This is a genomic window from Arthrobacter alkaliphilus, from assembly GCF_021483235.1.
In the GTDB taxonomy this organism is placed as follows: domain Bacteria; phylum Actinomycetota; class Actinomycetes; order Actinomycetales; family Micrococcaceae; genus Arthrobacter; species Arthrobacter alkaliphilus.
In genome coordinates this window covers 1-56,231 of the sequence record NZ_JAKEEC010000007.1, presented here as the reverse complement: position 1 = coordinate 56,231, position 56,231 = coordinate 1, and the positions used below count along the sequence as shown (strand labels likewise).

General features: G+C 65.0%; 56 protein-coding genes, 1 pseudogene and 3 riboswitches (1 of these 60 running past the window's edge). Of the genes and pseudogenes, 18 read left to right on the top strand and 39 right to left on the bottom strand.

Translation table 11 applies throughout. The annotated features are described in order from the left end of the window. A riboswitch (cyclic di-AMP (ydaO/yuaA leader) is annotated at nt 1–124 on the bottom strand (it extends 84 nt beyond the left edge of the window). Nucleotides 125–250: 126 nt separating this feature from the next. Next, nucleotides 251–946 (bottom strand): iron-dependent transcriptional repressor DtxR, encoded by a 696-nt coding sequence (locus L0B83_RS07275; protein ID WP_234757741.1) that lies wholly within the window; start codon nt 944–946, stop codon nt 251–253. 270 nt (nt 947–1,216) lie between these two features. On the opposite strand from L0B83_RS07275, the gene serC reads away from it, so the two are divergent. Continuing rightward, nucleotides 1,217–2,347, top strand: coding sequence for a phosphoserine transaminase (gene serC / locus L0B83_RS07270; protein ID WP_234757740.1), 1,131 nt, complete (start codon nt 1,217–1,219; stop codon nt 2,345–2,347). Nucleotides 2,348–2,367: 20 nt separating this feature from the next. Here the strand turns inward: serC and L0B83_RS07265 are convergent, their stop codons facing one another. After that, nucleotides 2,368–2,853: a DUF3027 domain-containing protein gene (locus tag L0B83_RS07265; protein ID WP_234757739.1), complete on the bottom strand. Its 486-nt coding sequence runs from the start codon at nt 2,851–2,853 to the stop codon at nt 2,368–2,370. 7 nt (nt 2,854–2,860) lie between these two features. After that, nucleotides 2,861–3,244: a cold-shock protein gene (locus L0B83_RS07260; protein ID WP_234757738.1), complete on the bottom strand. Its 384-nt coding sequence runs from the start codon at nt 3,242–3,244 to the stop codon at nt 2,861–2,863. Between the two features lie 241 nt (nt 3,245–3,485). Between L0B83_RS07260 and L0B83_RS07255 the strand changes: the two genes are divergently transcribed. From L0B83_RS07255 to L0B83_RS07245, 3 genes are read left to right on the top strand one after another with little or no spacing between them, the layout of a single operon-like run. Beyond that, the gene (locus L0B83_RS07255; RefSeq protein ID WP_234757737.1) at nt 3,486–3,701 is read left to right on the top strand and encodes a hypothetical protein; all 216 of its coding nucleotides are present in this window, start codon (nt 3,486–3,488) and stop codon (nt 3,699–3,701) included. A gap of 49 nt (nt 3,702–3,750) precedes the next feature. Beyond that, nucleotides 3,751–6,213 (top strand): helicase-associated domain-containing protein, encoded by a 2,463-nt coding sequence (locus tag L0B83_RS07250; protein ID WP_234757736.1) that lies wholly within the window; start codon nt 3,751–3,753, stop codon nt 6,211–6,213. Between the two features lie 10 nt (nt 6,214–6,223). After that, the gene (locus L0B83_RS07245; protein ID WP_234757735.1) at nt 6,224–7,867 is read left to right on the top strand and encodes a DNA repair helicase XPB; all 1,644 of its coding nucleotides are present in this window, start codon (nt 6,224–6,226) and stop codon (nt 7,865–7,867) included. A gap of 17 nt (nt 7,868–7,884) precedes the next feature. Here the strand turns inward: L0B83_RS07245 and L0B83_RS07240 are convergent, their stop codons facing one another. Both L0B83_RS07240 and L0B83_RS07235 read right to left on the bottom strand, forming a co-directional pair. After that, a complete protein-coding gene (locus tag L0B83_RS07240) occupies nt 7,885–8,142 on the bottom strand; it encodes a hypothetical protein (protein ID WP_234757734.1) in 258 nt (85 codons plus the stop codon). Between the two features lie 90 nt (nt 8,143–8,232). After that, nucleotides 8,233–9,141 carry a LysR family transcriptional regulator ArgP gene (locus tag L0B83_RS07235; RefSeq protein WP_234757733.1) on the bottom strand — a complete coding sequence of 303 codons (909 nt, stop codon included), beginning with the start codon at nt 9,139–9,141 and terminating at the stop codon, nt 8,233–8,235. 68 nt (nt 9,142–9,209) lie between these two features. On the opposite strand from L0B83_RS07235, the gene L0B83_RS07230 reads away from it, so the two are divergent. From L0B83_RS07230 to L0B83_RS07215, 4 genes are all read left to right on the top strand, one after another. After that, on the top strand, nt 9,210–9,845 hold the full coding sequence (locus tag L0B83_RS07230; protein ID WP_234757732.1) for a LysE/ArgO family amino acid transporter: 636 nt from the start codon (nt 9,210–9,212) through the stop codon (nt 9,843–9,845). An 83-nt stretch (nt 9,846–9,928) separates the two neighbouring features. Then, on the top strand, nt 9,929–10,639 hold the full coding sequence (locus L0B83_RS07225) for a response regulator transcription factor (RefSeq protein WP_059388206.1): 711 nt from the start codon (nt 9,929–9,931) through the stop codon (nt 10,637–10,639). 2 nt (nt 10,640–10,641) lie between these two features. Continuing rightward, a complete protein-coding gene (locus L0B83_RS07220) occupies nt 10,642–12,123 on the top strand; it encodes a sensor histidine kinase (RefSeq protein ID WP_234757731.1) in 1,482 nt (493 codons plus the stop codon). Between the two features lie 137 nt (nt 12,124–12,260). Beyond that, nucleotides 12,261–12,551: a WXG100 family type VII secretion target gene (locus tag L0B83_RS07215; RefSeq protein WP_234757730.1), complete on the top strand. Its 291-nt coding sequence runs from the start codon at nt 12,261–12,263 to the stop codon at nt 12,549–12,551. A gap of 53 nt (nt 12,552–12,604) precedes the next feature. Here the strand turns inward: L0B83_RS07215 and L0B83_RS07210 are convergent, their stop codons facing one another. The 6 genes from L0B83_RS07210 to L0B83_RS07185 form a co-directional block, all read right to left on the bottom strand. Continuing rightward, nucleotides 12,605–13,681 carry a ribonuclease HI family protein gene (locus L0B83_RS07210; protein ID WP_234757729.1) on the bottom strand — a complete coding sequence of 359 codons (1,077 nt, stop codon included), beginning with the start codon at nt 13,679–13,681 and terminating at the stop codon, nt 12,605–12,607. Nucleotides 13,682–13,924: 243 nt separating this feature from the next. Continuing rightward, nucleotides 13,925–15,553: a chaperonin GroEL gene (gene groL / locus L0B83_RS07205; RefSeq protein WP_234757728.1), complete on the bottom strand. Its 1,629-nt coding sequence runs from the start codon at nt 15,551–15,553 to the stop codon at nt 13,925–13,927. A 249-nt stretch (nt 15,554–15,802) separates the two neighbouring features. After that, a complete protein-coding gene (locus L0B83_RS07200; protein WP_234757727.1) occupies nt 15,803–17,155 on the bottom strand; it encodes an ABC transporter substrate-binding protein in 1,353 nt (450 codons plus the stop codon). Next, on the bottom strand, nt 17,155–17,358 hold the full coding sequence (locus L0B83_RS07195) for a cold-shock protein (RefSeq protein WP_059388209.1): 204 nt from the start codon (nt 17,356–17,358) through the stop codon (nt 17,155–17,157). Before L0B83_RS07195 ends, L0B83_RS07200 begins: the two co-directional genes overlap by 1 nt. Nucleotides 17,359–17,497: 139 nt before the next feature. Further along, nucleotides 17,498–18,130, bottom strand: a complete 633-nt coding sequence (locus L0B83_RS07190) for a LytR C-terminal domain-containing protein (protein ID WP_234757726.1) — start codon at nt 18,128–18,130, stop codon at nt 17,498–17,500. 54 nt (nt 18,131–18,184) lie between these two features. Further along, nucleotides 18,185–18,520 carry a DUF3263 domain-containing protein gene (locus tag L0B83_RS07185; RefSeq protein WP_059388211.1) on the bottom strand — a complete coding sequence of 112 codons (336 nt, stop codon included), beginning with the start codon at nt 18,518–18,520 and terminating at the stop codon, nt 18,185–18,187. Nucleotides 18,521–18,656: 136 nt separating this feature from the next. Between L0B83_RS07185 and L0B83_RS07180 the strand changes: the two genes are divergently transcribed. Together L0B83_RS07180 and L0B83_RS07175 are read left to right on the top strand one after the other, a co-directional pair. Then, the gene (locus L0B83_RS07180) at nt 18,657–19,424 is read left to right on the top strand and encodes a uracil-DNA glycosylase (RefSeq protein WP_234757725.1); all 768 of its coding nucleotides are present in this window, start codon (nt 18,657–18,659) and stop codon (nt 19,422–19,424) included. 15 nt (nt 19,425–19,439) lie between these two features. Further along, on the top strand, nt 19,440–20,279 hold the full coding sequence (locus L0B83_RS07175) for a siderophore-interacting protein (protein ID WP_234757724.1): 840 nt from the start codon (nt 19,440–19,442) through the stop codon (nt 20,277–20,279). On the opposite strand, the gene L0B83_RS07170 is transcribed toward L0B83_RS07175, so the two are convergent. The 8 genes from L0B83_RS07170 to L0B83_RS07135 all read right to left on the bottom strand — a co-directional run bounded on the left by L0B83_RS07170 (nt 20,276) and on the right by L0B83_RS07135 (nt 31,640). After that, nucleotides 20,276–21,655, bottom strand: coding sequence for a threonine/serine exporter family protein (locus tag L0B83_RS07170; RefSeq protein WP_372461171.1), 1,380 nt, complete (start codon nt 21,653–21,655; stop codon nt 20,276–20,278). The two genes, L0B83_RS07175 and L0B83_RS07170, sit on opposite strands and share 4 nt — an antisense overlap. Nucleotides 21,656–21,769: 114 nt before the next feature. After that, entirely contained in the window at nt 21,770–22,843 is a 1,074-nt protein-coding gene (locus L0B83_RS07165; protein ID WP_234757722.1) for a lipid II:glycine glycyltransferase FemX, read from the bottom strand. Between the two features lie 130 nt (nt 22,844–22,973). After that, a complete protein-coding gene (locus tag L0B83_RS07160; protein ID WP_234757721.1) occupies nt 22,974–24,404 on the bottom strand; it encodes an L-serine ammonia-lyase in 1,431 nt (476 codons plus the stop codon). A gap of 199 nt (nt 24,405–24,603) precedes the next feature. Then, nucleotides 24,604–25,929: a serine hydroxymethyltransferase gene (gene glyA, locus L0B83_RS07155; RefSeq protein WP_308193965.1), complete on the bottom strand. Its 1,326-nt coding sequence runs from the start codon at nt 25,927–25,929 to the stop codon at nt 24,604–24,606. Then, a complete protein-coding gene (gene gcvH, locus L0B83_RS07150; protein WP_234757720.1) occupies nt 25,926–26,309 on the bottom strand; it encodes a glycine cleavage system protein GcvH in 384 nt (127 codons plus the stop codon). Before gcvH ends, glyA begins: the two co-directional genes overlap by 4 nt. Before the next feature lie 388 nt (nt 26,310–26,697). After that, entirely contained in the window at nt 26,698–27,831 is a 1,134-nt protein-coding gene (gcvT, locus tag L0B83_RS07145; RefSeq protein ID WP_234757719.1) for a glycine cleavage system aminomethyltransferase GcvT, read from the bottom strand. Nucleotides 27,832–27,844: 13 nt separating this feature from the next. After that, complete coding sequence (gene gcvP / locus L0B83_RS07140) at nt 27,845–30,712, bottom strand: aminomethyl-transferring glycine dehydrogenase (protein ID WP_234757718.1); 2,868 nt, start codon at nt 30,710–30,712, stop codon at nt 27,845–27,847. A gap of 52 nt (nt 30,713–30,764) precedes the next feature. Continuing rightward, nucleotides 30,765–30,872: riboswitch (glycine riboswitch) on the bottom strand. 1 nt (nt 30,873) lies between these two features. Next, nucleotides 30,874–30,971, bottom strand: a riboswitch (glycine riboswitch). Nucleotides 30,972–31,091: 120 nt separating this feature from the next. After that, nucleotides 31,092–31,640: a TetR/AcrR family transcriptional regulator gene (locus L0B83_RS07135; RefSeq protein ID WP_234757717.1), complete on the bottom strand. Its 549-nt coding sequence runs from the start codon at nt 31,638–31,640 to the stop codon at nt 31,092–31,094. Between the two features lie 81 nt (nt 31,641–31,721). Here L0B83_RS07135 and L0B83_RS07130 point away from each other — a divergent pair, with 81 nt between their 5' ends. After that, nucleotides 31,722–33,263 (top strand): MFS transporter, encoded by a 1,542-nt coding sequence (locus L0B83_RS07130; RefSeq protein WP_234757716.1) that lies wholly within the window; start codon nt 31,722–31,724, stop codon nt 33,261–33,263. 6 nt (nt 33,264–33,269) lie between these two features. Here L0B83_RS07130 and L0B83_RS07125 read toward each other — a convergent pair whose 3' ends face one another. Next, nucleotides 33,270–34,088: a sigma-70 family RNA polymerase sigma factor gene (locus L0B83_RS07125; protein ID WP_234757715.1), complete on the bottom strand. Its 819-nt coding sequence runs from the start codon at nt 34,086–34,088 to the stop codon at nt 33,270–33,272. A gap of 195 nt (nt 34,089–34,283) precedes the next feature. Here L0B83_RS07125 and L0B83_RS07120 point away from each other — a divergent pair, with 195 nt between their 5' ends. Beyond that, the gene (locus tag L0B83_RS07120) at nt 34,284–34,808 is read left to right on the top strand and encodes a hypothetical protein (protein ID WP_234757714.1); all 525 of its coding nucleotides are present in this window, start codon (nt 34,284–34,286) and stop codon (nt 34,806–34,808) included. A gap of 291 nt (nt 34,809–35,099) precedes the next feature. On the opposite strand, the gene L0B83_RS07115 is transcribed toward L0B83_RS07120, so the two are convergent. The 18 genes from L0B83_RS07115 to L0B83_RS07030 all read right to left on the bottom strand — a co-directional run bounded on the left by L0B83_RS07115 (nt 35,100) and on the right by L0B83_RS07030 (nt 48,550). After that, a complete protein-coding gene (locus L0B83_RS07115) occupies nt 35,100–35,348 on the bottom strand; it encodes a carbon storage regulator (protein ID WP_234757713.1) in 249 nt (82 codons plus the stop codon). A gap of 4 nt (nt 35,349–35,352) precedes the next feature. Then, entirely contained in the window at nt 35,353–36,264 is a 912-nt protein-coding gene (locus tag L0B83_RS07110; protein ID WP_234757712.1) for a hypothetical protein, read from the bottom strand. Beyond that, entirely contained in the window at nt 36,242–38,287 is a 2,046-nt protein-coding gene (locus L0B83_RS07105; RefSeq protein WP_234757711.1) for a flagellar biosynthesis protein FlhA, read from the bottom strand. The genes L0B83_RS07110 and L0B83_RS07105 overlap by 23 nt, the downstream gene beginning before the upstream one ends. Continuing rightward, nucleotides 38,284–39,372, bottom strand: a complete 1,089-nt coding sequence (locus tag L0B83_RS07100) for an EscU/YscU/HrcU family type III secretion system export apparatus switch protein (RefSeq protein ID WP_234757710.1) — start codon at nt 39,370–39,372, stop codon at nt 38,284–38,286. The genes L0B83_RS07105 and L0B83_RS07100 overlap by 4 nt, the downstream gene beginning before the upstream one ends. After that, nucleotides 39,372–40,130, bottom strand: a complete 759-nt coding sequence (locus L0B83_RS07095) for a flagellar biosynthetic protein FliR (protein ID WP_234757709.1) — start codon at nt 40,128–40,130, stop codon at nt 39,372–39,374. Before L0B83_RS07095 ends, L0B83_RS07100 begins: the two co-directional genes overlap by 1 nt. A gap of 1 nt (nt 40,131) precedes the next feature. Beyond that, nucleotides 40,132–40,407 carry a flagellar biosynthesis protein FliQ gene (gene fliQ, locus L0B83_RS07090; protein ID WP_234757708.1) on the bottom strand — a complete coding sequence of 92 codons (276 nt, stop codon included), beginning with the start codon at nt 40,405–40,407 and terminating at the stop codon, nt 40,132–40,134. Next, entirely contained in the window at nt 40,407–41,276 is an 870-nt protein-coding gene (gene fliP / locus L0B83_RS07085) for a flagellar type III secretion system pore protein FliP (protein ID WP_372461170.1), read from the bottom strand. Before fliP ends, fliQ begins: the two co-directional genes overlap by 1 nt. A gap of 2 nt (nt 41,277–41,278) precedes the next feature. Then, a complete protein-coding gene (gene fliO, locus L0B83_RS07080; protein ID WP_234757707.1) occupies nt 41,279–41,794 on the bottom strand; it encodes a flagellar biosynthetic protein FliO in 516 nt (171 codons plus the stop codon). Continuing rightward, nucleotides 41,795–42,523: a flagellar motor switch protein FliN gene (gene fliN / locus L0B83_RS07075; protein WP_234757706.1), complete on the bottom strand. Its 729-nt coding sequence runs from the start codon at nt 42,521–42,523 to the stop codon at nt 41,795–41,797. Further along, nucleotides 42,520–43,416 (bottom strand): flagellar motor switch protein FliM, encoded by an 897-nt coding sequence (locus L0B83_RS07070; RefSeq protein WP_234757705.1) that lies wholly within the window; start codon nt 43,414–43,416, stop codon nt 42,520–42,522. The genes fliN and L0B83_RS07070 overlap by 4 nt, the downstream gene beginning before the upstream one ends. 52 nt (nt 43,417–43,468) lie before the next feature. Beyond that, on the bottom strand, nt 43,469–43,879 hold the full coding sequence (locus tag L0B83_RS07065; protein WP_234757704.1) for a VOC family protein: 411 nt from the start codon (nt 43,877–43,879) through the stop codon (nt 43,469–43,471). Between the two features lie 66 nt (nt 43,880–43,945). Beyond that, nucleotides 43,946–44,758: a molybdate ABC transporter substrate-binding protein gene (gene modA / locus L0B83_RS07060; protein ID WP_234757703.1), complete on the bottom strand. Its 813-nt coding sequence runs from the start codon at nt 44,756–44,758 to the stop codon at nt 43,946–43,948. Next, nucleotides 44,755–45,165, bottom strand: a complete 411-nt coding sequence (locus L0B83_RS07055) for a TOBE domain-containing protein (RefSeq protein WP_234757702.1) — start codon at nt 45,163–45,165, stop codon at nt 44,755–44,757. Before L0B83_RS07055 ends, modA begins: the two co-directional genes overlap by 4 nt. Nucleotides 45,166–45,293: 128 nt before the next feature. Continuing rightward, entirely contained in the window at nt 45,294–45,734 is a 441-nt protein-coding gene (locus L0B83_RS07050; RefSeq protein ID WP_234757701.1) for a helix-turn-helix transcriptional regulator, read from the bottom strand. 96 nt (nt 45,735–45,830) lie between these two features. Continuing rightward, nucleotides 45,831–46,628 (bottom strand): OmpA/MotB family protein, encoded by a 798-nt coding sequence (locus L0B83_RS07045; protein WP_268820693.1) that lies wholly within the window; start codon nt 46,626–46,628, stop codon nt 45,831–45,833. Beyond that, a complete protein-coding gene (locus tag L0B83_RS07040) occupies nt 46,625–47,452 on the bottom strand; it encodes a motility protein A (protein ID WP_234757699.1) in 828 nt (275 codons plus the stop codon). The genes L0B83_RS07045 and L0B83_RS07040 overlap by 4 nt, the downstream gene beginning before the upstream one ends. A 3-nt stretch (nt 47,453–47,455) precedes the next feature. Continuing rightward, on the bottom strand, nt 47,456–47,710 hold the full coding sequence (locus tag L0B83_RS07035; protein ID WP_234757698.1) for a flagellar FlbD family protein: 255 nt from the start codon (nt 47,708–47,710) through the stop codon (nt 47,456–47,458). Between the two features lie 90 nt (nt 47,711–47,800). After that, nucleotides 47,801–48,550, bottom strand: a complete 750-nt coding sequence (locus L0B83_RS07030) for an ABC transporter permease (protein ID WP_234757697.1) — start codon at nt 48,548–48,550, stop codon at nt 47,801–47,803. 217 nt (nt 48,551–48,767) lie between these two features. Between L0B83_RS07030 and L0B83_RS07025 the strand changes: the two genes are divergently transcribed. The 5 genes from L0B83_RS07025 (at nt 48,768) to L0B83_RS07005 (ending at nt 54,305) form a co-directional block, all read left to right on the top strand. Beyond that, the gene (locus L0B83_RS07025) at nt 48,768–49,832 is read left to right on the top strand and encodes an iron ABC transporter substrate-binding protein (protein WP_234757696.1); all 1,065 of its coding nucleotides are present in this window, start codon (nt 48,768–48,770) and stop codon (nt 49,830–49,832) included. A 4-nt stretch (nt 49,833–49,836) separates the two neighbouring features. Beyond that, entirely contained in the window at nt 49,837–51,447 is a 1,611-nt protein-coding gene (locus L0B83_RS07020; RefSeq protein ID WP_234757695.1) for an ABC transporter permease, read from the top strand. A 47-nt stretch (nt 51,448–51,494) separates the two neighbouring features. Then, nucleotides 51,495–52,598 (top strand): ABC transporter ATP-binding protein, encoded by a 1,104-nt coding sequence (locus L0B83_RS07015; protein WP_234757694.1) that lies wholly within the window; start codon nt 51,495–51,497, stop codon nt 52,596–52,598. A gap of 157 nt (nt 52,599–52,755) precedes the next feature. Then, the gene (locus L0B83_RS07010; protein ID WP_234757693.1) at nt 52,756–53,676 is read left to right on the top strand and encodes a patatin-like phospholipase family protein; all 921 of its coding nucleotides are present in this window, start codon (nt 52,756–52,758) and stop codon (nt 53,674–53,676) included. Nucleotides 53,677–53,717: 41 nt separating this feature from the next. Next, nucleotides 53,718–54,305, top strand: a complete 588-nt coding sequence (locus L0B83_RS07005) for an MOSC domain-containing protein (protein WP_234757692.1) — start codon at nt 53,718–53,720, stop codon at nt 54,303–54,305. A gap of 9 nt (nt 54,306–54,314) precedes the next feature. On the opposite strand, the gene L0B83_RS07000 is transcribed toward L0B83_RS07005, so the two are convergent. Further along, nucleotides 54,315–55,589 carry an MFS transporter gene (locus L0B83_RS07000; RefSeq protein ID WP_234757810.1) on the bottom strand — a complete coding sequence of 425 codons (1,275 nt, stop codon included), beginning with the start codon at nt 55,587–55,589 and terminating at the stop codon, nt 54,315–54,317. A gap of 286 nt (nt 55,590–55,875) precedes the next feature. Between L0B83_RS07000 and L0B83_RS06995 the strand changes: the two are divergent. Further along, a pseudogene (locus L0B83_RS06995) lies at nt 55,876–56,231 on the top strand (HNH endonuclease); the annotation flags it as partial.

Below are 56,231 nucleotides of genomic sequence, written 5' to 3'. Positions count from 1 at the left end.
AAGCAAGGCACCCGGAGGGGCCTGGCTTTGTTTGCTCTCCCGCTGCGGACTTCACCCCAAGGCCGTCTTTCGACAGCCGATGGTGGTTCCTCCGCTTCTGCCAGTGAATGGACTAATCACCCTGATCCGCTGGCAGAACTCGGCTTCAGATCAGGTAACGCTTTGGTATCGGCGCCGGTATTTAACTATAGGGGATTAAGCCCCTGCGGTAATAATTCCGTTATCTTTTTCGGCTGCCACGGCGTGGCGGCTAGGCGACGGTGACAAAGACGTGCGATGCAACCTCGGGCGGCAGCTCCAGCGCCCCGTCGATATTGGGCACTCGGACCGAGATGTACTCCCCGACACGTTCCAAGGACACCCTGGCGCCGGGGCGGATTCCGCCCTCGTCCAGCTGGAGGAGAAGTTCCGGTTCCACTTGGATCGGTTCGGCCAGCCGACTGACCGTGACCCGGTGTTCAGGTGCGTATTCATTCATGGCGTCGAGAAGGTTGACCACGCCGTCCGTGAAGGCGTGGGACGCGGCCCCGCCGAGTGCTTCAAGTCCTGGAATGGGGTTTCCGTAGGGCGACTCCGTGGGGTGGTCCAACAGCTCATAGAGCCGGCGTTCCACGCGCTCGCTCATGACGTGCTCCCACCGGCACGCTTCGTCATGGACATAGGCCCAGTCGAGCCCGATGACATCTGCCAGGAGCCGCTCGGCGAGCCGGTGCTTGCGCATGACCTCGGTGGCGCGCTTCCGGCCCATTTCAGTCAGCTCGAGGTGCCGGTCGTCGGACACAACAACCAGTCCGTCGCGCTCCATCCGTCCGATCGTCTGGGAGACGGTGGGGCCGGAGTGCCGCAAGCGCTCAGCGATGCGTGCGCGAAGAGCCACGATGTTCTCTTCTTCAAGCTCCAAAATGGTCCGAAGATACATCTCAGTGGTATCGATCAGATCCGTCATCCAGCTCAGCTCCTCGAGCGCAGTAACTTGCGTATTCCGCCAGCACCCAGCTTAGCTTATTTGGAATTACTCCGGATAATCCCGGCGCCTTTCCAGCAGCCGGCCCGCCCTCCCGACAAGGGACGGCCGAACAATGCTTTCCACGTGGCGGACTATGACACTTTCGGTTCTGCCCCGGCCTGCGACGTCAGGCAGAATTGGGGAGTCGAAGGGGCAGCTTGCCGCCTGCCACGACGCATCTAGGCCGCTACTTCACCATTGGAGCAACCCGTGAGCGACAACAGCATCACCATCCCCGCCAATTTGCTGCCCAAGGACGGCCGCTTCGGCGCCGGACCTTCCAAGGTCCGCCCGGAACAGATCGAGGCGCTCTCCGCCGCCTCGACCACGATCCTCGGTACCTCCCACCGCCAGGCACCCGTCAAGAACCTGGTGGGCTCCGTCCGTGAAGGACTGAGCCAGTTCTTCCGGGCACCCGAGGGCTATGAGGTGATTCTCGGCGTCGGAGGCTCCACCGCGTTCTGGGACGTCGCCAGCTTCGGCCTGGTCGAGAAGAAGGCCCAGCACCTCTCCTTCGGCGAGTTCGGCTCCAAGTTCGCTTCGGCGACCAACAAGGCACCATTCCTTGACGCTTCGTCCATCATCAAAGCCGAGCCGGGAACCCGGCCGGTTTCCCAGGCCGAAGCAGGCGTGGACGCCTACGCCTGGCCGCAGAACGAGACGTCGACTGGCGTGGCCGCTCCGGTTGAGCGCGTCCATGGCTGCGACGACGGCGCCCTGGTCCTCGTGGACGCGACGTCGGCAGCCGGCGGCCTGGATGTCGACGTCGCCGAAGCTGACGTCTACTACTTCGCTCCGCAGAAGAATTTTGCCTCCGACGGCGGCCTGTGGCTGGGCCTCTTCTCCCCCGCCGCCTTGGAACGAGCCGCCCGCATCAAGGCAAGCGGCCGCTGGATCCCCGATTTCCTCGACCTGCAGACGGCCATAGACAACTCGAAGCTCAACCAGACGTACAACACGCCGTCCCTGTCCACCTTGGTGACATTGGACGCCCAGGTCCAGTGGCTGAACAACAACGGCGGCCTGGACTTCGCGAGCAAGCGCACCGCGGACTCCGCGAGCCGCGTCTACTCGTGGGCCGAGGCTTCCGAATACGCCACGCCGTTTGTGGCGAAGGCCGAGGACCGCTCCAACGTCATTGCCACCATCGATTTCGATGATTCGATCGACGCCGCTGCCATCGCCAAGGTGCTCCGCGCCAACGGGATCGTGGACACCGAGCCGTACCGCAAGCTCGGCCGCAACCAGCTCCGCATCGCGACGTTCGTTGCCATCGAGCCGGACGACGTCTCCGCGCTGCTCACCAGCATCGACTACGTGGTGGGCGAACTGAAGAAGTAAGGGTCCGCCGCGTCCAGCGGTCAGGACTGGCCGGCGTCGCCGTTCTCTTGTTTGTCAGCTGAGGCGGCGGCGCCATCCCGGGAGGGCTCGCCGTCGCCGTCGTCGTCCTCGTCATCGGGTGCGCCGGCTTCCTCAGCCAATTCTTCGGCCGCGGCAGCCTCGTCCTCCGGACGGACACGCTTTGCCCACGGCACCCATTCCGGAGCGAGGATGGAGTCCTCGGACGGCAGCAGGCCGAGTTCACTGACGGTGACCACCTTGGAGCGCGAGTTGCGGGTCACGACGGCGTACCACTGCCAACCGCCGTAGCCGGCCAGCCTCGATTCGAACAGGTGGGTCACCACCCGTTCGCCTTCGGAGCGCGCGGCAATATGCGGTCCGATTTCGGCGGGCTTGGCAATGGTCTCCACCGCATTCCGGGCGACGTCGACGGCGGCCGCAAGGAACGCGTCCGGCTTGCCGACGCGCCAAACGGGAATACCGGCGCGGGGTTTGGCCGATGTCATGGCAGGTTCAGGCTTCCAGCTCGTTGGCAACCTTGCGCAGGGCTGCGGCGATGGCCTTGCCCTTGGCGCCTTCAGGGTACTTGCCGGCGGACAACGTGCCGGAGAGGTTGTCCAGGACGGACACGAGATCCTGGACCAGCGGAGCGAGCTCACGGGCGTTCATCCGCTTGGCCTTGGCGATGGAAGGCAACTTGTCCAGTACACGGAGGCCCAGGGCCTGGGCACCACGGCGACCGTCGGCGACGCCGAACTCAACCCGGGTGCCCGCCTTGAGCTCCGCTACGCCTTCGGGCAGGGCGGACTTGGGCAGGAATACTTCCTGGCCGTCCTCTGCCGCGAGGAATCCGAAACCTTTTTCCTTGTCATACCACTTGACCTTGCCGGTGGGCACGTAATCAACCTTCTTCGTTCTGACTTGCGAGACATAGCCGGCGCGCCACCGCATCCGCAGGAGACTGCGGGAACAAGGGTGACTGCCTGGACCATGTTGGTCTGTTGCTTCAAGGTTATCCTGCCTGGCCCGGGATTCCTGCTTTGGGTCGCACATACAGGTCCCAACGCCTTTTGCCCGCCGCCAGGCGGCGCCCTGCGCTGGAACAGGGGCGGCCCGCGGGACTGTTAGCGTTGCTTCCATGATTCCCCACGGCTTCCGCCGCCCGCTCACCATCGTTGCGGCCGTCGTCGCAGTCCTGTCCCTGGCGGCCGTCGCCGCCGTCATCGCGATCGCTTTCGCCAACGGAGTGGCACCCGTGTGGGTCACGTCCACCGCTCTCTACGGGCTGCCGCTCGCCTTCGTTTTGATGGCCGCCCTGGTGGTTGACGCTGTGTGGGTGCGGCGTCGCCAATGAGCCGTCGGAAAGGCCGACGGCGGACCCGGCTGGCGGTAACGTTGAACTGATGTCCCTCATTCGCGCGCTGAGCAAGGAACTGGAAGCGCGCAGCGACGAGTCGCTGCGGGCCTTGTTTGCCGCGCGGCCGGACCTCATCTCCCCTGCGGTCCCGGATTTTGCTGCACTCGCGGCGCGGGCAAGTGCCCGGGTCAGCGTGCAGCGAGCCCTGGAACGGCTCAACAAACCGCAGATGCAGGTGCTGGAGACACTCCACCTGTGTACTAACACCGACACCGGTCACAGCGTCTCGGCGGCGGGACTCAAGAAATGCATCAACGGCGCCACCATTGCCGCCCTCGAGCCGATCCTGAACACGCTCCAGGAACTTGCCCTCATCCACCGGGCCGATCCGCCGGCCACCGTGCACAATCCGGGGCGGCAGCATTTCTACCTGCCGGTGGGCAGCCTCAAGGACGTCATCGGCATCTATCCTGCCGGTTTGGGCCGCAGCTACACCGAGCTTGTGCGGCTCCAACCGGCCTTTGCCCAGCGCGTGGTGCAGCTCGTCGCCGAACTCCACCAGAGCGGCGCCAATATCATGGCCGCCACCACGCCCATGGACGCGGCGTTGGCGTTGCAACGCTGGACATCCACGCCCGAGAACCTTCAGCACATCCTGTCCGAGGCACCGGCACGCACGCGCCCCCTGTTGAACAAATTCGGAAGCTGGGCGATGGGCGCGGTTCCCCAGGCCCAGCGCAAGGCTTCCGTGCTCCATGAAGGCCGCGACGTCGGCCCCGTGGACTGGCTCTTGGCCCGCGGTTTGCTTGTCCCTTTGGACGCCGGCCACGTAGAGCTCCCGCGCAGCGTCGGCCTGTCCTTGCGCGGCGGCGCGATCGTGGACCACTTCACCTTGAAGCCTCCCGTTCCCGAACTGGGCCAGACGAGCGCAGCCCTGCGCCGGAATGCCGCCATGGGTGCCATCGCCGAAGCGCTCCGGCTGGTGGGTGAACTCCTGTACGCGGTCCGTGAACAGCCCATCGTCACCCTGCGCAGCGGTGGGGTGGGCGTGCGCGAACTCAAACGCCTCGCCGACAGCCTCCGGGTGGGTTTGTCCGAGACCGCCCTCATCCTCGAGCTCAGTGCCTTGTCCGGTTTGCTGCGCCTCGATGTGGACAGTTCCACGTGGGTCCAGCCGCCATCGCTTGAATGGCTCACGCTCCCCCGCCAGGAACAGTGGCTCTGGCTGGTCAATGCCTGGCTCGCGAGCGAGCGCGCCCCTTCCCTTGTGGGGCAAACCCTTCCAGGGCCCGCCACCGCGGCGGCGCGATCCGGGTCTTCGGCGAACCCCATCAATGCCTTGTCGGCCGAGGCCCAACGCCCCGATGCTCCGCTGGTCCGCAAACGGATCCTGGAGATCCTCGAAGAGCTCACCCTCGAGGCGGAATCACCGGACGGCAAAGCTCCTGTGCTCAATGCCGAAGCCGTCATGGAACGCGCGGAATGGTCCCAACCCAGGATGTCGCGGCGGTTCAGCTCCCTTGTCCGCGGCATCCTGCATGAAGCCGAACTTCTGGGGCTCATGGGCTCCGGAGCCCTGACCCAGCTTGGTTCGGCGATCGCCACCGAACAGCCCGAGTTGGCCTTGAGCATCCTCGGCGAACATCTGCCCGCCGCGGTCAACCACGTCCTGCTCCAAGCGGACTTGACCGCCGTAGCCCCGGGCTACCTGGCACCTGAACTGAGCGAAAAACTCCTCTTGATCGCCGACCCCGAAGGCCAGGGCCCGGCCACGATCTTCCGTTTCTCCGGGGATTCGATCCGCCGCGCGTTGGACGCCGGCCAGGACGCGGAAAGCATCCTCACCTTCCTGCGCACCCATTCGGCCACCGATGTTCCCCAGCCGCTCCGTTACCTGATCAAGGACATCGCCTCGAGGCACGGCCGGCTGCGCGTCGCGAGCAGCCCCAGCTTCATCCAAAGCGACGACGAAGCCGCCATCGCCGAGCTCGTCCGGGAGCCGGGGGCCGCAAGCCTGGGGCTGGTCCGGATCGCCCCCACGGTACTGACCTCCAGCGCGAGCCCGCGGGAGACCGCGAGGGTGCTGCGCGAGCTGGGACTCTCGCCTGCCGTGCAGGAGGCGGAGTCCGCCGTCGTGCGCTACAAGAGGACGGCGCCGGTGTCCGGTGGCCTCCGCCCGGTGTACATGGCCCCGCGCACTGCGCCGCCGGACGACGACGTCGAGGCCCAGCTCGCGGTGTTGAGGCAGCACCGCGCGGTCCACGGCGAGGCCAGCGGTGAGGCGGCCACGCAACTCGGGCTCGAAACCCTGCAGAGGGCCATCCGGCTGAAGCAAGCGGTCACCATGAACGTGGTTGACGGCATGGGGAATTCCAACACCGAAACCGTTGTTCCGGTATCTGTGTCCGGCGGGCGCGTCCGGGTGTTTGACGCCGCCAAGGACACCGAAAGAGTCTTGTCCATCCATCGCATCATCGATGTGGAACCTGCGGTCGAGCCGCACAAGTGAGGAAGCAACAGTGAGCGACGGTCCGCTGATCGTACAGAGCGACAAAACCATCCTGTTGGAAGTCGACCACGAGCTCGCCACCGAGGCCCGGCACGCGATCGCCGCGTTCGCCGAGCTTGAGCGCGCCCCCGAACATGTCCACAGCTACCGGCTCACCCCCTTGGGACTGTGGAATGCGCGCGCCGCGGGATTGGACGCCGAGAAGGTCCTCGACACGCTCCTGCGCTATTCCCGGTTTCCGGTGCCGCATTCATTGCTGATCGACATCGAAGAGACGATGTCCCGGTACGGCCGCTTGCGCCTGGAAAAAGACCCGCAACACGGATTGGTCATGCGCACCACCGACTACCCCGTGCTCGAGGAGGTCAGCCGGGCCAAGAAAATCGCCCCGCTGCTTGGGCCGAGGATCGACGGCGAAACTGTCGTGGTGCATTCCTCCCAGCGCGGCCAGCTCAAGCAATTGCTGCTGAAGCTCGGATGGCCGGCCGAGGACCTCGCGGGCTATGTGGACGGCACTCCGCACCTGATCGCTTTGAACGAGGACGGCTGGCACCTGCGTCCCTACCAGAAGCTCGCCACGGAGAACTTCTGGGCCGGCGGCAGCGGCGTCGTCGTCCTTCCTTGCGGCGCGGGCAAGACATTGGTGGGGGCCGCGGCCATGGCTACCAGCTCCACCACTACGCTGATCCTGGTGACCAACACGGTTGCGGCCCGGCAATGGAAAGACGAACTCCTCAAGCGGACATCTTTAACGGAAGGGGAGATCGGCGAGTATTCGGGCTCGGTCAAGGAAGTCCGGCCCGTCACGATCGCCACCTACCAGGTCCTGACCACCAAACGCGGCGGCCTCTACCCCCATCTGGAACTCGTGGACGGGCACGACTGGGGACTCATCATTTACGACGAGGTCCACCTCCTGCCGGCGCCGATCTTCCGAATGACCGCGGACCTGCAGGCCCGGCGGCGTCTTGGACTCACGGCCACGCTCGTGCGCGAGGATGGCCGCGAAGGCGAGGTCTTCAGCCTGATCGGTCCCAAACGCTATGACGCGCCATGGAAGGACATCGAAGCCCAGGGCTACATTGCGCCTGCGGACTGTGTGGAGGTCCGGGTTGACTTGCCCCGGGACGAGCGCATGGCCTACGCGATGGCGGATGATGCGGACAAGTACCGGCTCTGTGCGACGTCGGAAACCAAGACCCACTTGGTGGAGCATCTTGTCGCCCTGCACCAAGGCGAGCAGCTGCTGGTGATTGGCCAGTACATCGACCAGTTGGATGAGATCGGCGAGCGCTTGGACGCCCCGGTGATCAAGGGCGATACGACAGTCGCGGTGCGGCAGAAGCTTTTCGACGCTTTCCGCGCCGGCGACATCAAGACCCTCGTGGTGTCGAAAGTGGCCAACTTCTCGATCGACCTGCCTGAGGCATCCGTGGCGATCCAGGTGTCCGGTTCGTTCGGTTCCCGCCAGGAGGAGGCACAACGCTTGGGGCGCCTGCTTCGGCCCAAGCAGGACGGCCGTGCGGCGCGTTTCTACTCCTTGGTGGCCAGGGATACGCTCGACCAGGACTTCGCCGCCAAACGGCAACGCTTCCTCGCCGAGCAGGGCTACGCCTACCGGATCATGGACGCAAAGGACGTCCCCGCCGGTTAAGGCGCGTCATGTCAAGGCTAGGCAACCAGCCGGTGTGAGCGCTCCTGGTGCTGCGTTTCCTGCAGTACGACGACGTCCACGACGGCCCAGGACTCCTCGTCCTTGAGCTGGGCGTGGGCAAACCGTTCAGCTGCGGGGAGGTCGCTGAAGTCCTCGTGCTCGATGCGTCCGGAGAGCGTGTCCAGGTAGCTGACGTGGAATTCGACGTTTTGGACTTCAAGGTTTTGGATTTCAGGGTTGTGGATTTCCGGGTTTTGGCCTTGTGTGTTTTCCATAGTTCCAGTGTGAATCTGGGGTCCGACATTTCAGGACTGTGCCCGCGGCGTGTTGGCTTTTGGCCTGCCTCCCGGGTCCTGGCCTGCCTGTCAGCCCGTGCGCAGCACCTCCGCGGCCGTGCTCCGGACCGCCGCGGACACTGCGTCCAATATCCGCGACGGTGTCCGCCACCGCTGCCAGTACAGGGGAACATCCAAGGGCCGTTCCGGCGCGAGTTCCACCAGGAACCCATCGGCGATATCCCGGGCGCATTGCGGTTCCGGCAACAGTCCCCAGCCGAGCCCCAAACGAACGGCCTCGGCAAACTCCTGGCTGGATGGAACATAGTGGCGCGGCCCTGCCGGCTCCATCCCACGCGTCGCCCCGCCCAGCAATTCCAAAAAGCGGTGCTGGTACTCGTCCTTGCGGTCGAAGTCGACGGCGGGGGCTCTTCGCAGCGAAGCGGCGTCGACACCGTCGGGAAGCCACCGGGCCCGGAATTCCGGGGTGGTTACGGCGCGGTATCGCATGCTGCCGAGCGGTTCCACCCGGCAGCCCTGAACCGGCTCCGGAGTCGCGGTGACAGCGGCCATGACCGTTCCGGCGCGCAGCATGGACGTGGAATGCTGTTCGTCGTCCCGGTGCAGGTCAAAGACGGCGTTCAGCTCCGCGGGAACCCTCGTGAGGGCCCTAAGGAACCAGACGGACAGCGAATCCGCATTGACCACGATCGGAACCGAAACCATTGGAGATTCGCCGGGCAGGCCCAGTTCGAGTTCGGCGTCGGCCTCCAATTGGGCGAGCTGCCGCGCCAGCCTGAGCAGCACATGTCCCGACTCCGTGGCCTGGACCGGATTGCTGCGCTGCAGCAATACCCTGCCGGACGCTTGTTCCAGAGCTTTGAGGCGTTGGGAAACCGCCGACGGCGTGATGTTCAGTGAGCGGGCCGCGGCCTCGAGCGTGCCCTCCCTCAGCACGGCGGCGAAGGTGTGCAACTGCTCGGTGGAGAACCTAGGCATAAGAGAATCTTACGATGCCTAAGAATATTTAGCTGGACTGATTTCAACACAAACCATAGCCTCGAAGAATGGACTCCCCCGACGTCTTCCACGCTGCCGGCCTGGGCCTCGGCACAGGCCTGGCCCTCATCGTTGCCATTGGCGCTCAAAACGCTTTCGTCCTCCGGCAGGGAATCCGGGGCGAGCATATCGGGGCTATCGTGGCGGTGTGCGCCATCTCGGACGCCGTGCTCATCGCGGCCGGGGTGCTCGGCACCGGCGCGCTGCTCGCCGCGGCGCCCGCCGCCGTCGTCGTTCTCCGCTATGTCGGGGCGGCATTCCTGGTGACATACGGCGTGATGGCGGCGCGACGGATCCTCAAGCCGCAAGCGCTCGTGCCCGTCACGCCCGGGCGTTCGGGCGCCGGTCGAAGCGGACTGGCAGCGGCGCTGGCGACTGTCGCGGCACTGACATGGCTCAACCCCCACGTCTACCTGGACACCGTGCTGCTTCTGGGCTCCGTGGCGAACGCGCAGGGGCCCGGGCTGCAGTGGTGGTTCGGCGCCGGAGCCATGCTGGGCAGTGTCATATGGTTTTGTTCACTCGGATTCGGCGCGAAATTCCTGCGGGTCTTCTTCGCACGGCCGGCATCCTGGCGGATTCTCGACGGCGGTATTGCCGTCACCATGGTGGGGCTCGGCGTCGGGCTGGCTCTCGGCAGTTAGCCCGGCAGACGGCCACGACACCCCGATGATTCTCACAACAAGCATCCAGACAGCTCCCAGAAACTGGGAGCATCATGAATGGTATGAAAAAGAACGGCCCCGAAGCCAAGCTCCTTGTCGTCGACGACGAACCCAACATCCGTGAGCTGCTCTCCACCTCGCTGCGCTTTGCCGGCTTTGAGGTCGTTGCGGCGTCGAACGGCCGCGAAGCGCTCGCCGCCGCCGATCTTCACGCCCCCGACCTCGCGGTCCTGGATGTCATGCTCCCCGACATGGACGGGTTCACTGTCACCCGCCGCCTCCGGGCCGCAGGAAAGCACTTCCCTGTCCTGTTCCTGACTGCCAAGGATGACACGGAGGACAAGGTCACGGGCCTGACCGTGGGCGGCGACGACTACGTCACCAAGCCCTTCAGCCTTGATGAAGTGGTGGCGCGGATCCGTGCCGTACTCCGCCGCACGCAGCCAATGGAAGACGACGACGCCGTCATCCGCGTGGATGACCTGGAGCTCGACGACGACGCGCACGAGGTCCGCCGCGGCGGCACCATCATCGAACTCTCACCCACCGAGTTCAAGCTGCTCCGCTACCTCATGCTGAACCCCAACCGGGTGCTTTCCAAGGCGCAGATCCTGGACCACGTCTGGGAATACGACTTCAACGGGGACGCCTCGATCGTGGAGTCCTACATTTCCTACCTCCGGCGCAAAGTGGACATTGACCCGGATGCCACTGCCTTGATCCAGACCAAGCGCGGCGTCGGTTACGTGTTGCGGACGGCCGAAAAGCGCTGACCTTGTTCAACCGTTGGAAGTCGGCCTCCCTCAGGTCGCAGCTGGTCTTCATCATCATGGGGCTGCTGCTTCTTGCCCTGGCCGCCACGGGAGCCGGGACGCTGACGCTCGTCAAGAGCTACCTGCAAGGGCAAGTGGATGACAAGCTCAGGGCTGCTGTCCAGATCGCCCAGCAGCAGCAATCTTTCGCCAACCTGTCTGAGGCGAGCCCGGCGGTGCCCACGGATTATTCCCTGACGCTCTACGTCCAGGGCCAGCAGCCCTATCCGTTCGGCGGGAGCAAGACCGATCGGCCGAGCATCACCAGCATCACCCCGGCTGAAGCCAAGAACCGCAACTACGCGCCCTTCCAGGTGGGGGGCACCGCGGGCGGCAATTGGCGGGTCGTGGCGGTCAACGTGGTGGACAACCGGACCGGGCAGAACGCAGTGGTGATCGTGGGCCTGCCGCTCTCCCCCGTCGACAGGGTGATGGAGCACGCAACCCTCGTAGTGGTCGGCGTCGGACTCTTGACCCTGGTGCTGGCGTTCTTCATCGCGACATGGACGGTGGCACGTTCGTTCCGCCCCCTCGCCCGCGTTGAAAAGACGGCTGCCGCGATCGCTGCCGGCGATCTCTCGCGCCGTGTCGACATCGAGAATCCGGTCACTGAGGTGGGCCGCTTGGGGGCCTCCCTCAACGCCATGCTCGCCCACATTGAATCGTCATTTGCGGCGCGTGCCGCCTCCGAGGCCAGGATGCGGCGGTTCGCCGCCGACGCCTCCCATGAGCTGCGCACTCCCTTGGTCACGATCCGCGGGTTCTCTGAGCTTTACCGCCACGGTGCCCTTGCCACGCCGGAAGACGTGGCCACGGCCATGGGCCGGATCGAAAGCGAGGCCAAGCGCATGGGATCCATGGTGGAAGACCTGCTGCTGCTTGCCCGCCTGGACGAACAACGGCCGTTGCAGCTCAAGCCGGTGGACCTCCACCTGCTGGCGAACGACGCCGTCGTGGACTCACTCGCGACGTCGGGCGAGCGGAAGATTTCCCTCATCGGGCTCGACGGCGGACCGGCAGCTCCCGCCCCTGTCCAGGGTGACGAGGCCAAACTTCGGCAGGTCCTGGGCAACCTCGTGGCGAACGCCCTGCGCTACACCCCTGATGGAACGCCGATTGAGGTCGCCGTCGGGGTCCGGAACACGCCAGACGGCCCGTTCTCCGTTCTCGAGGTGCGGGACCACGGAAGCGGCATTCCGGCCGAGGAACTGCCCCGGATTTTCGAGCGCTTCTACCGGGCGGATACTTCGCGTACCCGGGAGACGGGCGGCAGCGGGCTCGGCCTCGCGATTGTCGCGGCAATCGTGGGGTCCCACGGCGGTACAGTCAGGGTCGAAGAGACCGACGGCGGCGGGGCCACCCTGGTTGTCAGCCTCCCCTTCCAGGACGACCTCTCCGAGGTGCCGGAAGATGCGGGCAGCGCCGAGGCTGAGGTCTCCGACTAGCCCCTGGCTGGATCGAGCGAGTTGTCCACATAGGGAGGCTCGGCTCCGTCCGGGCCGTGCGGCAGCTTCTAGGCTTGGTGCGTGGACCACAAGCCAGCCGCACTTGCGGACATCTCTTGATTGAAAGGCAACGCCCCATGAGCGTTATCTCCGTCGATACCGAACAGCTCCAGCTCAAGTCCGCCAACGTCAAAGCAACCGTGGATCGGATCAGCGCCGACGTCCAAACGATGAAACGCGGCCTGGACGAGCTCCAAGCCACGTGGAAGGGATCAGCGGCCAACAATTTCCAGGCCCTCGTGTCGGAATGGACCTTGACCCAGAACAAAGTGGAGGCTTCCCTGGCATCCATTAATCTGGCGCTGTCCTCCGCTGCAGCAAGTTATCTCCAGACCGAGCAAGGCAACACCCAGCGGTTCAGTTACTAAACACACGTGGGGATGCCGGCGGGGATACGTGTCGTTTCCCCGCCCGCGCCCTGCTACTTTTCCGGCGTCGACTGGTGGAAGCGCAACCGCCAGCGGCCGTCGTCGAGCAACCAGATCGAACTCCGCAAGGCCGGGCCGTTTCGCCCATGACTTCGATAACTCAGCAGCATTGCATTGCTGGAGAGGCGCTCAGCGGAAATGATGTCGACTTCCGCGGTTTCGCCCGGATCGCCCTCCAACGCCATCAAGAGTTCTTCGCGGGACCAGATACGTCCTGAGCTGCCGATCTCGGTGAACTCCGGGTGGAGCAGCATCCCCGTACGCCCAAGGTCTCCCCTGACATCGGGCCTCAGGAGCTCCTTTTCAAGGAGGATGACCATCTCCTCGTCCGTGCGCCCGCCAGCCTGGCCGAGCACCGCTTCTTCGTCTTCGCCCGCGAACAACGTAGGCTCAATGAACGCCTCTTGCTCCGTGAACTCAGCCGGCGCAGTCGGCAAGGAACCGCTCGAGAGGTCTTGGCCACCGAACAACGTGAGGTCTTCATCGGGGGAATCCGCCTCGTCATGGTCGTCGTCGAAAAGGGAGGGCGCCTCCGCAGGCACAGCCCGGGCTGATGATCTGCCGGCCGGTGGGGTGCCGGGCACTAACGGCCCAGCCTCGCCGGCTCCGGGATAGCCTGGCCCGCTAGGGGCGGCCGTTCCCAGCTGGAACGCGGTGGCGACTGCACGGGCGCGCTCGTCTGCGGCCTCGTTCAGGTCGTGGCCGGCGTGGCCTTTGACCCACTCAAACGTGTACTTCCGGCCGATGATCGCCTGGTCGATGTCCTTGAGGAGATCGACGTTCAAGACGGGCTTTCCGTCCGCCTTGCGCCAGCCCTTGCGCTTCCAACCCGGCATCCACTTAGTGATGCAATTGATGACGTACTGGCTGTCGCAGAGAATCCTCAGGTCTTCATCGGGAACATGTGCCGTGGACCGGAAAAGGTCCAAGACAGCCATGAGCTCGCCCTGGTTGTTGGTTCCATGCGGCCACCCGCCGGCCCTCCAGCACGAGTCGTTCACGTACCAGGCCCAACCCGCAGGCCCGGGATTGCCGAGGGCAGAACCATCGGCGGCAGCAATAATCGTCATGGTTTCCATCCTGCCAGACCGCCCCGACACTCCCGGACCGTCCAGCCAAAGCCCTTAGGTGACCGGGCGTCGGGAAGAAACCCGCCATAGGTGACCGGGCGTCCGCCCAAGACCCGCCATAGGTGACCGGGCGTCCGCCCAAGACCCGCTATAAGTGACCGGGCGTCGTTAAAGCGCGACGGCGGCCCCCCCCACCCGGGGGACCGCCGTCGTGTGTTTAGCTGTGAGCTAGCGAGGGGGGGCTTAGAAGCCGCCCATGCCGCCCATGTCGTCGCCGCCACCCACGGCCGGAGCGTTCTTCTCCGGCTTGTCGGCAACAACGGCCTCGGTGGTCAGGAACAGACCAGCGATGGAGGCAGCGTTCTGGAGAGCCGAGCGGGTGACCTTTACGGGGTCGTTGACGCCGGCGGCCAGCAGGTCCTCGTACACGCCGCTAGCAGCGTTCAGGCCGTGGCCCGACGGCAGGCCGCGGACCTTGTCGATGACAACGCCCGGCTCGAGGCCTGCGTTGTGTGCGATCTGCTTGAGCGGAGCGTCGATGGCAACGCGGACGATGTTGGCGCCCGTTGCTTCGTCGCCTTCGAGCTGCAGGTTGGCGAATGCCTTGGCACCGGCCTGGATGAGGGCAACGCCACCACCGGCGACGATGCCTTCCTCAACGGCAGCCTTTGCGTTGCGGACTGCGTCCTCAATGCGGTGCTTGCGCTCCTTGAGCTCCACCTCGGTTGCGGCACCGGCCTTGATGACTGCAACGCCGCCGGCCAGCTTGGCCAGGCGCTCCTGCAGCTTCTCGCGGTCGTAGTCGGAATCGGAGTTCTCGATCTCGGCACGGATCTGCGCCACGCGGCCGGCAATGGCGTCGGCGTCGCCGGCACCTTCGACGATGGTGGTTTCGTCCTTGGTGACAACAACCTTGCGGGCGTTGCCGAGCAGTTCGAGGGTTGCGTTCTCGAGGCTGAGGCCGACCTCCGAGGAGATGACCTGGCCACCGGTGAGGATCGCGATGTCGGCGAGCTGTGCCTTACGGCGGTCACCGAAGCCCGGAGCCTTGACGGCGACGGACTTAAAGGTGCCACGGATCTTGTTGACGATCAGGGTGGCAAGGGCCTCGCCCTCGATGTCTTCGGCGATGATCAGCAGCGGCTTGTTGGACTGCATGACCTTCTCCAGGACCGCAACGAGTTCCTTTACGTTGGAGATCTTGGAGTTGACGATCAGGATGTACGGGTCTTCGAGGACGGTCTCCTGGCGCTCTGCGTCGGTGACGAAGTAAGCGGAGATGTAACCCTTGTCGAAGCGCATGCCTTCGGTGAGCTCAAGCTCCAAGCCGAAGGTGTTCGACTCCTCGACCGTGATGACGCCTTCCTTGCCGACCTTGTCCAAGGCTTCGGCAATGAGGCTGCCGATTTCGGTGTCGCCGGCAGAGATGGAAGCCGTTGCTGCGATCTCTTCCTTGGTCTCGATCTCCTTGGCGGAGGCAAGCAGCTCGCTGATGACGGCTTCAACAGCCTTCTCGATGCCGCGCTTGAGGGACAGCGGGTCGGCGCCGGCAGCTACGTTGCGCAGGCCTTCCTTGACGAGGGCCTGGGCCAGGACGGTGGCGGTGGTGGTACCGTCGCCAGCGACGTCGTCCGTCTTCTTGGCAACTTCCTTGACCAGCTCGGCGCCGATCTTCTCGTAAGGATCGTCCAGCTCGATCTCCTTGGCGATGGAAACACCATCGTTGGTGATCGTGGGGGCGCCCCACTTCTTTTCGAGGACGACGTTGCGTCCACGCGGGCCGAGGGTGACCTTGACGGCGTCGGCGAGGGTGTTCAGACCCCGCTCGAGACCGCGGCGTGCCTCTTCATCAAATGCAATGATCTTGGCCATAACGGCGGTAGTCCTTTCGGGACAGTCGTTAAGAAGGTGCCTTCGCTGCGGTGCCCGCGACGGACGATCCTTCGCATTCGGCCTCTGTACGCCTCGTGCTCCGGATCTCACCCCAGCAAGGTTTTCTTTGTTCTCCCAGGCCCGCTCTTTCGATACGGCCGGAGCCATAAGGAATTAGCAGTCAGTGCTTGAGAGTGCTAATCAATAATTAGCACTCACCCGAGGAGAGTGCAAGCAGTAGCGCAAGAATCACGGGGTCCGGGAGGCGGTTTCCTTGCCGCTCACCCGCGCCGTGTTGTCGGCTCCGTAAGTGAAGACCATGTAATTGGACGAGGTGACGTCTCCGTTGGCGTCGAACCCGATGGTGCCGGACTGGCCCTCGTAATCCGGAACCTTCGCCCCCTTCAGCACCTCAAGGCAATCCTTGTACGAAGCACAGGACGTGCGTTCCTTCGTTGCCGCGTCACCCGACGCCGGACGCACCCCGCCGGACACCGTGGTGAGCCACGCCGCGATCGAGCCTCCGGCGTCGTCGCCCGCCGTCGCGGCCGCAACCGCGGCGAGTGTGACGGCGTCGTAGGTCTCCGCGGCGTACGTCGTGTCCTTGAGTTTGGGGTCGACGGCCGTGAGGTCGGCTTGGAACTCGGCGCTCGGGAAGACGCCCGGAAGAATTCCCCGCGCGCCGTTGAGGCCGCCGGCGCCGAGCGCGGTTCCGTATTGGCGTACTGCACCGTCGCTCAAAATCAGGTTCTTGCCGCTCAGCCCTGCGTTCAGGAGCTCAGCCAAGGCACCTTGGGCGCCGTCACGGGCAACCACGACGACGGCGTCCGGCCTGCCGGACTTGATGTCCGACGCCGCAGGAGCTGCTTTGCCTGCCACGAACTCCGCGTTGGACACGGCGTCCATTCCGAGGCGTCGGGCTGCATCCACGACCGCTCCCGAAACGCGGGTGCCGTAATCTCCGGCTTCGTGGAGGACCGAAATCCTCTTGGCACCGGCGTCGTGGGCAAGCTTCGCCAGGATGCTCCCCTGCGCTGTATCGGCGGCCGACGTGCGGAAATAGAACCCGCCGTTCTTGTAGCTGCTCAGCCCCGACGCCGTGTTCGCGGGCGAGATGAGTGGAATCCGGGCGGGAGTGAGCACGTCGATGGCCGCGGGCGCGTGGCTGGAATCAGTCGGCCCCACCACAACGTCAACGTGGGCCGCCAGCAACGCCTTGGCTTGCTCCGCGGCATCTGCCGTGAATGCCGCCGAGCTGGCGCCTTGGCCGGCACTGCCGCCGTCACCGGCCGCGGACGCCGGAAGCAACTCGACGGGACGGCCCTTGTACCCGCCTGCATCGTTGATTTGCTTGACAGCCAATTTGGCGGCAGCCAACTCGGACTCGTTGAGGAAGGCGGAACTACCGGAATTGTCCAGGATGACGCCGATGCGCAGGACTCCGTCGCCGCTCGGCGTCACCGAGGCAAGCCTGGCGTTGCCGACGGGGGCGGAACATCCGGCCAGTCCAAGGGCCAGGGCCGCAGAAGCTGCCAGAAGGGAAATTACCCACGAAGGGCGCGTTCCTGGGGGCCGGGACAGCCCTGTTGCCGCAACATTCACTAGATAAGCCGCACGCTTTCTGCCTGCGGGCCCTTTTGGCCCTCGCCAAGTTCGAAGTCGACGCGTTGCCCTTCTTCGAGCGCACGGAAGCCATCCATCTGGATGGCGGACCAATGCACAAAAATGTCGTCACCGGACTCATCGACGGTGATGAATCCGTAGCCCTTCTCGGCATTGAACCATTTGACGGTTCCCAAAGCCATGATCCCCACACTTTCAACTAGCTGCAGCCGGCTTCCGGGATCTCCGGGCCAGCTCACAACTACTGTAACCACAGTCACGTTGCCGGAGCGCAACCTTGGGTGCGGGTGGCCGCAATGTTATTGAGGCGTAACCGAGTTGCTATTTGTAACCCGGGCCCAGGATGACAACTACGGGCTGCTGGAATTCCGCACTGTCCACCAGGTTGGAAATGCCCAGCAATTTGCCAAGGGCCTCGGCGTTGCCCTTCTGGGCTGCTCCTTTGTAGAAGACCGAGGACGTCTGCTGGGGCAGTCCGCCCCAGTTGGCGACGGTGGACAAGGGCCATCCCCCGCCCTGCACTATGCCGGCCACACGGGCAGCCAGGCCACCAGTGGTAGTGCCGTTGTAGACCGCGACGACCGCCGTCTTGTCCACCGCTGCCACGCTGGGAGCCGCCGCAGTGGCCGCCGCGCTGGGCGTCGGCGCGCTGGAAGGAGTGTCGCCCGGGCTCGGCTGGCTCGACGCGGGTGCAGAGCTGTTGGTGGACGGTGACGCCGTGGCGCCCTGCTTGGAGCCGTCAGCGGTGACGACGGCTTGCGGCGACGTTGACGAGGCGAATCCAAGCTTCGGAAGGACAAGGAAGGCCACGAGTCCTACCGCAAGCGCGACGCCGCCCAGCAGCAGGACCGGCCACAGCGCGGGCCGGGAAGCAGACGCGACGAGCCTGTGGACACCTTGGCGCGATGAGCTCTGCGGGACACGGTCGAATTCGTCCCGGGCAAATTTGGTCATGGTGAAGCCTTGTCCTTGCTGCTTGCTTGCTTGCTGGGGGTTCAGCGGGGTGCTCTATGCGTCGGAACCGAGACGGCGCGCGGTGCGGGCCCTCTGACGCGACATACGTAGTCTACGCAGTCTCTTGACCAGCATAGGATCGTGCGCCAGTGCTTCCTCGGTGTCAATGAGCGCATTGAGCAGCTGGTAGTAGTGGGTTGCGGAGAGATCGAAGAGTTCCCTGACGGCCTGTTCTTTGGCTCCGGCGTACTTCCACCACTGCCGCTCCAAGGCGAGCATCTGCTGTTCACGCTCACCGAGCGGCGAATCGCTGCGGAGTCCGGCGGAGAGGTCTTCGAGCACCAATCCAGTTGCTTCGGACGCCATGGGTTCCCGTGCGGGTTCTGCCACGACACACTCCTTTGACGCATTGACTGAAAAATGTCCCCCACCCATGGTAGCGAGCGAATAACACTGATGACATTTGCCCCGCCGCGTCGCGGGCCGGCGGTTTCCCCGGACGGGCCGGGAAAGGGACAATGGCTGGGTGGCAGGCGAAGAAGCATTATTTGAGCTTGAAGCCGGGGCTGACCCGGGTCCGTTCGAGGCGCTCCCAGGAATGGCTTTGGAGGATCTCATGGCGCCGGACTGGGCCCGCGCGCTCTCCGGCGTCGAGGACGAATTGCGCTCGGTGCTTGCCTTCGTGGCGGCCGAGGCCGCCCACGGAGCCCACGTGCTCCCTGCGGCGTCCAACATACTTCGCGCTTTCCGGCAGCCACTCGCCGACGTCAAGGTGCTGATCCTGGGCCAGGACCCCTATCCGACGCCGGGACACGCCGTCGGGCTCTCTTTCGCGGTTTCGGGCCCCACCCGGCCCATCCCCCGCAGCCTCGCGAACATCTACCGGGAAATGGAAACCGACCTTGGACTCCCGCCGCGGGTCCACGGCGATCTGTCGGCCTGGACAGGCCAGGGAGTACTCCTCCTGAACAGGGTACTCAGCGTCGCGGCCGGCGCGGCCGGTTCGCACCGGGGCAAAGGCTGGGAGGCCGTCACGACGGCGGCAGTCACCGCGGTCGCGCGCCGGCGCAGTGCCGCCGGGCAGCAAAGTCCGCTCGTCGCGATCCTCTGGGGCAAGGACGCCGAAGCCGTGCAGCCGCTGCTTGAAGGTGCCCCCGTGATCTGCTCCGCGCACCCCAGCCCGCTCTCCGCTTCACGGGGTTTCTTCGGCTCCCGCCCGTTCAGCCGGGCCAACGCCCTGCTCGAGATGCAAGGCGCGGATCCCGTCATCTGGGAGCTGCCGCCGGTCCCCTAGCTTAGGCTTGCCTTCATGACATCTTTGCCCGCAACGTCGTCTGCGTCCCGCAATTCCCGCCCCCAGGTAAACCTGACCGTGCTGCGCAAGGAACAGCTTTCGCCGCACATGGTGCGGATCATTGCCGGCGGACCCGGGTTTGCCGGTTATGCGAACAACGATTTCGTGGACCGTTACGTAAAAATCGTGTTCCCGCAGCCCGGCGTCGACTACCAGTTGCCGCTGGACCTTTGGACCATCCGCGAGACCATGCCGCGCGAACAATGGCCTTACACGCGCACCTACACCATCCGTTGGGTGGACGAAGCTGCGCAGGAACTGGCAATCGACTTTGTGGTCCACGGCGACGAGGGCCTTGCGGGGCCTTGGGCGTTGCGGGCCCAACCCGGGGACCCGCTTGTTTTCACCGGCCCGGGCGGCGCCTACAACCCGGCGCCCGACGCCGACTGGTACCTTTTCGCGGGCGACGACGCCGCCCTCCCGGCGATTGCCGCCTCGATTGAATCGCTGCCGGCGGACGCGAAAGGTTTGGCCTTCCTCGAAGTCGACAGCGAGGCCGACATCCTTGATATCGCCGCTCCCGACGGCGTGGAACTGCGATGGCTCCTTCGCTCCGGCGTCCCGGCCGGATCAAGCTCCATCCTGCTCGACGCCTTGGGGGAAGCCGAGTGGCTCCCCGGCCGCGTCGACGTGTTTGCGCACGGTGAACGCGGATATATGAAGGGCCTGCGCGATATCTTCTTCAAGCAGCGCGGCCTGGAGCGTTCCCAGGTGTCCCTCTCCGGATACTGGGCCCAAGGGCGCGTCGAGGATGACTTCCAGGCGGAGAAGAAACTACCCATCGGGCAGATCTAGCGCCGGCGCACGCGGCGCCGCTCGTTGCTGGCCAGGCCTTTGGTCAGCGGCCGGGCCAGGTTGTCGCCCAGCACAATTCCGGCGGCCACGCCTAGCACGATTGCCCCCGCGTTGAGCATGCCGCTCGACCCGAGCAGAACATCCGCTTCTTGCACCGTCAACACATACATGGAACGGAATATCTTCAGGCCCGGGAGCAGGATGAGGGCTGCCGGGACGGCCACCACTAGTTGCGGGGCGCCGAGCCTGAGGGCCACCATACGGGCGAGCAGGCCGATGATCACCGCCGAGATGGCCGGCGAGAGCCGGTCTCCGAAGCCAAGGTTGGAAGCCCCCCAGAGGACGAAGTACCCCACCAGGCCCACCGCCGCCGTCGGGAGCAGGAGTTTGAGCAGGGTTTGTTCGGTGATACCGATGGCGATCACACCGATGGCGATCAAGATGGCTTGGCCCCACAACGGATACGCCTCGGGGAATGTTTGCGTGACATCGATCGCGACGCTTCCGATGAGGTCGCCTACAACCACGGCGACGGCGATACCCGCAACGATCGCACCGAAGGTCAGGATGGTGGACAGGAATCGCCCTGCCGCGGTCACGGGGAATCCGTTGATGGCGTCTTGCACGGAAGAGACGAGCCGCCCGGTTGGCAACAGCAGGAGAATGCCGCCCGCCACGACGATGGACGGCGGGATCTCCGCCCCGGACCAGTGCAGGGTGAGCGCGATGAACGTCACCAGGAAGGAGCAGGCCGTGGTCACGAAGAAGTCCGGCGTGCGCCACTTGCCCAATTGCCGGGCCACGAGGTTGACAAGGATGTTGGAAACGAACGCCAGGGCGGACGCTCCAAGCCCCCCGCCCAGGACTCCGACGAAAACAGCGGCGAAGACGCCGAACGCCATGGTGACCATCCACCGCGGGAAGGGCTTGCTGCTGCGGATGATGTCATCGAGCCGCCGCACGGCCTCCGCCCTGCCCACGCCGCCTGCCACGATGTCGGTGACGAGCTGGTGTACCTGAGCCAAGCCAGCGTAGTTGTTGGTCCAGGAACGGACTACCCGGAGCAGGGTAAGGGGGGTCTGGTCCTTGGGCGCGTAATTGATCTGGACGGACTGGTTGGTGATGTCCACTTCGATGTTCTTCAACCCGAGTGCCGCCGTGACCGCGATAATGCTGGTCTCGACCTCCAGGGCACCGGCTCCGTAACGGAACATCGATTCGGCCATGTGCAGCGCGAAGTCAATGGTCTTGCGGGCCGAAGCGTCAACACCGCCCACGTGGATGATGGGATTGGCGTACGGACTTCCGGCCAAGCGGTCGACGATGCTCATGGGAGCGGTGGGAGGGTTCTCCCCCTGCACGAGCCTGCGCAGCATGCGCTTGGCGTTGACGTTCTGGCGCACCTGGGATGGCTTGAGCGGCTGTGTCTTGGGCAAGCCGTCCGTGGTGGGCCGGCTGTCGGGGTGGTCTGTCACAGTAGAGCTTCTGGCCTAGTAGAACTGCTGGCCCGTGCGGCGGGTGTAGACCTGCCGCGCGATGCGTTCCCCGGCAGCGGTCCAGAGCTTGTACTTAAGGGGGCTGATGACTTGGTCGTAACATCCGACAAAGTCAGTGACGGTCTTGCTGAAGCTGGTCTTGAAGAGGCCAAGCCCGTGGAACGGGTGCGAGGTATCTTTGAGCCGGTCCGCGGGCGGAGTGCCGCAGAAATCGTACTCCGTGCACCCCAGTTCCTTGACCTGGTTGATGGCCGTCCACTGGACCAGGTGCGAGTCACCGTACTGCGCGCGCTTCTGCAGCGATCCGCCGTCCTTGTAGGTGCCTTTCCGGCCGTAGTTGATGACGAAGGCGCCAACCGAAGGCACACCGTTTTCGAAGACAAACAGGAGCCTGCCCTGGCCACGTTCGATGAAGTTGGTCCAGAACTGGCGGTAGTACGCGAATTCGCGGACCCGCACCTGGGACTTCGCCTCAACCGTGTTGGTCATCAGCGCATACATGGAGCGGAAGTTCTCCTCCGTGGGTTCCATGGTGTGCACTTCAACGCCTTCGCGGATGGCCCGGCGCACGGCGTTGCGGCCGCGGGAATGCAGGTTGCGGAGCAACTGGTTCTCCTCGGGGGAGATGTCCAGCAGGGCAGTGGAGTCGTTCGGCTGCAGGTTGGGGGTCTTGACCAACCCGGCGGAAACAAGTGTGTCCCGGGCTTCGTCGCTGAGGACAATGTCCGGCTCGATCTTGATCGCGAATACCCCGAGCTTCTCCCGCTTCACGAAGTCGCTGTTGGCCTTGACGATCCCCGGGATGTCCTCGACGCCGGCCACGTCGGGGCCCTTGATGAGGTACCAGAGCTTGCCGAGCAGCGGAAAGCTCTTCTCCAGGACGAGGTTGTAGCTGCTGTAGTCCGCAGTCTCGTAGACGAGGTGCAAGGGCTTCCAGCCGTAGTGTTGCTTTACGTCCGCGAAAGCCTCGGATTGGAGGAGGTTGCCGCCGTTGGGGTTGGCCGTGACGTGCTTGTCCCAGTGTTCGATTTCCTCGGCGGTGGCAAAGCGTGCGGTGAATTCTCGCAAGGGGGCCGTGTCCAATCAGTTGCGTACGTGAGGCGGCAGGCACCGGGGTGCGGCGCGGGCGTTCAGCTCCAAGTCTATCGGCCCCCGGGCCACCGCCGGACCTGTTCAGGCCGAGGGCTCCGGACGGGCGTCAGCACTCCACGACGTTGACCGCGAGGCCTCCCATAGCGGTTTCCTTGTACTTGGAGGACATGTCCTTGCCGGTTTCGCGCATGGTCACGATGACCTCGTCCAAGGAAACCCGGTGGGTGCCATCACCCCAAAGCGCCATCTTCGCGGCGTTGATGGCCTTTGCCGCGGCGATCGCGTTGCGTTCGATGCAGGGGATCTGCACCAGGCCGCCGATCGGATCGCACGTCAAGCCCAGGTTGTGTTCCATCGCGATCTCGGCTGCGTTCTCCACCTGTCCCGGGGAGCCGCCCATGACTTCGGCCAAGCCGGCGGCGGCCATCGAGGAAGCGGAACCGACCTCGCCCTGGCAGCCAACCTCGGCGCCGGAGATCGAGGCCTGCTCCTTGTAGAGCACCCCGACGGCGCCCGCGGCGAGCAGGAACTTCACCACGACGTCGTCCCGGTCCTGCTGCGTGGCCGTGTCCATGCCGGGGGCGAAGTGCAGGGCGTAGTACAGCACGGCGGGTATGATCCCGGCGGCGCCGTTCGTGGGCGCGGTTACCACGCGGCCGCCCGAGGCGTTTTCCTCGTTCACAGCCAGAGCGATCAGGTTCACCCATTCCTGCCAGTACTTCGGATCCCGGTAGTCAGGGTCCTCGTCCTTGGCTTCCTTCAGGAGCCGCTCGTGCCAATCCGGGGCCCGACGGCGGACCTTCAGTCCGCCGGGCAGCGCGCCTTCGCGCTTCAGGGACGTTTCAACACAGGCCTCCATGACGGACCAGATGTGCAGCAGGCCTTCGCGGATTTCCTCTTCGGTCCGGGACGCGCGTTCGTTGATGAACATGATGTCCGAAATGCCAAGACCCTTGGAAGCGCAACGGCCCATGAGTTCCGCGGCGGTGCGGAAGGGCAGCGGGAGTTCCTTTTTGGACTCCTCCAGTTCCTTCTGGGCCGCGTCCTCTTCGCCCTCGCGGACGATGAAGCCACCGCCCACGGAGAAGAACGTGGCCTCGTGCAACACCTCGCCGTCGGCGTCGGAGACCGAGAACTTCATCCCGTTAGTGTGCCGGGGAAGGACCGTGAGCGGGTGCAGGATCATATCCCCTTCCCCGTACGGCAGGGCCACCCCCGACTCGGGATCGACCGCGCCACCCAGGTTCAGGGTTCCGGTTTCCGCGATCGACGCGAGCCGTTCCTCCACTTGCTCGGGGAGGATTTCCTCCGGGTGGTAGCCCTCCAAGCCCAGCAACACGGCCGTCATGGTCCCGTGCCCCCGCCCCGTAGCGGCCAGGGACCCATAAAGGTCCACCCGCAGGGACGCAACCCGTTCCAGGGCACCGGACTCCCGCAACTCGCCCGCGAACACCGCAGCAGCCCGCATCGGCCCCACGGTATGCGAACTCGACGGTCCAATCCCAATAGAGAAAAGATCGAAAACGCCAACAGCCATGTCGGTTCCTTAGTTAGTTGTGGTCGGTTGGGGTTTGGTGGCAGGTGAGCAGGACGGGCCCCTTCGGGTCCGACCTCCGGCAGCATGCGTCTAAGGGAGCATCACGTCCGCTTAGCGGGCGTTTATGCGACCGAGCATGCCGAGGAGGCCGGACCCGACGGGCAAGGTGAGCTGGTCCCGGATCCAGCCCCGGAGAGCCTCAGCCCAGGTTAGCCACGCCCGGGTACAGCGGGTGCGCGTCGGCGAGTGCCTCCACGCGGTGACGCAGCCCCGAGAGGTCGGCGTCGGCGTCGGCGATCAGTGCTTCGGCGATGATGTCCGCGACTTCGCGGAACGCCGCCTCGCCGAAACCGCGCGTGGCCAGCGCCGGAGTGCCGATCCGCAGGCCGGAGGTCACCATCGGCGGGCGCGGGTCGAACGGAACGGCGTTGCGGTTGACCGTGATGTCGATCGCGGCGAGGCGGTCTTCGGCCTGCTGGCCGTCGAGTTCGCAGTTGCGCAGGTCCACCAGGACAAGGTGCACGTCGGTGCCGCCGGAAATCACGGAGATCCCCTTGGCGGTGACATCCTCCTGGACGAGGCGCTCGGCCAGGATCCGGGCACCGGCCAATACGCGCTCCTGGCGTTCCTTGAACTCCGGGGATCCGGCGATCTTGAAAGCCACGGCCTTGCCCGCGATCACGTGCTCCAACGGACCGCCCTGCTGGCCCGGGAAGACCGCGGAGTTGATCTTCTTGGCAATGTCGGCGTCGTTGGAGAGGATGATGCCGCCGCGCGGACCAGCAAGGGTCTTGTGCGTCGTCGACGTCGTCACGTGGGCGTGCGGGACCGGGGACGGGTGCAGTCCAGCGGCCACCAGGCCGGCAAAGTGCGCCATGTCCACCATGAGGTACGCGCCCACCAGGTCGGCGATGCGGCGGAACTCGGCGAAGTCCAGCTGGCGCGCATAGGCGGACCAGCCGGCAACGATCAGCGCCGGCTTGTGCTCGAGCGCCAGGCGCTCCACTTCGGCCATGTCGATCCGGTGGTCCTCTTCGCGGACCTGGTACGGAATGACGTTGTACAGGCGGCCGGAGAAGTTGATCCGCATGCCGTGGGTCAAGTGGCCGCCGTGCGCCAGGTTCAGGCCCATGATGGTGTCGCCCGGCTTGATGAGGGCGTGCATCACCGAAGCGTTGGCCTGGGCACCGGAGTGCGGCTGGACGTTCGCGTACTCGGCGCCGAAGAGGGCCTTCACGCGGTCGATTGCAAGCTGCTCGATGACGTCCACGTGCTCGCAGCCACCGTAGTAGCGCTTGCCCGGGTAGCCTTCGGCGTACTTGTTGGTCAGCACCGAGCCCTGCGCCTGCATGACAGCCACGGCAGTGTGGTTCTCAGAGGCGATCATTTCCAGGCCCGAGCGCTGGCGGTTCAGCTCGTCGTCGATCTTCGCCGCGATCTCCGGATCCAGTTCGGACAACACCGCGTCCAGCGACGGCGAAGCGACCTGCTCGAACACTGCTGTTCCGTTGGTTGCGGCGCTCACAGCTCGCCACCGTTCTTGGAAGCGTATTCCTCCGCGGAAAGCAGCGGACCGTCGGACTCGGCGGCCACCTTGAAGAGCCAGCCCGCACCGTACGGATCGTTGTTGATCAAGGCCGGATCCTCGACGACCGCCACGTTCACTTCCGTGACCTCGCCCGTCACCGGGGAGTAAAGGTCCGAGACGGACTTGGTGGACTCAACCTCGCCGCAGGTCTCCCCTGCAGTCACAGCAGCACCGACCTCGGGCAGGTCAACGTAGACGATGTCGCCGAGGGCATCGGTGGCCACGGCGGAGATGCCGACGGACACAAGGTTGCCGGCCTCCCGGGCAACCCACTCGTGCTCGTCGGAGTACTGCAGTTCAGGTGCAACTTTTGCCATGTTTTTTCCTTTGCGTTGGTCTTAAAACATCTATGGTCAGGTTACGCGGCGGGGGCCGCCATCCTCTGCGTGCTGCTCCTTCGTCGCTTTGACGCACGCTGCCGGATGCCGCTCCCCCACCGCTAGAGGCAAGTTCAGTTTTCGGGGCCACCCGTTCCGGAAAAGAACGCTGGCCCTTTCGGGTTTAGTTATGGGCCCGAGATGAGCTGATCCGAAGGTGAGCTGCACGGCCCCTTCGGGTGCCGACATCCGGCAGCATGCGTCTAAGGGAGCGTCACGTCCGCTCAGCGGGCGTTTTCGCGACCGAGCATGCAGAAGATGTCGGACCCGACGGGCGAAACGCAACCACGGCCACGCAGCTCGCCGAGACCAGCAGCCCGAGCGCGCCTTACTTGGCCCGCTTGTAGAAAGGCAGTGCGACGACTTCGAACGGCTCGGCCTTTCCACGCAGATCCACGTCCAAGCCAGTCCCTACTTCGGCGTGTTCGACGTCGACGTAGGCCAAGGCGACCGGGTAGCCGAGGGTCGGGCTCGGCTGGCCGGAGGTGACCTCACCAACGACTACGCCGCCCTTGAGGACCGGGTAGTGGCTCCGGCCGGCGCGGCGGCCCAGGCCCTTGAGGCCTACGAGCTTGCGGCCGCTGGTGGAGCCGGCGCCTTCTGCTTTCAGTGCTTCCAGTGCGGCGCGGCCAACGAAGTCGCTTTCCTTGGCGAGCGAGACGACCGGACCCAATCCCGCTGCGAAGGGGCTGCCTTCGCGGGAGAGCTCGTTGCCGTAGAGCGGCATGCCGGCTTCGAGGCGGAGGGAGTCACGCGCGGCCAGGCCGGCGGGGGTCAGCTCACCGTCCTCGGCAACGTCGGCGATTGCCTGCCACAGGGCGGCAGCGGCGTCGTTGTCCACGAAGATTTCGAAGCCGTCCTCACCCGTGTAACCGGTGCGGGCGAGCAGCAGCTCCGTGGTGTTCCCGGCAAAGGCGAAGGGCACCTCGACGGCGGCGTAGTACTTGAGCTCCGTGACGAGGGGGTGCTGTTCGGCCGGGACCAGGCGGAGGAGGATTTCTTCCGCTTTGGGACCTTGGACGGCGATCAGCGAGGTTGCCGCGGAGGCATCCTCGACAACGACGTCGAAATTGGCTGCCCTCTGTGCCAGCGCCTCGGCAACAACCTTGGCGTTGCCGGCGTTCGGAACCACCAGGAACTTGGCCTCTCCGCGGCGGTACGTGATGAGGTCATCGATGATCCCGCCGTCTTCCTGGCAGATCAGCGAGTACTTGGCCTTGCCAACCGACATGGCGGAAATCTTGCCCACCAAGGCGTAGTCCAGGAAGGCTGCCGCTTCGGGGCCGGTGACCCAGACTTCGCCCATGTGTGAGAGGTCGAACAGGCCCGCGGACTGCCGGACGGCGTGGTGTTCGGCCAGTTCGGAGGAGTATTTCAGGGGCATCTGCCAGCCACCAAAATCGGTGAAGGAAGCGCCGAGCATCTTGTGCTCTTCGTAGAGCGCAGTGTAGTTCTCAGTCATCGTGGGGAGTCCTTTAGTTCTCGACGGCTTCTGTGTGGTCCTCGAACGCTTCGATCGGAGGGCAGGAGCAGACCAGGTTGCGGTCGCCTGCCGCGCCGTCGATGCGGCCTACGGGCGGGAAGTACTTGTCCTGCTTGAGGTGGTGGACCGGGAAAACGGCCTGCTCGCGGGAGTACTCACGGTTCCACTCGGAGGAGACGACGGCGGCCGCGGTGTGCGGTGCGCGGCGCAGCGGGCTGTTCTCCACCGTGAAGTCGCCGTGGGCAACCTGGTCGATTTCCTTGCGGATGGTGATCATGGCTTCGATGAAGCGGTCGATCTCGCCGAGGTCCTCGGACTCGGTGGGCTCCACCATAAGGGTGCCCGCCACCGGGAACGCCAGGGTGGGAGCGTGGAAACCGTAGTCGATGAGGCGCTTGGCGACGTCCTCGGCCGTGACGCCGGTCTTGGCGGTCAGTTCGCGCAGGTCCAGGATGCACTCGTGGGCCACGAGTCCGCCTTCACCGGTGTAGAGGACGGGGAAGTACTCGTTGAGGCGGGAGGCGATGTAGTTCGCGGCAAGCAGCGCGGACTTGGTGGCTTCGGTGAGGCCTTCGCCGCCCATGAGTTTCACGTAGGCCCAGGAAATGGGCAGGACGCCGGCTGATCCGAAGCGTGAAGCCGAGATGGGCACGTCGTTGCCCTCGGTCCAGGCCGCGGCGTTGCCGGGCATGAATGGTGCCAAGTGCGCCTTCGCCGCGACCGGGCCGACACCCGGTCCGCCGCCGCCGTGCGGGATGCAGAAGGTCTTGTGCAGGTTCAGGTGGGACACGTCGCCGCCGAACTTGCCGGGCTGTGCCAGTCCGACCAAGGCGTTAAGGTTGGCGCCGTCGATGTACACCTGGCCGCCGGCCGCGTGCACGGAGTCGCAGACCTCGCGCACGTCTGCGTCGTACACGCCGTGCGTGGACGGGTAGGTGATCATGATGGCCGAGAGGACGTCCTTGTTGGCCTCGATCTTGGCCTGCAGGTCGGCGTGGTCGATCGTTCCGTCGGCTGCGGTGGCCACCACCACAACCTTCATGCCTGCAAGCACTGCCGAGGCGGCGTTGGTGCCGTGGGCGGAAGCCGGGATGAGGCAGACGTTGCGCTGGAGATCGCCGCGGGAGTGGTGGTAGCCGCGGATGGCCAGCAAGCCCGCAAGCTCGCCCTGCGAACCTGCGTTGGGCTGGATGGAGACTTGGTCGTAACCGGTGATCTCGGTCAGCTGGGATTCCAGGTCCGTGATCAGTTCACGCCAGCCCTCGGTCTGGGAATCCGGGGCGAAGGGGTGGATCGAGGCGAATTCCGGCCAGGAGATGGCTTCCATCTCGGCGGTGGCGTTCAGCTTCATGGTGCAGGAGCCCAGCGGGATCATGGTGCGGTCCAGCGCCAGGTCGCGGTCCGAGAGCTTGCGGATGTAGCGGAGCAGCTGGGTTTCGGAACGGTGCGTGTTGAACACCGGGTGCTGCAGGTAATCCGAGGTTCGCTCGACGGCGGCCTCCAGGGCGAAGCCCTCGGCGTCACCGGACACCGTGGCACCAAACGCGGCGGCGACGTCTGCGACAACTGCCGTTGTTGTGGTTTCGTCAACCGAGACGCCGACCGTGTCGGCGTCGATGCCGCGCAGGTTCATGCCCTTGGCCTCGGCGGCTGCAACCACCTCCGCGGCCTTGCCCGGCACGCGGACGGTCACGGTGTCGAAGAAGCTGCCGTGCAGGACCTCAAGGCCGGCGGCTTTGAGGGACGCTGCCAGGGTGCGGGCATGGTTGTGGGCGGTCTGGGCGATCGCTTTCAGGCCATCGGGGCCGTGGTAGACGGCGTACATCGAGGACACGATGGCCAGCAATGCCTGCGCGGTGCAGATGTTGGATGTCGCCTTCTCGCGGCGGATGTGCTGCTCGCGGGTCTGGAGGGCGAGGCGGTAGGCGGGGGTTCCGGCGTCGTCCTTGGAAACTCCCACGAGGCGGCCCGGCATCGAACGCTCGAGGCCCTTCTGCACCGCCATGTAGGCCGCGTGCGGGCCGCCGAAGAACAGCGGGACGCCGAAGCGCTGGGTGGAGCCGACGGCTATGTCGGCACCTTGCTCGCCCGGAGGCGTGATCAGGGTGAGGGCGAGGAGGTCGGCCGCGACGGTGACGAGGGCTCCGCACTCCTTGGCGGCGGCGATTACGGCGGAGTGATCGAACACCCGGCCGGAAACGCCGGGCTGCTGCAGCACGATGCCGTTGATGTCGCCGTCAGGCAGGCCCTGGGACAAGTCCGCGATCTCCACCTCGAAGCCCAGCGCCTCGGCGCGGCCCTTCACGATGGCGATGGTCTGCGGCAGGCAGTCGGCGTCGAGGACGGTCTTGCCGTCATGGGCGGTCTTGTTCTTGTTCGCACGGCGCATCATCAGCACTGCTTCGGCGACGGCGGTGGCTTCGTCCAGCAGGGAGGCGTTGGCGATGGGGAGGCCCACGAGGTCCTGGACCATGGTCTGGAAGTTCAGCAGTGCCTCGAGGCGCCCCTGGGAAATTTCCGGCTGGTACGGGGTGTAGGCCGTGTACCAGGCCGGGGACTCGAGGATGTTGCGGCGGATCACCGGCGGAGTGACGGTGTCGTAATAGCCTTGGCCGATCATCTGCACGGCCGTCTTGTTCTTTGCCGCGAGCTTGCGCAGCTCGGCCAGAACCTCCACCTCGCTGAGGGCGTTTTGGAGCGTCAGCGCGACGTCCTGGCGAATGTCTTTGGGTACCGCGGTGTCCACGAGCGAATCGACGCTGTCATAGCCAACAGACTTGAGCATGACGTCGACGTCTGCCTGGCGGCGGGCGCCGATATGCCGGTCAACGAACGTAGTGGAGGTTGAACTAACCGTCACGAGGGAACTCCATAAATAAGGCGACGCATGGTGCGCCACAGCTAATTGGGTCCCTCCCCGCTCTGTATTGGACCTGAGAGTTTCCGCGGAACCGTGCTTGTGGCACCGTTCCGCTTGCACCGTCGGTGAGCACGCGTCAGCGTGCTGCTTTCCAGAGTTGCCTTGCCGCGGCGGTGCATGGGCCTGAGAGATTCCTGGGGAGGATTTGCTCCTACGGCGCCTGCATCACATGACTGCAGGACTCTCCCGCCGCAGATCAGAGGCGTATTCAGTTGTGTGAATCGGGTTGTGGTGCCGGTGACGGCCACCACAACTGTCAATTGTCCTATGGACCGCCCACGTCCGCAAATAATGTCGCCGGCTCGCCGGACGTTACCGCTCAGTCCCGGAGGCGTTCGACGGCGGCCAGCAGCGCACCGACGTCGGCGCTCCTCGCGCTGGTCTTGGCTTCCGTATCACCGACGCCGCCTTCAAGCATGGCGTTGAAGTAAAGCCCATCGCCCATGTACCGGACCGCTTTGGCCATCTCGGGTCCTACTTCCTCAGCGAGCACATCGAGCCATTGCTCCTGGATCCCGGCGAATCGCCTGCGGGTTTCTTCGTGGGCCACTTCCGCCAGCCGCGTGGCCGCCACGAACACCCTGTCCAAGGGGGTGTCCTCCCACAGGGAAGACTTGATGAAGAACGCGGCCGCGCCTTCGGGGGCCGCCTTCATGGCCTCGATGTCCAGCGCGGCGAGGCGGTCCATGCGTTCGAGCAAGGAGCTGATCATGGCTTCCTTGTTGGGAAAGTGGTAGAGCAATCCCCCCTTGGAGACGCCCGCACGTTTGGCGACGGCGTCCAAGGTGGCAGCGCGCTCCCCCACCTCGATCAGCAGGGCTTCAAAGGCATCCAGAACAGCGTCCCGGGCAACAGGTTTTCGCGGCATGGTGTCCATCATTCCTTAGTTCGATGCGGCAGTCCGATTCTCAGATTGAAACTATACCGTCCAGACGGTATAGTTACGTTCATGTTCATGCCGTCCACAACCCAGCACCCCCGCACCCCGTCAATCCCCTCCGCGCCGTGGCGTGATTGGGCCGCCTTGGCGCTCCTGATGTTCCCCGTGTTGCTGGTCGCTGTGGACAATACGGCGCTGACGTTCGCCTTGCCGGAAATCGCCAGGTCGCTGGATGTCGGGGGCGTGCAGCTGCTGTGGATCGTTGATGCCTATGCACTGGTTCTCGCGGCCCTGCTGGTATCCATGGGAAACCTGGGAGACAGGATCGGCCGCCGCCGCTTGCTGTTGATCGGCAGCACGGGCTTCGGCGCGGTTTCCGCGGTGACCGCATTCGCGCCGTCGCCTGAGTGGATCATTGCCGGGCGCGCCGGCATGGGCATCTTCGGAGCCATGATCATGCCTTCCACCCTGTCGCTGATCCGCAACATCTTCCAGGACCCGAACCGCCGCCGGCTCGCCGTGGCCGTGTGGGCCGCGGGATTCTCCGGCGGTGCCGCACTCGGGCCGATCTTCGGCGGCTGGCTCGTGGAGCACTTCTGGTGGGGCGCCGTGTTCCTGGTCGCAGTGCCGCTCTTGCTCCCCCTCCTTGCTTTCGGCCCGTTCCTCATACCCGAGTCCAGGGACCGCAACCCGGGCAAGCCCGACGTTCCCAGCGTCGTTCTCTCGATCGCAGCCATGGCCCCCATGGTCTATGGCATCAAGGAGGCAGCCGTGCACGGTTTTGGTCCGGGAGCCGCAGCCTTGATGGCGTTGGGCCTCGCCGCGGGAATCGTGTTTGTCCGCCGGCAGCGCTCCTTGGTGTCACCGATGTTGGATGTTCGGCTTTTCCAGAACAAGGTTTTCAGCACGGCCATCACGGCCAATGTCTTGTCCTTGTTCTCCATGACGGGCTTCATCTACTTCTTCGCCCAGCACCTACAGCTCGTGGAAGGCCAATCGCCCATGCAGGCCGGTATCGCGATGGTTCCGGCGCTGCTGGCCACCATCGCGGCCGGATTGGTGGTGGTTCCACTGGTCAAGCGGATCCGCCCGGGCGTGGTGGTGGCGTCGGGCCTGGCATTGAGCGCTGCAGGCTACCTCGTGGCTGCCGTGAGCAACCACAGCCAAGGACCCGGGTACCTTTTGACGGCGCTCCTGCTGCTGGCCATCGGGGTCGGCTCGGCGGAGACCATCTCCAACGACCTCATGCTCGGCGCCGTTCCCGCCGACAAGGCGGGCGCGGCATCGGCGATTTCGGAAACAGGGTACGAACTGGGCTCATTGCTTGGCACAGCCGTGCTTGGCTCCATCCTGACGGCGTCCTACCAGCACCACCTGGTGCTTCCGGGCGAATTGTCCGCCCACGCAGCCGAACGTTCGCGGGAGACCCTCGCCGGAGCCATGGATTCGGCCGCCGCCCTGCCGCAACCATTGGGTGATGCCCTCATTGCGGGCGCACGTGCCGCCTTTGAATCGGGAGTGCACATTACAGCGGCGATCGGGCTGGTCCTGATGGTGGGAGCGGCCGTGCTCGCCGCCGTCGCGCTCCGCCGCGTGCCGACCGCGAAGTAGGCCTGCCTAGACCGCCCGGTTCAAGGCTGCGTCAGGCGGGCTGAAGCTTCGGGTGATTCCGCCCAGGGTGGCTGTGGCGAGGGCCGACAGGTAGTCGTGCCGGCGTCGGGCAGTAATGCGCGACTGGGGCTCGAATGACTGCTCGGGATCATCCGCGTAATGTGCCGACAACCCGTCGCGCATGAGGCGGATCCCCTCGGCACGCTGCTGGGAAACCGCGGCGTGGGTGGAACCGAGCTCCTCGGCCAGTTCCTTCACGGTCCGCCCGCCGAAATAGATCTCCTCCACGACGTAACGCATCTTGTCCGGCAGGGCCTCGACGGCGGCACGAAGGTACTTGAGGCGCTCATCGGCCAGCACCGAATGCTCCGGGGAGACCGTGTCCGCCGCGACCGTGTCCACCACCACGTCATCCAGCGGCGACAAGGTCCGTGCCGCATCGGCCAGGGCAGCCTCCACGACGCTGCGCTCCACGCCCAGGGCCGAGGCCGTCTCGGCCACCGACGGCGTGCGGCCCAGGACCCCGGACAGCGTTTCCTGCACCGACATGGTTTCCTTGATGCGCTTGCGGGCCGAGCGGGTGGCCCAGTCGCTGGCCCGCATCTCATCCGCAAACGCCCCGACGATCCTTCGGCGCGCAAACGCACCGAAAGGGACCCCAAGGTCCGGATCGAAAGAATCGGCAGACGTTATCAACGCCACGGACCCCACCGAGGCGAGATCGTCGCGCGACAAATGAGAAGCTCTCGCGCAGAGCTCAGACACCAAGTAGCCAACGAGCGGCAAGTGCTGCAGCACCAACTCGTTGCGTTCTTCGCGATTCAAATTAGTCCCCCCATGAGACCTGTTTATTGAGTTGCCAAAGCCGGTTCCACAGGGCCTCATGGGCGAGCTGCCGAGACGATGCGGCTTGCCGAAGATTACATGGAACAGGCATGTATGCAGTGAACATACCATCTGGAAAATAACAATGCGTGTACGCTCATCAAAAAGATACGAAACGGGCCTCGGAATCATGTTTTGCAGGCCAAACCGGAATGGGGAACCGTGGGGGCGGATGAGCTATCGGCGACGCTGTGGCGCGAGCGGAAACAGCTGGAACTGCTGCTGTACCGGCTCGAAGCGCAATTGCTGCACGTTCGGGCGGGGCACACGCATTGGTTGAAGTTCACTGCCGCCGACGTCGAGAAGGCTCTTGAGAGCCTGCAGTTCGACACGCTTGCCCGGAACATCGAATCGTCGGCCATCGCCATCGAATGGCACCTGTCCGCCAATGCCACCTTGCCGATGATCGCGTCAGCGGCCCCTCCCGGAGTCTGGCCGGAATTGCTCCAGGAACACCACCGTGAACTCGTCCTGTTGTTCAAGCAGGTCGAAACGGCCGCGGCCGCCAACGTCGAGGCTCTCCTAATGGGAACCCTCGCTCAGGCCGACACCGCGGATGACCTGGCGGCCCTTGCGGACGACGCCAATATCGAGCGGGCCTTGGCCGCGACGAGGGACTGCTCGCTGCCGCTCCTCAAGGAATTCCTGGGGTTGGCTTAGCGCCTGCTACCGGTGGACCACAGTGTGCAAGAGGATAAAGCTTGGCTGTCCGGTGTTTGGATTCGCATCGTACGCGTAAACCTCCGAGACATTGCATGATTGCCTGTCCGATTTCGCCCACTCAAGGACCTCCAACAGGCCAGCAGACGAAATATCAAAAGTCTGCGACTTGTCCCAAGCACCACTGCTGGGGTCGAGCCAGATGTCTATCACTCGGAAAGACGGATTGACGCAGATCAGGTTCATGTCCCGCTCGTCAATCGTCCGAATGTTCATCGCCATCAGTCAGCTCTATTCCCCGCGCGGCTTCCGGACAGGCGGACGCAGTCCGGCAACGAGTTCCTCGGCTTCGGGGCCGGCCTGGGCAGCAGCGCGGTTGGCCGCGGCGATCGCCTCGACCACTTCGCGACGCTGGATTGACACCCCCCGGGGCGCTTCAATCCCGATCCGCACGCCGTCGCCGCGGCCTTCCATGACGGTGATGACGATGTCCTCACCAATCATGATCTGTTCGCCCGGTTTGCGTGTCAGTACCAGCATGCTCTCAATCTACCTTTCCAAGCACAGCAACGCGGGCGGGCTTGCCGTCCACCCACCCAACCGGCAGGCCGAGTCCGTTGACGGTTTCCGGGCTTGCGGTCTCGGACGCGCCGAAAACAGCCAGGGCGTCGAGCGGCGTGTTCCGGGCCGACAGCGCGGCAGAGAGCGCCCCGACCCAGGCAGCTGTGTCGTCAGCTTTCCTTCCGGCGTCGGCGACCAACCACAACTGGTCGCCGGCGAGGGCGGCGATCTCGTCGGCATGGTCGGCGGCTTCGCCCCGCCTGCCGAGCCCGTAGGCCAACAGGACGGATTGGCCGGTGAGCACCGCTTGGGCGCGCGCCGCCGTCGCCCCTTGGCGCCCCGCCACGTGAAGGTGGCCGAACGCAGTCAATGCCCCGGCCGTCCGGACGTCGGAACCGCCCTGCGCGATCGACATCTCCAACGCAGGTCCCAAGGCGTCGTCGCCGAGGCCGAGCAGGATGACCAAGTCGCCACTGCCGGCAAGCGGCACGGGGACAGGCACAGGAAGGGCGTGTCCGACGGCGGAGCCCGGTGCCTGAATCTCCTTTCCTAATTGCTCCAACATCCCGGCGAAATCCGGGGACGCGGTTGAAACAGCTGCGGCGGACACGCTTTCGGAGGGGCGGTGGAGGTCGATCTCGGCGGCGTCGGCCTGCTTTAGGAGCGCGGCGATTGCGGGTCCCTGCAGGGCATGCGTCTCTCCGGTGAGGCGCGCGGGAGCCTCAACCTGGACTTCGACCGTGGCCTCGAAGCGATTGGCCGCGAAGAGCCCCGCGATCCCCGGGCTGGTGACCTTCTCGGCGGAAACGATCCGCGCGCCGGGTCCGTACTGCTGTTCGGCTTTCAACCGGATGGCATCCAGGGAGGCGCCCTTAACCTTGTATTGCTTCGGCATGGCGGACCACCCCCACGGTTTCGATCTGGATGTTTGCGGACGTCACTTCGCGGTAGGACAACACGGGAACACCGCCGTCGGGAGCTGCGACGAGCCGCCGCACGGCCGGCCGCAGGGCCGGGGCGCACACCAGGACAGCTTGCCGTCCGGCATTCGCTGCGGCCTCCACCGACGTCTGCACGGACGCCAGGACGGCGTCGAGGCGCGTTTGGCTCATGACGATCTGGGTACCGCCTTCCGCAGGACGCATGTCCTCAAGCATGGATTGCTCCAGCAGCGGATCGATCATGATCACATTGAGGACCGTGCCGTCCAGGAACTTGGCCGCGAGCGCCGGACCGAGGGCCTGCCGGGCGGTTTCCACCAGGGCCTCGGCCTCGGTGGACACCTTGGCACGCAGCGCAAGTGCCTCGTAAATGCGCGGAAGGTCGTTGATCGGGACCTGTTCTTCGAGGAGTCCTTGCAGCACCCGCTGCACTTCCGCGAGGGACATCAGCGCGGGAATGAGCTCCTCGACGGCGGCCGGGCTCTGCTTGCGCACGCCTTCCGTCAGCACCCTGACGTCCTCCCTGGTGAGGAGCCTTGCTGCGTTGGCTGACACAATCGACGACAAATGGGTCACGAGCACGGAAACCCGGTCGATCACCGTTGCCCCGGTCATTTCCGCGCTGTGGCGCATCTCAGCGGGAATCCATTTGCCGGCCAGTCCGAAGACCGGTTCCACCGTGGAGATACCCGGCAGGGCGTCAAGGTAATCGCCGAGTGCCAGCAACTTGCCCGACGGCGCGGTGCCGCGTCCGGCCTCCACTCCGGCAATGCGGATCGCGTAGGTGGCTGGCGGCAGTTCGAGGTTGTCCCGCGTGCGGACCGGCGGGATCACGATCCCCAACTCCATCGCAATCTTGTGCCGCAAGGAGCGGACACGGGCCAGGAGGTCGTCCGAGGCGCCGGAAACCATGTCGACAAGGTCCGGAGCCAGCAGGATCTCGACCGGGTGGACGCGCATGTCCTGCATGAGCCGCTCGTTGGGGTCTTCTTCGGAGCCCAAGGCGGCAGCTTCGTTGGCGCCCTCCGCCTCGTCCTGTTTCTTCTTTTGGGCCGCCAAGCGCCTTGAGCCGAACAGCAGGGCAGCGCCCACGAGCAGGAAGGGCACGATGGGCATGCCGGGGATGAGCGCCATGGCCACCGCGGCCAGTCCGGCGATGAGCAAGGCGTTGGGCGACTGGGTGAGCTGCGAGGAGGCCGTCCGGCCCATGTCTTCCTCGGCGTTGGACCGGGTGACGATCATGCCGGTGGACACAGCCATGAGCAGGGCCGGAATCTGGGTGACGAGCCCGTCGCCCATGGTCAGCAGGCCGTAGGAATTCAGCGCGTCGCCGACGTTCATGCCGCGCTGGAGAACGCCGATGGCAATACCGCCGACGAAGTTGATGATGATAATGATGATGCCCGCAATGGCATCGCCTTTGACGAACTTCGAGGCACCGTCCATGGCACCGTAGAAATCGGCTTCCGCGGATACCTCGGCGCGGCGCTTGCGCGCCTGGGCATCGGTGATGAGGCCTGCGTTGAGGTCGGCGTCGATGGCCATCTGCTTGCCGGGCATGGCGTCAAGGGTGAACCGTGCGCCCACCTCGGCCACGCGTTCTGCACCCTTGGTGACCACCACGAACTGGATGACCACCAGGATGAGGAACACCACGGCGCCGATGATCATGGAGCCGCCCACAGTGACCTTGCCGAAGGCATCGATGACTTGTCCAGCGAATCCTTGACCGAGCACGAGGCGGGTGGACGCGACGTTGAGCCCCAGCCGGAACAGCGTCGCCACGAGCAGCAAGGACGGGAAGACCGAGAAGTCCAAGGGCTTCTTGACGAACATGCTGGTGAGCAGGATCAGCAGGGCGAGCAGGATGTTGCAGACGATCAGGAAGTCCAGCAACGGCGCCGGCACTGGAACCACCAGCAGCAGCACAATACCCACGATTCCCACCGGCACGGTGAGCCTGGCGAACCTGTTCATTGCTGCGTCCTTTCTTGAAGCAAACGATGGATTCCGCGTGCGGCTCCCTTGGCCTTCAGCGACATGACGAACGCCAGGACTCCAGCCACGGCCCGGTACAGCTCCACGGGGATCTCCTGGCCCAGCTCGCAGGCCGAGTGCAGGGCCCTCGCGAGCGGTACGTCCTGGACCATCGGGACCGCTTTCGCCTCAGCCTCTTCCCTGATGCGGGCAGCGATCACCCCGGCTCCCTTGGCCACGACGCGCGGTGCCGCTTTCCCGGCGTCGTACTTCAGCGCTACGGCGACGTGCGTCGGGTTGACGATCACGACGTCGGCATCTGCGATCGCACCGATCATGCGGTTCCGGCTCATGCTCAATTGGCGCGAGCGCCGCTGGGACCTGATGAGGGGATCGCCGTCGCTGTTCTTGTTTTCGTCCTTGATTTCCTTCTTGGACATGCGCGTCTTCTTGCGGTTCCGGCGCATCACCACGAAGATGTCCGCGGCCGCGAGGACCAGGCCCGCCAGCACGGCGTACTGGATCAGGGCGCCAATTCCTCCGGCTGCCGCGGAAAGAATGCCGGACACCGGCAATCCCCCGGCGGTGAGCAGCGCCGGGATGAGCCCTTGCACCACCGTGTAGAGGACCAGCCCGACGACGGCGGTCTTAAGGAGCGCTTTCAGGCCGCCCCACAGTGCCTGGGCGCCGAAGACCCGCTTGAGGCCGCTGACAAGGTTGAAGTGTTCGAACTCGGCACGGAACTTCTTCACGTAGATTCCGCCCTGCATCGCCGATCCGGCCAGCACCACCACCATGACCACCAAAAACAGGGGTCCAATTACCTGGGCCAGGGAACCGAACCCGGCTTCGAGCGCTGCGACGGCTTTGGCGGGCTCGGGGTTCGCGATGACTCCGCGAACGGTGAACAATTGGTCGGCCGCAGCATTGGAAGCACGCTCGATGGTGGACGGGATCATGGCTGCGGCGGATCCGACGGCGAGCCAGGCGGTGAGGTCCTGCGAGCGGGAAAGTTGGCCTTTGGACCGGACTTCCCGCATCCGTTTGTCCGTGGCTTGCTCGGTCTTCTCCTGTGAGTCCGACATCAGCCCACCCCCATCAGTGTGTTCGCAGCTTGCTCGGCGAGCATGGCAACGAGTCGCGGCAATGCCAGGAACAGGAAGCCTGCGAGTCCCAGGGTGATGAGGACCTTGAGCGGAAAGCCCAGGGCAAAAGCGTTCAGGGCGGGCGCTACGCGGGTGAGGAGCCCCAGCCCGATATCGGCGAGCACCAGCACCACCAGGAGCGGCCCGGCGATTTGCACCGCGGAAAGGAACATCCCGGTCAGAGCCGAAATCATTGCGTGGACCGGCTGCGCCAAATCCAGTCCACCCGCGAGCGGCAAGGCTGTAAAACTCCCGGTCAGGCCGCCAATCACGAGCTGGTAGCCGTCCGAGGCGAAAAGCAGGGCAAGGGCCGCCATTTGCATCAGCCGGGTGAATTGGGCGCCGTTGATCATCATCTGGGGATCGAAGCCCTGGGCCATTTGGAATCCGCTGAAGAGGTCTATCAGGCTGCCCGCCGACTGGATGGCCGCGAAGACGAGCAGAACGAGGAACCCAAGGATCAATCCGGTCACGAGCTCGAGGACCACGGCCGTGAAGAAGCCGGCGGTGTCCTTGAACGTGTAACCAGCGGAGAGCCGTTGGGAAACGGCCAGCCCCAAACCGATGCCAAGCATCGCTTTAATGCGCAGCGGAATGGTTTGGTGCGAGAAGGGCGGGGCTACCACCAGGAAGGCCGTCATCCGGATTGACGCCAACAACATGACCTCAAGCCAGGACTGGTTGAAGGGCAGTTCCACTTCACGCTCCGCCGATCAGCCCGGGTATCCGGGCAAAAAGGTCGTTGGTGAAGGAGACGGCCTCGGTGATCATCCAGTGCCCGCACACCACCAGGGCCACGGCCACTGCCACTGCCTTGGGCACGAAGGAGAGAGTGGCTTCCTGAAGCTGGGTGATGGACTGCAGGAGGGAGATGGCGAGGCCCACCACCAGTGCAGTCACCAGGGCGGGAGCGGCCAGCTTGGCCGCAAGAATCAGGGCCTGGAGGCATATGTCCAAGACTGCGTTGGTATTCATCAGCCGCTCGAATAACTCTGGATCAAGGCGGTGATCACCAAGCCCCAGCCGTCCACCAGGATGAACAGCAGGATCTTGAAGGGCAGCGAGATCATCACCGGCGGAAGCATCATCATGCCCATGGACATCAGCGCGGCCGAGACCACCAGGTCGATGACCAGGAACGGGATGAAGATGACAAAACCGATGATGAATGCGGCCCGGAGCTCGGAGATCATGAACGCGGGGATAAGGGTCTGCAACGGGACCGATTGCGGGTTGGCCGGGTTATCGAGTTTGGCCGCCCGGGTCATGAGGGCAATGTCTTCTTGGCGGGTGTGGGCCACCATGAAGTGCTGGAGAGGCGCAGATCCGGCCGAAACGGCTCCGTTGAAGTCCAGCGTTCCGTTCAAAAAGGGCTGGACGCCGACGTTGTTGATCTCCGAAATCACGGGCCACATCACGAACAGTGACAGGAACAGCGCCAGTCCGGCCAGCACCTGGTTGGGCGGGATGGAGGGGAGTGACAAGGCGTTGCGGGTCATCGCCAGCACCACGAAGATCTTCGTGAACGAGGTCATCATGAGCAGCAGCGCAGGAGCGACCGAGAGCAGGGTGATCCCGATCAGGGTCACCACCGCCGTGGACGGCTTTCCGTCGAGGCCGTTGATGTTGACGCTGACGTTGCCGTTGGACGGCTCGGCCGGTGCGGTGGGAACTGCGGGTGGGGTGGGCGGCGCAGGGCTAACCGGTGCCGCGTGTCCGATTGCCGTGCCCAGCCACAGGAACACGGCCGTCAGCAGCAGGACACAGAGCACCGCGGGAAGGGCCCTGCACACGGCCGGCAATACCCTGCCGGCGCGCCGGGCATCGGCGGGCCCAAGAGTCAGGCTCAATTCCGGCGTCCCCTGATGGCTTCGGCGGCCTGCCGCCAAGTGGAGCCGGCAAGGATGGAGCCGTGCATGGGCGGCGTGTTGTCCTGCCCGCTCCGGCGGTGGATTTCGCTGCGGCGCGAGAGCGCGGCCGCCGGGAGTCCGGCGTCGCGGAAGATGTCGGCGAAAGTCTCGGCCGCGGGAGCGGCCTGCGGGACCACCTCCGCGGGAGCGGCCTGCGGGACCACCTCCGCGGGAGCGGCCTGCGGGACCACCTCCACGGGAACGTCGCTGCTGTGCAGGACGTTGACGGCGTGCTCGGTGACACCCAAAAGGAAGCGCTTGTCTCCAGCATCGACCACCACGACGGAGGCCTTTTGTCCGACATTCTGCCGGCTCACCACCGTCAGCGAGGTGTTGGCCCGGCGTCGGCCTTTGGTCTTTCCTTTGAGAAGGCGGCGCTGCAGGACCCACATAAGCCCCAGCACCGCACCCAGGGCCACGAGCACGCGCAGCCCGAGGATGAGCGAATCCATTTAGTAGATACCCTCGGCGACGTCCAGGATGCGGGTGATGCGCACTGCATAGTCCTGGTCAACGACTACCACTTCACCGTGGGCGATCAGCCGTCCGTTCAGGAGGACGTCCGCTGGCGCACCGGCTGAGCGGTCCAGCTCGATCACTTTGCCCGGTTCCAGGGCGAGGGCGTCGCGCACGGACATCCGGGTGCGGCCGATTTCCACGGTGAGGGCCATTTCGACGTTGCTGATCAGTCCGAGGCGCGACGAAACGGCTCCGGGCTGGACGGTCCGCGCGGCAACAGTGTCCTGCACGGTCCCGTGTTCGCGAACCCGGACCGCGAACCAGCCGAAGGCCTGCCCGCCGTCGGAGGACGGAGACTGACGCAGTTCGAAAACAGCGGTTTCGGAATCGGAGAGCAGCCCGGCGGCGTCTTCCTCGCGCAACTCCCCCAGCACGCCGGCGTCGAACGCGGAAGCCGCGTGTTCAACGGCGGGGCGCAAGATGTCGACGGCGGAGACGACGCCGTTCAGTCCGCCGGCTGCGGCCAGGAAGGAACGGTCCGTGAGGATGAGTGCGAAGTCCGCCGTCACGGCACCCACGAAGGTGGCAGTGACCGCGAGGGGTGCATACGGCGCGGCCGCTTGGGGCGGGACAATGCCGGAGACGTGCAGCGTGGCGGGAGTCGGCAGCTGCATCGCCAAGCGCTCGGCCGCGGACTCGTGCAGGGTCAGGGTGATGCTCATCGCTGGTTCTCCTCGATTGTGACGATGACGGCGGCGGCCCGCGAGCCGTTGCGCGCCGGTGCCGCGGTGGCCAGGCGGGTGCCGTTGATGGCGACGTCGAACGGCCGGTTCTCCAGGTGCGGCAGCGCAATAACGTCCCCGACGGCGAGGCCCAGGATCTGCGCGGGCGTCACCGGCGTGGGGCTCAACTGGATAGCGACGTCTACCGGCACCTGACTGACTTGGGCGCGGACCAGGGCCTCGGCGTCGCCGCTGTGGACGGTGGGATTCACGTCGCCGAGCCCTGAAAGGAGCACGTCGGCCGGAATCGCGAGGCTGGCCGCCGCGACGCTTTCGCCCACCTTCACCGTGAACGAGGCCACGATCATGAGCTCCGCCGGAGCCGCGGCCTGCGCAAACTGTGAGTTGTACTGGATGACGTCCATGCGCACCGGGGTGGTCAGCAGTGCGCCGAGCGAATAGCTCAGATCCTCCAGGCCGTCTTCCACCATGCGGCTGATGAGGGCTTGCTCGATCTGGGTGAACTTCCGGTCAGGGACGGGCATCTCGCTGGCGCCGCCCAGCATGCGTGTCACCCACGACAATGCCGACGTGGCAGGAAACTGCATGACAAGGCGCGACTCGCTGCCCTCGATGCGGCACAGAACCATCGCGGTGACCGAGGGGAGGGACGCGGCATATTCGTCGTAGCTCTGCATCATGAGCTGTTCAAGCGTCGCGGTGGACTTCACGCGGACCTTGGCCGTCAGCTGTGTTCCCCATTGGCGGGCGAACGTCTCGAAGGCGACTTCCAGGACGCGGCTGTGCTGGCGCGGCAGGGTGGTGGGACGGCGGAAGTCATAGACGTCCACGGTGCGCTGACGGCCCGCCGATTGATCTTCCTGTTCACCCACGGTTGCCACTATCGGCAAGGAAAGCGCGGGCGTAAGGGACTAAGTTCGCAAGCTACGCTGCGGGCGCCTGGTTGATCCTCACCATGTTGCCCGAAGGATCGCGGAAGGCGCAGTCGCGGGGACCCCACGGCTGGTCAATCGGCTCCTGCATGACCTCCGCGCCGGAAGCCCTGACCTTCTCGAAAAGCGTGTCGACGTCGTCGCAGCGGAAGACGATCGGCCCCAGGACTCCCTTCGTGAGCAGCTCCTGCAAGGAGTCGCCGTCGGCCTTGGACCGGCCGGCGTGCGGTTCGGAAAGGACGATTTCAACCCCCGGCTGGTCCTTGCTGCCGAGCGTCACCCAGCGGAATCCGCCCTGCGCGACGTCGTTGATCACCTCGAGCCCGAGTGCGTCCCGGTAGAAGGTGAGGGCTTCGTCGGGATCGTTGACAGTGATGTGTGAGTACTGCAGTGAAATAGTCATGGCAATGACGTTAGTCCGCGGCCTTGGCGTGCGCTTCTCGAATCCTGCTCGCTTCTTTCCGAAGGGTCAGGGCGTTCCGAAGCCGGCGTCGCCAAGAACCTTCTTGCCTTCGCTTCCCGTCACCCACGCGATGAACGCGCCCGCCAGGGCCTTGTTCCTGCTGGTGGAGACGGTGCCGATCGGGTAGGTGTTGACGGCCTTGTCCGATTCCGGGAAAGGGATGCCCTTGACCTTGTCCCCCGCGCCCTTGACGTCGGTGACGTAGACGAGTCCGGCGTCGGCCTCCCCGGAGGCCACCTTGCCCAGGACGTCGGTGACGGAAGACTCTTCGCTGACAGGCTTGAGTGTGGTGCCGGCGGCCTTTTCGATGGTTTGGGCGGCGGACCCGCAGGGCACTTGGCTGGCGCAGACCACCACTTTGACCCCCGGCTTGGCGAGGTCCGCGAACGAACTGATCGAGGCCGGGTTGGACGGCGGGACGGCGATGGCCAGGACGTTGGTGGCGAAGTTCTTGGCCGTACCGTCGAGCAGCTTGGCGTCGGAAAGCTTGCCCATGTTCTTCGTGTCTGCCGAGGCAAAGACGTCCGCCGGAGCGCCCTGGGTGATCTGGGTGACGAGGTCGGAAGACCCGGCGAAGCTCAGGGCCACTTTCGTTCCCGGGTTCGCAGCTTCGAATTCGCCGGCCAGCTTGGTGAACGTTGCCTTCAGCGAGGCAGCCGCGTAGACAGTCACCGTACCGGAGAGCGTGGCTGTTCCGCTTGCGCCGTCGGAGCCGCCCTTTGCGGCCCCTGCCGGAGCGCTCGAACCGCAGCCGGTCATTCCGACGGTGAGGGCGCCGGCAACAAGCAGCGCGGCGACACGCTTGCGGGTGATCCTCATATGGTGCTCTTTCCCTGGGGTGTTTCGATGATGACCGTGGTCGCTTTGACCACGGCTGTGGCGACCGAGCCAAGTTCGAGCCCGAGTTCCCGGGCGGCCTCGCTGCTCATGAGGGATACGACGCGGAAAGGACCGCACTGCAATTCCACCTGGGCCATGACCTTGTCGGCGGTGATGCCGGTGACAAGTCCGACGAAGCGGTTGCGTGCCGAGCGTCCCACCTGCGTCGGATCCTCAGGCAGCTGGGCCTGGTCCCGCGCGACGTGGGCAAGCTCCAGCCCATCCACCGCCAGACGGCCGGAATCATCCTTCACCGGGGTCAGGGTGCCGTTCTCGGTCCAGCGCCGGACGGTGTCGTCACTGACGCCCAAGAACCTGGCTGCTTCAGATACGCGAATATTGGGCATGGCCTCAGAATAACCCGCACATGCGGCAACAACGGCACGTATGTTCCGCAAATCAAATATGACTGGGCCGATCCGCCAGGGAGCAGTCCCGTTTGGGGCAGTTCCGCTTGGAATCCGCAGCTAGCTAGTCAGTCCGCGGCGACAGCGAGCGCTTCCCGCCGCTTGTTCGCTTCGTTCCGGCTGGGCCGCGTGCGGATCTTCGCCACGCATGCCGGCATGGCCGCGACGGCCCGGTGCTCGCGGGCGCGGTAAGTGCTCGGCGGCACTCCGACGAGTTCAGTAAACCGCGAACTGAAGGAGCCAAGTGATGTACAACCGACCTCCATGCAGGCGTCGGTCACGCTCATTCCGCCGCGCAGCAGCGCCATCGCGCGCTCGATTCGGCGGGTCATGAGGTAGTTATAAGGTGTCTCGCCATAGGCGGCCCGGAACTGCCGCGAGAAGTGCGCCGGTGACATGAACGCGTGGCTTGCCATGGTGGGTACGTCGAGGGGCTTGGCGTACTCGCGATCGATCAGGTCACGGGCCTTGCGCAAAGCCGTGAGCCGCGCAATGTCTTCCGGGGTCATGCCACGAGGGTACCTCGGCGCGCCGGTCATTTCCACGGAGCACGACATAGTCCGGCGCCGTCGTCCGGCGTCCGGCCGCGACAAGCGCGCCGTCCGCTATTGGCCGCCGGCCCTCGCCTTGAGCGCCTCCGGGATCAGGGCGCGGACCACTTCGGGTTTGTCCGAGAGGACGACGACGTCGACCCTGCGGTTGAGTTCCATCAGCGCCTCGGTGGAATCGTCGTTGACCTGCCTGGCGGACCCGAACGCAACGGCGCCGATGTGCCCTGCCGCAATGCCTCCGTGGTCCACGAGGTACCTGAGGACGTTGACGGAGCGCGCCGAAGACAGCTCCCAGGTGGAGGGGTACGACGTGACTCCATTCGCGGCGTGGCCTTCCACCATGATTTCAAGGGCCGCTTTCGCCATGGTCGGGGCGATCATGCCAAGCACCTGGCTCGCGCGGGGCGTGAGCTCGGGGCGGTCGGGTTCGAAAAAGGTCTGCGATCCTACGAGTTTCACGGCGAGTCCGCGTTCGTTGATCTGGAACTGCACATTGGCACCCAGCCCCGCGGCTTCGAGCTTGGACTTCATGTCGTCGCGCAAGGCGGTGAGCCGGGCCGCTTCTTTGGCTGCGAGGTCCAGGTCGGAGAAACCCTGGGCATCGGCATGGGTGTATTCCGGCGGAACCACCGTCCCGGTGGCGGTGTCCACCTTCTGGCTGGTCACCGTCCCGAAACCCGTGGCCAGCGAATTGCGGAGTTTGTCGAATTTGGCCTGGTCCACGGTGGACATTGCGAAGAGCACAATGAACATGCACATGAGCACAGTGACCATGTCCATGTAGGAAGCCATCCAACGTTCGTCGACGTGTTCTTCCGCCGGAGGTGAACCGCGTCGGCGTCGAGACCTCATGCGGCTTTGGACGAAGCGAATTTGCCTGGGCGGCCGTCGTCGTCGTCGCTCTTCTTTGCGGATTTCGCCTTGCCGAGCCGGTCCTGGGGAACCATGGCGCGGAGCCGTTCGGCGAGCAGGAGGGGCTGGGTCCCGTTCTGCACCGCCAGCATGCCCTCCATTAGGAGGGTCATGCGTTCGATTTCGAGCTCGGACAGTCGCTTGAGGCGCGAGCTGAACGGAAGCCAGATGAAGTTCGCGGACAACAAGCCCCAGAGCGTGGCCACGAAGGCGGAAGCGATCATCGGTCCCAAATGATCGGGCGAGGAAAGGTTTTCCAGCACGTGGGTCAGCGAAACCACGGTTCCGATAATGCCGATGGTTGGCGCATAGCCGCCCAGACTGGCGAAGAATTTGGCGGAGACATGGTCGCTGCGCATCTTGGAGTCGATCTCGTCCTCCATGAGGATGCGCAGCTCCTCCGCGTCGGTGCCGTCCGCGATGTTCTGGAGGGCCCGGGCCACGAACGGATCCTTCTCGCCCGCGGCCGCCTCTTCGAGGGAGAGCAGTCCCTCGCTCCGCGCTTTCTCGGCGAGGCTGATCAGCTGGTCGATACTGTCCTGCGGCTTGTCGGTCTTTCCCTTGAAGGCTTTCGGGAGGTCCTTGAACGCCCTGATGGTGTCCCGGAACGTGTTCCCCGCCAGGCCTACGGCCAAGGTGGCACCGAAAACCAGGACCATGGGCGCGGGAAGCAGGAGCGCCATGAGGTTGGCGTCTTCGAGGGTCACCATGGCGACCACCGAGCCGAAGGCCAGGAGCAGGCCGATGATTGTCGAGGGATCCATGGCTTACCTTCCGTCCGGTTCCGGGGTGCGCACGAGGCTCAAGGGAAAGCCCGTCACAACGGGGAGGTCCTGTGCCCGTCGAAGAATGTAGGCCCGGTAGTTCGCAATCAGTTCCACTACCTCCGCAAGGCTTTCGCGCACCACGTAGGTCGCGCCGTCGAGGGTCACCATGTGGGTGTCCGGGCTTTCGTGGATCCGTTCAATGATGTCCGGATTCACGGCAAAGCGGGTGCCGTTCAGGCGGGTGACAACGATCATGGGCCATTTCTGCTTTAGGTAGGGAGGCGCACGGGCAGGGTGCGGTTCAACCCCTACTGTCGGCCGGCGGCGCGCTCCCGTTAGGCAGTGTCAGCGCAGTATCGCGGGACGGACGCGAACCGGCGCGAGGATGCCGATGATCATGACGGCGGTGATGGAACCCGCCGCCATGATCGCGGCGAGCACCACGATCTGGAAGCGGCCTGCCTCGAAGGGAGAAACCCCGCCGAAGATGGCCCCGACGAACGCACCGGGCAAGGTGACAAGTCCCGTCGTCTTGGTTTGGTCGGTCGACGGAATCAGGGCCGAATAGACCGTCCGCCGGGCGAGGTCAAGGGTTGCCTGCCTCGGGGTGGCGCCGAGCGCGAGCCAGCCCTCCACTTCTTCCCAATGCTCGTAGACCGCTTCCTTGAAGCGCCGGCCGGCCAGGACAGCGATGGTCATGCCGTTGCCGATGACGATCCCGGCGATCGCGAGCGCGTACCGGGGGGTGAAGGCGATGGCTCCAGTGCCGAAAATGACGGCAAGGGTTATTCCGATCCCCCCGGCCATGGACCCGCTGACCAAGCCCAAATGGGGCAGGCTCCAGCCAATCCGGCGGGTGGCGCTTATCGCGGCTACTGCGAACATCACCAGAAGCGCTACGGCCACCCAGACGGGGCTGGTAATGACGCCGCCCAGGACAAAGCTGATCGCGGCCAGCTGCAGGGCTCCGCGGAGTATGGCCAGTGCGGGCGCGAAAGGGTGGGGGGTCCGGAACACCCAGAGGAGTGCCAACGTGGTGGCCGTCAGGACGCCGACGCCGAGGAAGGTCGGCAGGAGTTCGGCGATACCGGGCATGGAGCCAGCTTATCCACCGCCGCAAGGCACTGGACCCACCGCCGCAAGGCACCGAACCGTGGATTAGGTCACGTAAATCTTGCGTAATAGAGGTGATTCGCGTCACTATAGGGCAATCTGGATGGAAATTTAGGTATGGCTTACCTAAAGTTTCAAACTGTGAGCCGGCCGCCCCGGCGGAGGCTCCCCATGGATTTGCTCGCAGAAAGAAGCCCTCATGAAGATTCGCGCAAATGCGCTTGCCGGCATCGCACTCGCCGCCAGCGCAGCCCTCAGCCTTGCCGCCTGCGGCAACGGCACCGCCTCCTCCGCATCCCCGGAGTCCGCCGGCTCTGCCGCTTCCACTAAGGTCGGCGGCGAAATCACCGTCTACAACGCCCAGCACGACACCCTGACCAAGGAATGGGTGGACGCGTTCACCAAGGAGACCGGCGTCAAGGTCACCATCCGCCAGGGTTCCGACACGGAGCTCTCCAACCAGATCGTCCAGGAGGGCGCGGCATCCCCGGCCGATGTCTTCCTCACGGAGAACTCCCCCGCCATGGCCCAGGTTGAGAATGCCGGCCTCTTCGCCGACATCGACAAGGCTACCGCGGACCAGGTCCCGGCCGCGTACCGTCCGTCCACCAACAAGTGGACCGGCATCGCCGCCCGCTCCACCGTGCTGGTCTACGACAAGACCAAAATCAGCGAGGACAAGCTGCCCAAATCCATGCTTGACCTGGCCAAGCCGGAGTGGAAGGGCCGGTGGGCCGCTTCGCCGTCGGGCGCTGACTTCCAGGCCATCGTCGCCGCCCTCCTCGAACAGAAGGGCGAGGCCGCCACAACGGAGTGGCTCAAGGGCATGAAGGAGAACTTCAAGGCATACAAGGGCAACAGCACCGCTATGAAGGCCGTCAACGCCGGTGAAATCGACGCCGCGTTGATCTACCACTACTACTTTTACGGCGACCAGGCCAAGACCGGCGAGAACTCCAACAAGGTCACCCCGTACTTCTTCAAGAACCAGGACCCCGGCGCCTTCCTGTCCGTCTCGGGCGGCGGTGTGCTGAAGTCTGCCAAGAACTCCGCAGCCGCCCAGGCCTTCATCAAGTTCATCACCGGCAAGCAGGGCCAGGAAGTACTCAAGAACGGCACCTCCTTCGAATACGCCATCGCTTCCAACGTGGACTCGAACGCTAAACTCGTTCCCATCAAGGATCTGCAAGCTCCCACGGTGGATCCGGCCAAATTGAACTCCGCAAAGGTCACCGACCTGATGACCAAGGCAGGACTGCTGTAATTCCGTGACCACTGATCTATCGGCTCGCGTCTCCCCGGAAGTTCCCGAGGCTTCGGCGAGCACGACGACGGCGGGCAGGGGCAAGCGCCGCCGCCCGCCTTTCGGCGTTTCCGCAGTATCCCTCCTGGCGGTACTGATCGCACTTTTCTCGCTCATCCCGCTGGGGTACGTCGCCTACATGACGGCCGCGACCGGCTGGAACACCGCCGCCGCGCTCATCTTCCGGCCGCGGGTCGGCGAGTTGCTCCTCAACACGATCATGTTGGTGGTCTTCACGGTGCCCATCTGCTTGGTCCTGGGAGTCGGCGGCGCGTGGCTCGTGGAGCGGACCCGGCTGCGGGGACATCGCTGGTGGGCCGTGGCCCTCGCGGCCCCGCTGGCCATTCCGGCGTTCGTCAACAGCTATGCGTGGGTGACCGCGGTTCCCTCGCTGGAGGGCATCTGGTCCGGCGTACTCATCGCCACGCTGTCGTATTTCCCCCTTGTCTACATTCCCGCGGCCGCGACCCTGGGGCGCCTCGACCCGGCGATTGAGCAGTCCGCGGCCGCCCTTGGCTTGGGCCCGTGGGGCGTTTTCTTCCGGGTTGTCCTGCCGCAACTCCGGATCGCGATGACCGGCGGCGCACTCCTGGTGTCCCTGCACCTGCTGGCCGAATACGGCGCGTTCGCGATGATCCGCTTCGACACGTTCACCACTGCGATCATGACCCAGTTCCAATCCACGTTCAACGGCACAGCCGGGAACATGTTGGCGAGTGTCCTGGTGTTCTTCTGCCTCATCCTGCTCGTGGCCGAAGTCCGGAGCCGGGGCAACGCACGCTATGCCCGCATCGGTTCCGGTGCCCAGGCCAAGCCCACCAGGCTTCCCCTGCACCACTACCAGATTCCTTCACAGCTAGCCCTGCTGGCCCTCACTGTGCTGGCCTTCGGATTGCCGGTCTTTTTTGTCTTGCGCTGGGTGCTGGCCGGAGGGGCGCGCGTCTGGTCGGCCGACGAGTTCTTCCCGGCACTGCTCCAGACCCTCGCTTATGGCATCGTAGGCGCCGTGGCGACGGTCGTCGTCGGCTTCCCCATGGCATATCTGGCAGTACGGTACCCCAGCTGGTTCAGCAAGTTGCTTGAACTCTCTAATTACGTCACCAGTTCCCTGCCGGGCATCGTGGTGGGCCTCGCCTTCGTCACTGTGAGCATCCGCATGGTCCCGGGCGTGTACCAGACCTCCGGGGTACTCATTGCGGCCTATGTGCTGCTCTTCCTGCCGCGGGCATTGGTCAACATCCGCTCAGGGCTGGCCCAAGCTCCCAAGGAACTCGACGAGGCCGCACAATCGCTCGGCAAGGCCCCTCTGGTGTCCTTCCTGAAAGTGACCCTGCGCCTCACCGCTCCGGCCGCCGCCGGCGGGGCCGCGTTGGTGTTCCTCGGCATCGTCAATGAGCTGACCGCCACCTTGTTGCTGTCTCCCAATGGCACGCACACCCTGGCCACCGAATTCTGGAACAAGAGCAGCGAGATCGACTATTCGGGCGCGGCGCCGTATGCCCTGCTCATGATCCTCTTGTCTGCTCCCATGACCTATCTGCTTTTTCAACAGTCCAAGAAAGTAGCCGGACAGTGACCGAACAATCTCCCTCAAGGTTTCCATCACCGCGCGTGGCGCCTTCGGTGGCCCCCACCACGAACACGCATTTGGACGTCGCCGAGGTCACCAAGAACTTCGGTTCCCAGGCTGTGCTGAAGGGCGTGAACCTCTCGGTGGCCAAGGGCGGGACAACCGCCATCGTCGGGCCTTCCGGGTCCGGCAAGACCACCCTGCTGCGCCTGATCGCCGGCTTTGAACACCCGGATACGGGTTCCATCAGCCTCAAGGGAAACAAGGTGGCCGGCAACGGGATCTGGGTACCTGCCCACAAGCGGCATGTTGGCTATGTTGCCCAGGACGGCGCACTCTTCCCGCACCTCACAGTGGGGCAGAACATCGCCTTCGGACTGGATAAATCAGCGCTCGACGGCGGCCGCCGCGCCGTGAAGACGCGCGTCCAGGAGCTGCTCGAGATGGTTTCCCTCGATGCGGACATGGCCAAGAGGCGGCCCCACCAGCTCTCGGGAGGCCAACAGCAGCGGGTGGCGCTTGCCCGCGCCCTGGCCCGCGAACCGGAACTCATGCTGCTCGACGAGCCGTTCTCGGCGCTCGACGCCGGCCTCCGCGTGGCCACCCGGCGCGCCGTGGCGAAGGTGCTGAACGAAGCCGGCGTCACCACCATCCTGGTGACCCACGATCAAGCCGAGGCGCTGTCCTTTGCGGACCAGGTGGCGATCATGCGCGGCGGGAAGCTGGCGCAGATTGGCAACCCGTTTGTTGTGTACACGCGTCCGGCGGACCGGGCAACGGCCGAATTCCTGGGTGACGCCGTCATCCTGGATGCCTGGATGGAAGGATCCCTGGCCACCTGTTCCCTTGGCGGCATACCTGTGCGCCGTCCCCCGGCGCAGGGCCTCGTGCAGCTGATGCTCCGTCCCGAACAGATCCGGATTGCTCCCGATGGTCCCATCCGTGGAGTCGTCGTCGACACTGACTACTTCGGCCCGGAGACCACCGTGCGGATTAAGCTCGCTCCGCGCGTTGCCGCCGAAGGGGCCGCCCGGACGTACCCCGGAGGCGGCGAGGTCATCACCATCCGCCACTGGAACGCTTCCATCACCAAGCCGGGGACTGAACTGTCCCTCCGCGTGGTGGGCGAGGGCGTGGCGTTCCCTGTGGAGGATTAGGGCGTGCTAGCATCGTGGCGATCGTGATCTATCAGCAGGAGGTGAGTCCCATGAACGCAGTATCCGCAATGGGTGCTCCCCTGCAGTCCACGATCGCGCGGCTGAGCTAGCCGCCACCGGGAGCGCCGCAACAGGCAAATCGCGAAAGGCGACTCCCATGGACGCAACACCTTCTTCATCTTTGCACTCCCCCAAGCGGGCCCTGGTCCTCGGTGGCGGCGGATCTACAGGCAATGCCTGGCTGATCGGCGTCATCGCCGGACTCTTCGAGGCCGGACTGGACGTGACCACGGCCGATCTGACCATCGGCACCTCCGCCGGATCGACGGCCGCAGCCCAGATCGCCGGCGCAACCCCGGCTGAACTGCTCGCCAACATCTTTAACGCTGTCCCGCAGCACCGGTCCGCTCCCCTCGGGTCCGGAGCTGGCGCTGGACGCGCATCGGCCAGGCCGGTGGTAAACCATCTGGAACGGATTACCAAGATCATCTCCGATGCCCAGGATGTGGCTGACATGCGCCGACGCCTCGGCGCGGCAGCGCTTGAGTTGCACGCGGCGTCGGACGGGTCCTGGTCAATCCAATGGCGCACCACCGTCGCCGCGCGGCTACCCGGCCAGCACTGGCCGGAACGTCCGGTGCTCATCACGGCGGTCAATGCCCGTACCGGTGGACCGGTCGCGTTCGACCGCCACAGTGGGGTGGACTTGGCGGATGCCATCGCCGCCAGCTGTTCCAGTGGTTTGCCGTACAAAATCGGAGACGATCTCTACATAGACGGCGGTTTCCGGTCCAATGCTGAGAATGCCGATCTGGCAGCCGGATATGAGCGCGTCCTGGTGCTCTCGCCTTTCGGAGGGAGATCATTGCACCCGTTCGAGTGGGGCACGCATCTGGCAACCCAGCTCGACGAACTCCGGGCAGGCGGGAGCAGAGTCGAAACGATTTTCCCGGACAGCGACTCCGAGCACCTGTTCGGCGCCAACGCCATGGATCTATCGCTGCGCCCACCCGCTGCACGGGCGGGCTATGAGCAAGGCAAAGCCCTTGCCGGGCAGCTCACCGGGTTCTGGAGCTGAGTACTGGAGTTACCGAGCTTCGACAGGCATAGCCTTATGCCATGACTGGAAGCTACAGGTACGACGTCGAGATCCTGCATCTGCTCGTGTCATCAGGCCACGCCTACTTCGGCCGTGCCCGCGATGGTGCTGCCGAGGTGCCCACGACGGATGCCGAACAGGTCGACGTCGTAAGCGGCAAGGGCATCGTCGGTGACCGTTTTTTCGGCAAGGCCGCGCACATGGATGCCGCGGTCACCCTGATCGCCGTCGAGTCGCTCGAAGCGATGGCGGCCGAGCTGGGGGTCGCACCTTTCGACCCGCTCCTCACACGCCGCAATGTAGTCCTCAGGGGAGCCCATTTGGCTCCCCTGCTGGGCGAGGAGTTCGCGTTGGAGTCGCGGGGCGGCCCGGGCGGCGTCCAGACTGTACGGTTCCGGGGCGGGCGGCCTGCCCATCCTTGCGCCTGGATGGACCAGGTCCTTGCGCCGGGCGCGCACGCTGCCATGCGCGGGCGCGGCGGCGTGCGCTGCCAACCGCTGTCCGATGGCATCCTGCGTCGTGGCCCAGCTGTGCTAATTAGCCCGGTACCGCTGGATCCCGCCCAAGCGGGCGCGGCCACCCTCTTCCGGCCTTCACGGCTTCCCTAGGGAAACGCCTTACGGCTGACCGGGTGCCGCGTCGGAGGCCCGGATCGCCGCGTTGGCCTGGTCAGCCGATGAGCGTTGCCGACGGCTCGCCAAAAGGAACGGCACTGCGAGCATCTCGATCACACCGCTGATCGCCAACGATGCGGGGTATCCGTACACATCGGCAGCCCGGCCGAGCAGCGGCTGCACCACCACTCCGCCGCTTGATCCCATCAGGGAGTCGAAGCTGAGCACTGTGGCCCGCTGCTTCGACGGGATCATGTCGTTCACGTAGGCCTGCCGCACCGGCGTGGCCGCCGACGCGACGACGGCCCAGAACGTCAACAGCGCGAGGGCAACGCCGAAGACCCTCGTGAACCCCAGCGCTACCAGAATCGATGCGCTCACCACTCCGCTCAGAATCAATACGGTGGTGCGTTTGCCTACGAGGCGGCGGATACGCGGTGCGAGCCACCCTCCCAGCACTTGCGCCCCGGCAACAATTGCCGCCGCCAGCCCGGCAACGGAGTACGCGTGCGGGTCACCGAAGAGCCGAAGCAGGTACGGCTGCAGGGCATAGAACACATAGATCCCGACGCCGGCGCTGAACGGCGCTGCCAGCATCACGTAGCGTACGGGAGGATTTTTCAAGCCGTTCTCGATCGAGGCGTCGACGACGGCGCGGCTCGCCTTGAGCGGGTGGGCAGACAGTTCCGGGGTGAATCCGACGTCGTGCATGAGGAAGAAGGCCACGACAAACATAGCGAGGAGCACTCCCACGCGAATCAGGAACGGTACGCCCAAGTTGGTGGCCTGAGCGATTACCCCGCCGGCCACCGAGCCAGCGAGCATGGCGGCGCCTGCCACCATCTGTCCGCGCCCGAGCACAGACTCCAGGCCGCCCTCATATCCTGTGAAGCGCAGCGCGTCGACCAGCCAGGCCTCCACGGCACCCGAGAAGAAGGTGAAGCCCAAGCCGAGCAGCAGCGACACCGCGGCCCACCACCAGAACGGGGCCGAAAACTGCCAAAGCAGATAGTAAAGGTAGGTGGAACCGGCCAGCGTCACCGTGCCCAGAAGGAAGGAGACACGGCGTCCCCAACCGTCGGCCACCACGCCGGTGGGGACTTCGAAAACCACCATTCCGGCAGTGAAGAAGGCGTTCGCCGCAAAGGCCTCAAGGTTGCTGAGTCCCGCATCCAGCAGGAAGAGGGTGTTGATCCCCCAAATGAACGAGGCCGCAAGGGTGTTGCCGAGGGTCAATGTGAGAAAGATGCTCTGGATCTTTCGGGCGGCAGGGTTCATCGGGGCGAGGGGTTTCATCGGGGCGACGTCCCGACCTCGACGACGGGGAACCACGAGGCAATTCTCGTCCGGTTAGGTGGTCCATGCCAGAGCCCGAGGGGGTTTTGCCCACGCCAAAGCCCGAAGGGGTTTGGGCGCGATAGTGGGGAGGGGTAGGACCGTTAAAAGGGGGTGGCCCCCACGCAAAGCCCGAAGGGGTTGGCCGTTATAAAAAGTCCTGCGGTTTGTTTCGCGGGGATGGGCTCTTCGGGCTTATTTTGTCAGTGCCTCCTGGGAGAGTTTCCTTATGGACGGCATTCAGGGAACCGAGCGGATCGGGACGGGCACGCCTTCGGGCTGCGCTGTCCTGGATGCTGCTGTCTTGGGTGCTGCAGTGCCCGGTGCTCTAGTGCCGGGTGCCGAATTCGAGGATCTGATCGGCGCCGTTGCTTCATTCAGGCCGGGCTCGAACAGTACTGAATTGATCAGCCAGTTGCGTGCTTTGGAGGATTTGAAGTCCGCAGCCGCGGCCGCGCAGGCGAGGATCGCGGTGGCTTTCGATGCTGTCCAGCGCGGCGCGGACGCGGCGGCGGGCATCCCGGTGGAGGAGCGTGGCCGGGGTGTGGCGGCGCAGGTTGCTTTGGCGCGGCGGGAATCCCCGTC

Coding starts and splice junctions, on each gene's coding strand:
- L0B83_RS07065 (WP_234757704.1), bottom strand. CDS start 43,879: ATGACTATTTCACTGCAGTACTCACACATCACTGTCAACGATCCCGAC.
- L0B83_RS07005 (WP_234757692.1), top strand. CDS start 53,718: ATGACTGGAAGCTACAGGTACGACGTCGAGATCCTGCATCTGCTCGTG.
- L0B83_RS07030 (WP_234757697.1), bottom strand. CDS start 48,550: ATGCCCGGTATCGCCGAACTCCTGCCGACCTTCCTCGGCGTCGGCGTC.
- L0B83_RS07215 (WP_234757730.1), top strand. CDS start 12,261: ATGAGCGTTATCTCCGTCGATACCGAACAGCTCCAGCTCAAGTCCGCC.
- L0B83_RS07235 (WP_234757733.1), bottom strand. CDS start 9,141: ATGCCTAGGTTCTCCACCGAGCAGTTGCACACCTTCGCCGCCGTGCTG.
- L0B83_RS07275 (WP_234757741.1), bottom strand. CDS start 946: ATGACGGATCTGATCGATACCACTGAGATGTATCTTCGGACCATTTTG.
- L0B83_RS07105 (WP_234757711.1), bottom strand. CDS start 38,287: ATGAACAGGTTCGCCAGGCTCACCGTGCCGGTGGGAATCGTGGGTATT.
- L0B83_RS07045 (WP_268820693.1), bottom strand. CDS start 46,628: ATGAGGTCTCGACGCCGACGCGGTTCACCTCCGGCGGAAGAACACGTC.
- L0B83_RS07250 (WP_234757736.1), top strand. CDS start 3,751: ATGTCCCTCATTCGCGCGCTGAGCAAGGAACTGGAAGCGCGCAGCGAC.
- L0B83_RS07160 (WP_234757721.1), bottom strand. CDS start 24,404: ATGGCTGTTGGCGTTTTCGATCTTTTCTCTATTGGGATTGGACCGTCG.
- L0B83_RS07100 (WP_234757710.1), bottom strand. CDS start 39,372: ATGTCGGACTCACAGGAGAAGACCGAGCAAGCCACGGACAAACGGATG.
- L0B83_RS07110 (WP_234757712.1), bottom strand. CDS start 36,264: ATGCCGAAGCAATACAAGGTTAAGGGCGCCTCCCTGGATGCCATCCGG.
- modA (WP_234757703.1), bottom strand. CDS start 44,758: ATGAGGATCACCCGCAAGCGTGTCGCCGCGCTGCTTGTTGCCGGCGCC.
- L0B83_RS07135 (WP_234757717.1), bottom strand. CDS start 31,640: ATGCCGCGAAAACCTGTTGCCCGGGACGCTGTTCTGGATGCCTTTGAA.
- L0B83_RS07170 (WP_372461171.1), bottom strand. CDS start 21,655: ATGCTGCGCAGGCTCGTGCAGGGGGAGAACCCTCCCACCGCTCCCATG.
- L0B83_RS07190 (WP_234757726.1), bottom strand. CDS start 18,130: ATGACCAAATTTGCCCGGGACGAATTCGACCGTGTCCCGCAGAGCTCA.
- L0B83_RS07050 (WP_234757701.1), bottom strand. CDS start 45,734: ATGACCCCGGAAGACATTGCGCGGCTCACGGCTTTGCGCAAGGCCCGT.
- fliO (WP_234757707.1), bottom strand. CDS start 41,794: ATGGATTCGCTCATCCTCGGGCTGCGCGTGCTCGTGGCCCTGGGTGCG.
- L0B83_RS07000 (WP_234757810.1), bottom strand. CDS start 55,589: ATGAACCCTGCCGCCCGAAAGATCCAGAGCATCTTTCTCACATTGACC.
- L0B83_RS07130 (WP_234757716.1), top strand. CDS start 31,722: ATGTTCATGCCGTCCACAACCCAGCACCCCCGCACCCCGTCAATCCCC.
- L0B83_RS07175 (WP_234757724.1), top strand. CDS start 19,440: ATGACATCTTTGCCCGCAACGTCGTCTGCGTCCCGCAATTCCCGCCCC.
- L0B83_RS07225 (WP_059388206.1), top strand. CDS start 9,929: ATGAAAAAGAACGGCCCCGAAGCCAAGCTCCTTGTCGTCGACGACGAA.
- L0B83_RS07055 (WP_234757702.1), bottom strand. CDS start 45,165: ATGCCCAATATTCGCGTATCTGAAGCAGCCAGGTTCTTGGGCGTCAGT.
- L0B83_RS07115 (WP_234757713.1), bottom strand. CDS start 35,348: ATGCTGGTACTGACACGCAAACCGGGCGAACAGATCATGATTGGTGAG.
- L0B83_RS07025 (WP_234757696.1), top strand. CDS start 48,768: ATGAAGATTCGCGCAAATGCGCTTGCCGGCATCGCACTCGCCGCCAGC.
- L0B83_RS07010 (WP_234757693.1), top strand. CDS start 52,756: ATGGACGCAACACCTTCTTCATCTTTGCACTCCCCCAAGCGGGCCCTG.
- L0B83_RS07210 (WP_234757729.1), bottom strand. CDS start 13,681: ATGACGATTATTGCTGCCGCCGATGGTTCTGCCCTCGGCAATCCCGGG.
- L0B83_RS07040 (WP_234757699.1), bottom strand. CDS start 47,452: ATGGATCCCTCGACAATCATCGGCCTGCTCCTGGCCTTCGGCTCGGTG.
- groL (WP_234757728.1), bottom strand. CDS start 15,553: ATGGCCAAGATCATTGCATTTGATGAAGAGGCACGCCGCGGTCTCGAG.
- L0B83_RS07255 (WP_234757737.1), top strand. CDS start 3,486: ATGATTCCCCACGGCTTCCGCCGCCCGCTCACCATCGTTGCGGCCGTC.
- L0B83_RS07240 (WP_234757734.1), bottom strand. CDS start 8,142: ATGGAAAACACACAAGGCCAAAACCCGGAAATCCACAACCCTGAAATC.
- gcvH (WP_234757720.1), bottom strand. CDS start 26,309: ATGGCAAAAGTTGCACCTGAACTGCAGTACTCCGACGAGCACGAGTGG.
- L0B83_RS07035 (WP_234757698.1), bottom strand. CDS start 47,710: ATGATCGTTGTCACCCGCCTGAACGGCACCCGCTTTGCCGTGAATCCG.
- fliQ (WP_234757708.1), bottom strand. CDS start 40,407: ATGAATACCAACGCAGTCTTGGACATATGCCTCCAGGCCCTGATTCTT.
- L0B83_RS07265 (WP_234757739.1), bottom strand. CDS start 2,853: ATGACATCGGCCAAACCCCGCGCCGGTATTCCCGTTTGGCGCGTCGGC.
- L0B83_RS07230 (WP_234757732.1), top strand. CDS start 9,210: ATGGACTCCCCCGACGTCTTCCACGCTGCCGGCCTGGGCCTCGGCACA.
- L0B83_RS07195 (WP_059388209.1), bottom strand. CDS start 17,358: ATGGCTTTGGGAACCGTCAAATGGTTCAATGCCGAGAAGGGCTACGGA.
- fliN (WP_234757706.1), bottom strand. CDS start 42,523: ATGAGCATCACCCTGACCCTGCACGAGTCCGCGGCCGAGCGCTTGGCG.
- gcvT (WP_234757719.1), bottom strand. CDS start 27,831: ATGACTGAGAACTACACTGCGCTCTACGAAGAGCACAAGATGCTCGGC.